The following is a 56001-nucleotide window of genomic DNA, read 5'->3' as shown; positions in this document are numbered from 1 at the left end:
TGAACCGGGAACCGGGGCGGGGGTCCGATCGTCTTCCCGATCTGGAACACTGAACGCACGGGTCCGGAGCGCACAGGGAGGGCGGGGACGTGACGGTGATCGCGATGCTGCTCGGGGTGCTCCGGGTGCTGAGCGGGGAGTGGCTCGCCGAGGGTGGCGGGTCGCTGACCTCGGTGGCGGCCGCGGCCGCCGTGGTGCTGGTGGCCGGGGCGGTCGCGGGGGCGCTGGTCGTCGCGCGGCTGCTGGGGGCGCGGGCGCCCGCGAACGTACGGGACGGGATGCTGCGCAGGCGCGCGTTCCGGACGGCGTTCCTTCCGCAGCGCGATCCGGATGCCCGGGGCCGGCGACGCCCGAGGGCCCCGGGGGCGGCCCCGGCGGCCGCGTAGTCCCGGTAGTAGTCCCGGCAGCAAGTCCTTCCCGGCACACCGCACAGCGCGGCCGTCCTCCGCCGACCACTCGTACCCCGAGGCCCCGGAGGGCTCACCCCGTCATGTCCGTTTTCGCTGTTCTCGACCCGGCCGTCGGCCTGGCCCACGACGTCGTCGCCGCGCTCGCGCTCGTCGTCCCGACCGCGCTCGCGATCGTCCTGTTCACCGTCTGCGTCCGGCTGGCGCTGCACCCGCTGGCGCGGGCGGCGGCCCGCGGCGAGAAGTCGCGCGCCCGGCTGGCGCCGCGGGTCGCCGAGCTGAACCGCCAGCACAAGGGCCGCCCGGAGAAGCTCCAGGCGGCGCTCGCCGAGCTGTACCGGGAGGAGAAGGCCTCGCCGTTCGCGGGGTGCCTGCCGATGCTGGTGCAGATCCCGTTCTTCTCGGTGATGTACCGGCTGTTCACCACGCCGAACGACCTGCTCGGCCACACCCTGCTCGGCGCCCCGCTCGGTCTGCACGTGGGCCAGGTGCAGGGAGCGGGGCAGTGGGCGGTGTTCGCCGTGCTGTACGCGGGCCTGGCGGCGGTGGCGTACGCCGGTTTCCGGCGGGCCCGGCGCGCGCAGGCCGCGCAGGCGGCCAAGGCGGTGCCGGGCACCCCGCCGCAGCCGGGGCTGGCGTTCCTGCCGTACCTGTCCTTCGGCACGGTGCTGTTCGCGGCCCTCGTGCCGCTGGCGGCCGGGGTCTACCTGCTGACCACCACCACCTGGACCGCCGTCGAGCGCGCCTGGCTGTACCGGGACGGCGCGCCGGAGCCGGCGGGCGTCGCCCTGGTGTGACGCCCGGGTCGGCCGGACCGTCCGGCCTCCTCTAGCCTGTGTGATCGTTTGGACCGGTCGGGCCGGACGATCACACAGGTGAGATCACGCGGGTGAGATCACACGGGCGAAGGGAAGGTTCGGATCATGGCGGTCGCTGCTCCGGCGTTGGCCGAGTTGCGGGAGGTCTGCCAGCCGCAGGCGAAGCTGGCGAGCCGCAACGGGGAGCACTGGGCGGGACGGCTCTACATGCGCGCCGTCTCGCTGCGGGTCACCCGGCAGCTGGTGCGGACCTCGGTGTCGCCCAACACCCTGACCTGGGTGATGGTGGTCTGCGGGGTGGGCGCCGGGGCGGCGCTGCTGATCCCCGGGCTGCCGGGCGCGGTGCTGGCGGTGGTGCTGATGCAGGGCTTCCTGCTGTTCGACTGCGTCGACGGCGAGGTGGCCCGCTGGAAGCGGCAGTTCAGCATCGCCGGGGTGTACGTCGACCGGCTCGGCGCGTACCTGGCGGACGCCGCGCTGATGATCGGCGCGGGTGTCCGGGCGGCCCGGGGCGGGTCGGAGCTGTGGGTGTCGGTGGGCCTGGCGGCCGCGCTGGGCGTGGTGCTGCTGAAGGCGTCGACCGACCTGGTGGACGTGGCGCGGGCGCGCAGCGGGATGGCCCCGGCGAACGAGGAGTCGACGCAGCCCCGTTCGCAGGGCATCGCGACGGCGCGCCGGCTGGCCTCGGTGTTCAAGATCCACCGGGTGACCAACGGGATCGAGGCCTCGCTGGTGCTGCTGGCGGCGGCGGTCGTGGACACGGTGGTCGGCAACACCGACCCGACGCAGGCGACGGTCGCCGCGATCACCGTGATCACCTGGGGGATGGTGGTCGCGCACCTGGCGTCGATCCTGTCCTCCTCCCGGCTGCGCTGAGCCGGACCCAGGACGGCTTCGGAACGGCGCGCCGACCTGCGAGGTGGCGCGCCGTCAAGCGTCCACGCGGTGATTCGGGGGCGCGCAACCCCCCTCTCCCGTCGCACGGCGAACCGTCCTCGGGGGCCACGGCGATGCCCCCGGAGGACGACGCGGGCCGGTCGGACCGGGTGCGAACGTGGGTTCGGGGCACCGGAGTTCGGGCCCCGGGGAGGGATCACCATGAACGTCACCCGCACCGCCCGCGCCGGCCGCCGCACCGTGCGGCTCGCCGCCGTCACACTGGCCGGGGCCACCGTCGTCGCGCTCGCTCCGACGGCGGCGACGGCCGCCGGAGGGACGGACGCCGGAGGGACGGCCGCACCGCCCGCCGTGTCGGCCGACGCCGCCGCCCGGGTCGACCTGGGCCCCGAGCTGCAGGCCGTCGTCGAGCGCGGCTCCTCGACCGCCGCGCTCGGCGAGGCGCGCGAGAACGGCCGCCGGGTCTGGCGGGACGCCGCCGGGGTCGCCGACCTCGACTCGCAGCGGCCGGCCCGCGCCGACGGCCGGTTCCGGATCGGCAGCGTCACCAAGACCTTCGTCTCCACGGTCACGCTCCAGCTCGCCGACGAGGGGAAGCTCCGGCTGGACGACCCGGTCGAGCGCTACCTGCCGGGTGTCGTCCCGAACGGCGGCGCGATCACCCTGCGGCAACTGCTCAACCACACCAGCGGCTTGTACGACTACCTGTCGGACCCTCGTTTCCTCTTCGAGGACGAGGCGAGCCTGCGCAGCTACCTCGCCGACCGCCGCTGGAAGACCTGGACCCCGGCCCAGCTGATCGAGGTCGGCGTGCAGGCGGCGCCGTACTTCCCGCCCGGGCAGGGCTGGCACTACTCGAACACCAACTACGTCCTCATCGGCGAGGTGATCCGCAAGGTCACCGGGTACGACTGGCGCAGCGAGGTGGACCGGCGGATCGTCAAGCCGCTGCACCTGACCGACACCACGTTCGCGGGCGCCCGGACGGGCGTCCCCGGACCGCACGCGCACGGCTACGCCAAGCTGCCGGAGGGCCCGGCCGACATCACGCTGATCAATCCGAGCTTCGGCGACGCGGCCGGTGACGGCATCTCCACCACCGCCGACCTCAACCGCTTCCACGCCGCCCTGTTCGGCGGCAAGCTGCTGTCGCCGGCCCGGTTCGCGGAGATGACCACGGCCGTGCCTGCGCCACTGATCTTCGCGCACTACGGGCTGGGCCTGATCCGGTACGACCTGTCCTGCGGCGAGGTCTGGGGCCACACCGGCGGGATACCGGGGTACAACACGCTGTGGCTCGGGGCGAAGGACGGCACCCGGCAGTTCTCGCTCTCCTACAACCTCACCCAGGGGTCCGAGACCGACGACACCTTGACCACGCTGAACGCCTTCATCGAGAAGGCGTCGTGCGGCCCGGCCGGTGCCGCCACTGACACGCGCACGGCGAAGTCGCCGTTCACGCTGCTGCCTTGAGCGACCGGCCGGACCGTGGCACACGGGCGTCAAGCCCGCTGATGCCGATTAGCCATCGCGGCCACCCCCGCCATTCGACCGGGTCCCGGGATACCGCCGGTGGACCGCCGGGGGCCTCCGGGGCCATCCGCAGGACGACGCGGGGCGGGTGGGGCGGATGCGAGCCTGAGTGAGACGAGAGGCCCGAGGTCCGGGCCGGGGAGGGTGGATCGATATGGCGTTCATTCAGGCTCAAGCACCGCGCAGACGTGGCCGGTTGGGGAAGCGACTGGCGGCCGTCGCGCTGGCCGGGGCGAGCGTCGTCGCGCTCGCCCCGGCGGCGACGGCCGCAGCGGCGGACGCGCCCGCCGGGGTCGACGCCCGCAGGGGAGGCGTCGACGCCCGGGCGGAGCTGCGGGCGTTCATCGCGGACGGCTCCTCGACGGCCGCGTTCGCCGAGGTCCGGCAGGACGGCCGCCGGATCTGGCAGGGCGCCGCCGGCACGTCCGACCTGGCCACCGGGCAGCCGGTCAGGCCGGACGGCCGGTTCCGGATCGGCAGCGTCACCAAGTCGTTCGTCTCGACGGTCGTGCTCCAGCTGGTCGCCGAGGGCCGGCTGCGGCTGGACGACCCGGTGGAGCGCCACCTGCCGGGCCTCGTCCCGAACGGCGGCGCGATCAGCGTGCGCCAACTGCTCAACCACACCAGCGGATTGTTCGACTACCTGGAGGACCCGCAGTTCTTCTACCGGGACGAGGCGAGCCTGCGCGACTGGGTCCACGGGTCGAGCCGGTGGCAGGACTACCGGCCGGAGCAACTGGTCGCGATCGGCTTCTCGCACGCGCCGTACTTCGCGCCGGGACAGGGCTGGAAGTACTCGAACACCAACTACGTCCTGGCCGGGATGCTGATCCGGAAGCTGACCGGGCACAGCTGGCAGAGCGAGGTCGAGCGGCGGATCGTCAAGCCGCTGCACCTCGACGACACGACCTTCCCCCGATCCGAGACCGGTGTGCGCGGCCCGCACGCCCACGCGTACGCCAAGCTGGCGGAGGGCCCGGCGGACATCACCCGGCTGAACACGACCGTCGCCGACGCGGCGGGCAACGGGATCTCCACGCCCGCCGACCTCAACCGCTTCCACGCTGCCCTGTTCGGCGGCAAGCTGCTGCGGCCGGCCGAGCAGGCCGAGCTGACGCGGACGGTGCCGACCGGCTCGGGGCACTCGTTCTACGGACTCGGCGTCGCCAAGGCCGACTTCGGCTGCGGCCCGCTGTGGGGCCACGACGGCGGGCTGCCGGGCTGGGGCACGCTGCTGTTCGGCACGGCGGACGGGAAGCGGCAGGTCGCGCTGTCGTACAACCCGTACGAGGGCACGGACCAGTCGGGTCTCGACGAGGCGGCCGTCAACGTAGCGATCAAGACGCTGTGCGGCGCGCAGGCTCCGGCCGGCGCGGCAGCGAACGCGGCGGCGGGGCTGTCGGCCCTGCGGGGCGCGGGCGCGGCGGGCGCCGCGCGCTGACCGAGGACCCGGTTCGGGCGCCGACCACGGGGTGGCGCCCGAACCAGGTTGATGCTTCGTCAGTTCCCTTGTGGACATCGGGTGGTAACAGCGTTTCCCATCGGTTACGTTGTTACCCATGAATACGATCTACCAGGACGCGTTACAGCGCGGCCAGGAATCGGCCCGCGCCGCCGTCCTCGACTGCGCGATCGGCCTCCTCATCGCCGACGGCCCCGCCGCACTGACCATGCGGCGGGTCGCCACCGAGATCGGCGCGTCGACCAAGGTCCTCTACACCATGTTCGGCGCCAAGGAAGGGCTCGCCGACGCCCTGTACCGGGAGGGGTTCGCCCGGCTGCGCCGCGCCCAGGAGCGCACCCCGCGCAACGCCGACCCGCTGACCCACCTCGATGAGCTGGGCGCCGCCTACCGGCAGCACGCCCTGGCCGAACCCGCCTACTACCGCGTCATGTTCGAGCACGCCATCCCCGGCTACCGTCCGAACGCCGAATCCCTCGCCTCCGCCCAGAGCGCCTTCGACGCGTCCGTGGCCGCCGTCCAGGCGTGCATCGACGCCGGGGTCTTCCGACCCGGGGATCCGTACGAGATCTCCAAGCTGTTCTGGGCCGCCGCGCACGGCGCGGTCAGCCTCGAACTCGCCGGCCACTTCCCGCCGGAGAGCGCGGCCCGCCGCTACACGGCGCTGATGACGGCGGTCGGCTACGCCTTCCTGGCCGACGACCACCGACCCGACGAGTCCGACGAGTCCGACGAGTCCGACGGAGGACGGAACGCATGACCGGCCCGACGCGCACCAACCGCTACCTGTCGGGCAACTTCGCCCCCGTCACCGAGGAGGTCACCGCCTACGACCTCCCCGTCACCGGCCGGATACCCGCCCACCTCAACGGCCGGTACCTGCGCACCGGCCCCAACCCGCTCGGCGTCGAGGACCCGGCCGCCCATCTCTGGACCCTCGGCGAGGGCATGGTGCACGGCGTCCGCATCCGTGACGGCCGCGCCGAGTGGTACCGCAACCGCTGGGTCCGGTCCGCCTCGGTCGCCGACCGGCTCGGCGAACCGCGCCGTGGCGGGCCGGTCGACGAACGCATGGACTTCGCCCCGAACGTCCAGGTCGCCGGGCTGAACGGCCGCACCTTCGCCCTGATCGAGGGCGGGCTGAAGCCGTACGAACTGACGTACGAGCTAGACACGGTGGGCGCCTGCGACCTCGGCGGCACACCCGAGGGCTACACCGCCAACGCGCACTCGGTGTTCGATCCGCGCACCCGCGAACTGCACTCGCTCGCCTTCCTCTACGGCGTCGAGGCCGTCCAGCACATCGTGATGGACGACACCGGGACCGTCAGGCGTGCGACGACCATCCCCACGCCGGGCAGCCCGTACATGCACGACTTCGCGCTGACGGAGCAATATGTCGTGCTCTTCGACGGGCCCGTGGTCTTCAGCGCGGCCCACCTCGGCACCGGCGTGCCGTTCGTCTGGGACGACAACCACCAGGCGCGGGTGGGCGTGATGCCCCGGGAGGGCGGCGAGGTCCGCTGGTTCGAGATCGCGCCGAGCCTCGTCGGGCACACCCTCAACGCGTACGAGGACGGCACGGACGTCGTCGTCGACATCGTGCGCCACCCCGAGGGCTTCACCATCCGGGACGTCGGACGGAGCCGGCCGACCCTCGACCGCTGGACCGTCGACCTCGCGGGCGGCGGCCGGGTACGGGAGGAACGGCTCGACGACCGCGTGCAGGAGTTCCCGCGACTCAACCCCCGTTACGCCGGGCGGCCGTACCGGTACGGGTACGCCGCCTCCGTCGAGCTGTACGCGCCACCGACCGGCGTGGACGACCCGCGCCCGGACGAGGGCTTCAGCAACGCGCTGCTCAAGCACGACCTGCTGCGCGGCACCACCGAGGCCCATGAGTTCGGGCGGTTCGGGGCGGTCGGAGAGGGCGTGTTCGTGGCGGGCGAGAACCCGGCGGCGGAGGACGACGGTTATGTGATGGCCTACGTCCACAATCCCGAGCGCGGCGCCGCCGACCTGGTGATCCTCGCCGCCCAGGACTTCGGCGGCGAGCCGGTCGCCCGCATCCACCTGCCGGTACGCGTACCGCTCGGCCTGCACGGCAACTGGGTGCCGGACGGTGAGTCAGGGGCGCACGAGATCGAATGAGTTACTGGAGCCCGTGGACCGGAGGATGTGCTTCCCGCTGTCGGTGATGTGGTTCACGAACGTGAGGGTGCATCGCAGGGGCCGCTCGATGCTGACCGTCACCAGGTGGTCGGATTCCGGGTCCTGGCGGTAGCGCCAGGCTCCCTCCGTCACCTTCACAACGCTCGCCGCGGAAGGGGATCCGGGATCCTCGCAAGCGGACGCCGGTATCGCGGAAGACCGGCCGAGCCGTCCGCCCTCCACCAGCTCCAGTTGGGCATCGACCGGCCCCTCCACCACCCATCGGCCCGCCGGGCTCGGCGGCGGGTCGGTGGAGAGGAGGGAGGGGAGCACGAGGAAGGCGCCGAGCACCAGGAGGAACGCCAACACGACGGCGGGGACGGCATACTGCGTTGATTTCGACACGCCGGGGAGGGTAGCAGCGCGGGTCTCCGACTCCGGAGTGCGCTCCGGGGAGGAGCTTCGACCCGCCGATCGGCAGGTGGACGAGGGGAGTTCGGCACCGGGACGATGATCGGGCCACGGTCGTCGTCATCCCTGCCCACCCCCTGCGGCGGCGATGGCGGGGCAACGACGGTGGCGGATGCGTCCGACCTGGCCGACCGGGCAGCCGGTCAGGTCGGGCGCGCGCCGCGCCGCGCCGCCCCGGGCGGGGGCTACTCGGGTATGCGGTGGTCGCGGTCGTGGCGGTGGGGGTCGTGGAGGGAATCCGAGCGGAGTCGACAGACGGCGCCGACGATCGCTGCGGTGATGATGAGGGCGAGTAGACCGAGCATGGTCAGGCGGCGTGGTCGAGCTCGAACCAGACCAGCTTGCCGAGCTTCTGGGGCTCGGCGCCCCACCGGTGGGTGAGGCCCTGGACGAGCTGGAGGCCCCGGCCGGATTCGGCGAGCCCGGCGGGGGTGCGGGGGTCGGGGAGGTCGGAGGAGTTGTCGGCGACCGAGACCCTGAGCGTGCGGTCGAGGAACAGGACGAGGACGACGGGCGAGTCCGTGCGGCCGTGACGCCAGGCGTTGACGATCAGTTCGACGAGGGCGAGTTCGGCATCGGCGATGACGTCGGGCCGGAATCCCGCGAGGTTCATGGCGGAGCGGAGCGCCTCGCGGGAGACGGTGAGGGAGGGGGTGTTGCGGTTACACATGGGGACTCCCAGCGGTGTAGGTGGGGGCGCACCGGATGGAGGCATGAGGGTGCCAACTGCCCGTGTGAGGGACGTTGATGACAATCCGTCCGGTGAGCGGTGCATCACAGACTGTAGGGCAGTCGACGGCAAATTTGCCAGCTGCCTGAAGAAGATGTGCCTATATCCAGTTGGACTGGCGCAGTAGCAGCAGTGGATGCTTGGCTCATGCCACCTACCCCAACAGCACGCCGCAAGCGGGTCGGCATCGAGCTTCGAAAGATGCGCGAAGCCGCCGGCCGCACAGCCGGACAGGCTGCCGCCGTTCTCGGCGTGGATCGAAGCAAGGTCACACTGATCGAGCAGGGCACCTATCCGATCAGCGCCGAGCGGGTGATCGCTCTCGCCGACGAGTACGAGGAGGGCGACGCCGCGTACGTCGACGAGGTCGCAGCGATGGCCTCTGACAAGTCGAAGGGCTGGTGGGAGGAGCACAGAGGGCTGGTCCCTGCGGGGATACTTGAGATCTCCGAGGTAGAACACCACGCACACGGCCTCGCGACCTACCAGATCTGCCACGTACCAGGGCTGATGCAGACCGAGGACACGGCAAGGGAGATATTCCGTGAGGTCTATCCGCCGTTGAGACCACTGAACGTCGAAGCGCGGGTGGAGAATCGCGTTCGCCGCTCCGAGATCCTGTCCCGCAGCAATCCGATCGCCTATGAGGCGATCGTGCACGAGGCTGCGCTGCGGATGGAGTTCGGCGGATCCCGCGTGGCAAGAGCACAGCTCAAGCACATACTGGCTCTGGCCGAGCAGCCCAACATCACCTTGCGAGTTCTGGAGTTTCGATCAGGCGGCTTCAAGGGCGCAGGCCAGGCCGTCATGTACGCGCATGGCCCTGTAACTCGCCTCGACACCGTCCAACTGGACTCCGTAGGAGCACCCGCATTTTTGACCGAGGTGAACCAACTTGAGAACTATCGGAACATCATCGGTGCGATGCGGGAGCGCGCTCTCGGCCCGACCGAGTCGTGTGATTTCATCTCCGACATCCTGAAGGACCTGTGAGGAGACCAGTGGAAGAACTCCCTTGGCAGCGGCCCAGCCTCTGCGGTGACGGCAACAACTGCCCGGAGGTGGCCATAGCCGACGACGCCGTCTACCTCCGCAGCAGTCTTCAGCCGTCCGCCATAGCCCGGCTGACCCTCTCGGAGTGGCGCGACCTCCTCTCCGGGGTCCGCAACGGGGAGTTCGACGTCTGACCCCCTCCTTCTCTTCCTCCCAACTTCCTCAAACTTCCCTGGAACCGCCTCCGTCCTGCGGACACCAGATCTGCGTGGAGTTCTCCTTGTCCAGTAAGCAGACGCAGGCCGGCGAGCGCCAGCTGTTCGCCGAGCTCTACGATCAGCACGCTCGCACGGTCTTCGCGCACGCGTACAGATCCACCGGGGACCGCGACCTCGCGGACGACATCGTCTCCCTCACCTTCCTCGAAGCCTGGCGGCTCCGACGGAAGCTCCGCGACGAAGTCCTCCACCCCCGCGCCTGGCTGCTGGCCATCGCCACCAACGTGCTCCGCAACACCGCCCGCACCGCCCGCCGGCACCGCGACGCCATGTCCCGGCTCCCCCGCCGCGACCCGATCCCCGACTTCGCCGACGAGGTCGTCAGCCGGATCACCGACGCCAACACGGCCGCCGCCGCCGTCCGGGCACTCGACCAGCTCGGCGGCCCGGACCGCGAGGTCTTCACCCTCGTCGTCTGGGCCGGCCTCGGTTACGCCGAGACCGCCCGGGCACTCGGCATACCCGTCGGAACCGTCCGCTCCCGGCTCTCACGGGTCCGGGACAAGCTCCGCCGGATCGTCGACGCCGAGGATCCCCCCGCACCACGCCGGAGGGCCGGCCTCGCCATCAGCCATCAGTCCGTGGGCCACCACCAGGAAAGGCGGCCATGAGCAACACGCGCACCAACCACTCCGAGTGGAACGAACACAGCGAGCGCCGTGAACTCGCCCGGCTGCTCCCCCCGCCGCCCCACCCGGAACCCTCCCCCTCGCACCTGGCCGCCCGCCGTGACGTCCTGCTCGCCGAGTTCGGCCGCCCCCGCCCCTTCTCCGCCCTCACCGCCCGCTGGCGCAGCCTGGTCGTCGTGACCGCCGTCGCCACCGCCGCCGCCATCACCGCCGCCGCCCTCGCCCCCGACACCACCACCTCGCGGTCCCCCTCGCCGCCCGCCACCGCCGCGTCCGTCGAACTCCTCGACCGGATCGCCAGGGTCGCCTACGCCCAGCCCCAACCCCTCGCCCAGGACGACCAGTTCACGTACCTCCGGACGGTCTCCCACAGCCGCAGCCTCACCGAGGCCCCCGACGGCAGCATGGCGCGCGCCGACCTCACCACCCACACCGAGCGCTGGACCTCGGTGGACGGAACTCGGACCGGTCTCGAACGCCGCAACGGCGCCGAGACCCAGCTCCCCTACACCACCGGCTCGATGGGCTCCCGCACCTACCGCCTGCTGTCCGCCATGCCGACCGACCCCGACGCCCTGCTGAAGCAGATCTACGCCGACGCCGGACTGAACCACGGCTCCGGCTCGGCGTCGAGCACCGGGGCGGACCACGAGGCCTTCATCACCATCGGTGACCTCCTGCGCGACGTGGTCGCCCCGCCCCAGGTGAGCTCCGCGCTCTACCGCGCCGCCGCCCGCATCCCCGGAGTGGTGACCGTCGACGACTCGGTCGACGCCACCGGCCGGCACGGGGTGGCCGTGGCCCGGGTGAACGACGGCCGGCGCTTCGAGTGGATCTTCGACCCCGCGACCCTGGGGCTGCTCGGCACCCGCACCGTCCTGATCCGGGACGGAGTGTGGGGCAACGCCGGTGACGAGGTGGACTCCACCGCCGTGCTCGCCCAGTGCATCGTCGGCGCCCTCGGCGAGGCAGCTCCCGCGGTGGCTGCGGAATCAAGCCATTGAGCCATTTCGGCCAGCCATTGTCCGGTCCTCGTCGGAACTATTGTGCGAACGGCCGATCGGGCGTTGGGTCGTGGCAGCACAGTCCTGCCACGACTCATCAGGGGAGAAGTTGACCGTGCGTTCCTCCCGCATGCTCGCCGTCGTCACCGCGGCCGCCGGCGCGCTCGCGCTGGCGGCACCGGCGGCCACGGCGGCACCCGTGCCGTCCGCGCCGGCGGTCACGTCCGCCGACGCCCAGCAGTCCGCCGGTCCGGCGAAGGCAACACCGTCCAAGCCGGTGATCGCCACCTACAAGGGCCGGAAGATCGACCTGGCCAAGGGGTGGGACGGTGCGCGCGTCTGCACCGAGGTGACGAGCGGTGCCGTCTACTGCCACGACAGCGTCGCCGAGGCCGACCGGGCCATCGCCACCATCGACCCGGTGCTCGCCCAGGCCGCCGAGGCCGCACCGGCCCCGGCCGCCGGCGTCGTCCTGTCGCCGGCCTCGCCATCGGAGTGCGGCTCCGGCTACGCCTGCCTCTGGGAGCACTCCACCTACACCGGCGTCCTGCTGCGCTGGTCGCAGCCGGGCACCAAGTACCTCTCCGACTGGTCGTTCCGCGACCAGGCCAGCGCCGCCTGCGCGTTCCGCTCCGGCGGCATGACGATCTACGACGAGCGCACCCTGCAGCCGGACCCCTCGTTCTACGTGGGCAACGGCTCCTGCTACGACCTCGGACCCCTTTCCTACCCGTACGGCGGCACCTGGAACGACAAGGTGGACTACGTCGTCCTGTAGCCCCTCCCCCGGCGACGCCCGAAGGCCGGCCCCCTCTCCCCGGGGTACCGGCCTTCGTCGCGTTCGCCCTCCCCGCGTCACACCGCCAACTCGGCGACGTCCTCCTTCGGCGCCTCGGGGGCCTCCGCGGCGCCCGTCTTCTTGTTCCGCAGTACCACCGCCGCCAGCAGCGCCGCCGCGAGGACGCCCGCCGCGCTCACCGTCAGGGTGGTGGACATCGCCGAGGTGAACGCCTCCCGGGCCGCGTGGGCGAGGCCCGGGTCGTTCCTGGCCCCGGCCTCGGCCAGTGCGCCGACGATCGACTGCGAGGCCTGCTCGGAGGTGCCCGCCGGCATCTTGTCCGCGTAGCCGCTCGCCAGCAGCGAGCCGAGGATCGCGATGCCGAGCGCGGTGCCCGCCTGCTGGATGGTGTCGTTCAGCGCCGAACCGACGCCCGCCTTCTCCGGCGGGATCTCCCCCATCAGCGCGCCGACCGCCGCCGGCATCGCGAGGCCGGCGCCCAGGCCGAGCAGGGCCAGCGCCACCGCCGGGACGGTGAAGCCGGTGTCCGCGTCGACCGTGCTGAGCAGGACGAACGAGCCGGCCATCATCGCCATGCCGACCAGGACCAGCGGCCGGAAGCCGACCTTCGCGGTCAGGCCGGCGCCCGCGCCGTTGCCGATCAGCGCGGCGACCGCCATCGGCACGAAGGCCAGGCCCGCCTTGACCGGCGAGTAGTCCAGCACGAACTGCAGGTACTGGGTGAGCACCAGCAGCAGGCCGCCGTTGCCGATCTGGACCAGGGTCAGCGAGAGCGAGCCGCCGCTGAAGTTGCGCTTGCGGAAGAGGGCCAGCGGGACCATCGGCTCCGCCACCACGTTCTGCCAGACCACGAAGCCGCCGAGCGCCACCACCGCGACCACCAGGGAGACCAGCGAGGTGCCGCCGAACGCGCCGTGCTTCGGGATCTCGATGATCCACCAGATCAGCGCGGTCATGCCGACCGCCGAGAGGACCGCGCCCAGCGGGTCGGGCTTCTGCCACGGGCCCCGGGACTCGGGCATCAGGACCAGGGCGGCGGTGATCGCCAGCACCACCACCGGCACGTTGATGAAGAAGATCGAGTGCCAGGAGAAGTGGTCGATCAGCACACCGCCGAGCACCGGGCTGCCGACCAGGCCGAGCATCGAGACCGACCCCCAGGCCGCCATCGCCTTGCCGCGCTCGTCCTCCTCGAAGACGGTGATGAGGATCGACAGGGTCGAGGGCATGATCAGCGCCCCGCCGACGCCCATCGCCACCCGGCTCGCGATGACCTCACCGGGGTTGGTGCAGAGCGTCGCCGCCAGCGAGGCCGCCCCAAAGAGCAGCAGACCGATGATCATGACCTTCCGCCGGCCGAACCGGTCGCCGAGGCTCCCGGAGGTCAGCAGCAGCCCGGCGAAGACCAGGATGTAGGAGTCGAGGATCCACTGGGTGTCCTGCGCGGTGGCCTTCAGGTCCTCGGTCATCGACGGCACCGCCACGGTCAGCGCCATGCTGTCGACCACCAGGACGAGCGTGCTGAGGCACAGCACGATCAGGATCCACCAGCGCCGCGGGTTACGGCCTTCCATGATTGCTTCCCCTCCGAAGTACGACTCTGCGATTCGACGCTGCTGCGTACGATGTTCCGTCGATGCGCACACTGTACGCAGCGCGGAACAGTGTGCGCAACAGCGATTCCTGTACGCTTCCCGCGAACGGTGTACGCGTTGATTTCCCTGCACCGATCCCCCGAAGGAGGACCGGCCGATGGCCGCCAAGAACCCGATCCCTTCCGTGTGGGCCCGCCCGCAGCGCGCGCCCGAACAGCCCGCGCTCAGCCGGGACGCGATCGTCCGCGAGGCGATCGCCGTGCTCGACGCCGACGGGGTCGAGGCGCTCTCGATGCGCAAGCTCGGCGCCCGCCTCAACGCCGGCGCGACCTCCCTCTACCGGCACGTCGCCACCAAGGACGAGCTGATCGAACTCGCACTGGACGAGGTCTTCGGCGAGATCCCCGTCCCGGACCCGGGCGCCGCCGACTGGCGGGCCGACGTCACCGCGACCTGCCAGGCCTTCCGGACCACCACGCTGCGCCACCGCTGGCTGGGGTCCGTCATCGGCCAGGCCGGACTCGTCTACCTGGGGCCCAACCTGGTCGCCGTCTCCGAGCGGATGGCCGCACTGTTCTCCGCCGTCGGCTTCCCGGAGCCGTCCCGGGCCATCGAGACCGTGCTCTCCTACGTCCTCGGGATGAGCACCACGGAGGCCGCCTTCCTGACCACGGTGATGCGCAGCGGCCGGACCGAGGCCGAGTTCATCGCCGGGCTGATGCCCGCCGCCCAGGAGGCGGTGGCCGGGCACGAGTTCCTCGCCGAGGCCTTCGCCGACGCCGCGGCCGACGCCGTCGCCGCCACCGACCCGGCCACCCTGCGGAACGCGAAGTTCGACTACGGCCTGAACGTCATCCTCGACGGACTGGCGCTCCGCCTGCCCGGCCGGCAGCCCAACTCCTAGCGGCCCCAGCCCGCGAAGCCCCGGCCGACACCGCCGTGACACCACAGATGGCACCACCGGCACCACCAGCGGCACCAGCTGCGCCCGCAGTGACCGCGAGCTCATGGCGAAGGTTGTCGACGTACGGCGTGAGATCCATGGCCAGAGCATGGCACACCAGTGGTGCCATGTCGAGACTTTTTGGCACCATCAAGTGGTGCCATTCAGTGCACACGTGGCGCCCGCAGCACGCCGAAGGCCCCGCCGGCACTTGCCGACGGGGCCCGAAGGAGCGGAAAACCGCAGGTCAGCCCTGACGCCACCGCGTCAGATGGGCGTCGATCTCGCCCGCCAGCCGGGCCTTGCCCGACACATCGAGGAAGGACGCCTCCACCGCGTTCTTCGCCAGCGCGGCCACCCCGGCCTCGTCCAGGCCGAGCAGCCGGGCCGCCACCGCGTACTCGGTGTTGAGGTCGGTGCCGAACATCGGCGGGTCGTCGCTGTTGACGGTCACCACGAGCCCGGCGTCGACCATCCGCTTGATCGGGTGGTCCTCGATCCGCTCCACCGCGCGGGTGGCGATGTTGGAGGTCGGGCAGACCTCCAGCGGGATCCGGTGCTCGCCCAGGTGGTCGAGCAGCGCCGGGTCGGCGACCGCCTGGGTGCCGTGGCCGATGCGCTCGGCGCCGAGCACGCGCAGCGCGTCCCAGACCGTCTCCGGCCCGGTGGTCTCGCCCGCGTGCGGAACGCTGCGCAGGCCGGCCGCGCGCGCCCGGTCGAAGTACGGCTTGAACTGCGGGCGCGGGACGCCGATCTCCGGGCCGCCGAGGCCGAAGCTGACCAGGCCCTCGGGGGCGAGGTCGACGGCGAGCCGGGCGGTCTCCTCGGCGGCGGCCAGGCCGGCCTCGCCGGGGATGTCGAAGCACCAGCGGAGCACCACCCCGAGGTCCTTCTCGGCGCGCACCCGGGCGTCCTCGATGGCCTCCATGAAGGCGACGTCGGGGATGCCCCGGCTGACCGAGGAGTAGGGGGTGACGGTCAGCTCCGCGTAGCGGATGTTCTGCCGGGCCATGTCCTCGGCGACGCCGTAGGTCAGGGCGCGGACGTCCTCGGCGTCGCGGATCAGGTCCACCACGCTCAGGTAGACCTCGATGAAGTGCGCGAAGTCGGTGAAGGTGAAGTACTCGGCGAGGGCCTGCGGGTCGGCGGGCACCTTGGCCCGGCCCCGGTGGCGGGCGGCCAGCTCGGCGACCACGCGCGGCGAGGCCGATCCGACGTGGTGGACGTGCAGTTCCGCCTTGGGCATCGCGGCGATGAACGCCTCGATGGAGCGGTCCGCGGGGGCCGCGGGGGCTGCCAGGGCGTCTGCGCTGGGGGTTCCGATCCGACTTCCGTCCGGCTGGACCACGGTGGGTGCCCTTCTTCTCTGAGACTGAGGCTCTACGCGCGTTTTCTGGTGGTGCAGGAAAGGATAAGCAGCCCGGGCTCAGCCGCCGAGCGCGACCGCCACGGTGTGGATCAGCAGCCCGGCCAGCGCGCCGACGACCGTGCCGTTGATCCGGATGAACTGGAGGTCCCGCCCGACGTTGGCCTCGATCTTGCGCGAGGCGTCCTCGGCGTCCCAGCCCGCCACGGTCTCGGAGATCAGCGAGGTGATCTCGGCCCGGTAGGTGTCGACCAGGTACTGGGCGGCGTCCTGGAGCCAGCCGTCCACCTTGGCCTGGAGCTTCGGATCGGTGGCCAGGCGCGTGCCGAAGCTGCGCACGCCCTCGCGGATGCGCCGGCGCAGCTCGCTCTCCTCGTCCTCCGCGGCGTTCAGCACCAGCGAGCGGACGGCGGCCCAGGTGGAGGCGATGAGGTCCTGCACCTCGGGCCGGGCGAGCAGTTCGCCCTTGGCCCGCTCGACCCGGGCGATGGTCTCCGGGTCGGTCTGCAGCTCGGTGGCGAAGTCGGCGAGGAACTTGTCGATCGCGCCGCGCGCCGGGTGCTGCTGGTCGTCCCGGATGTCGGTGACGAAGCGCATCAGCTCCTTGTAGACCCGCTCGCCGACCTGGTGGTCGATGAACTTCGGGGTCCAGCCCGGGGTCTTCTGGGTGACCCGCTCGACCACCTCGGCGTGGTTGTCGGTGAGCCAGTCGTGCGCCCGGACCGCGATGAGGTCGACCACCCCGTGGTGGCCGCCGTCCGCGACCACCTTGCCGAGCATCCGGCCGGCCGGCTCGGCGACCGAGGTGGCGGCGGCGCGGCGGGTGACCGCCTCGGCGACGACCGCCTGCACGTCGTCGTCGCGCAGCACGGCGAGCACCCCGCGCAGCGCCGCCGAGGCCTCCTTGGTGACCCGCTCGGCGCTGCCGGGCGCGGCCAGCCACTCGCCGAGCCGCCGGGCGATGCCGAGCGCGGCGAGCCGGCCGCGCACCACGTGTCCGGAGAGGAAGTTCTCGCCGACGAAGTCGCCGAGCGAGCGGCCGAAGGCGTCCTTCTTGGTCGGGATGATCGCGGTGTGCGGAATGGGGAGGCCGAAGGGGCGGCGGAACAGCGCCGTCACCGCGAACCAGTCGGCCAGCGCGCCGACCATGCCGGCCTCGGCGGCGGCGGCCAGATAGCCCGCCCAGGCGCCGGCGCCGGCCGCCTTCGCCCAGGTGGCCAGGGCGAAGACCAGGGTCGCGAGGGCCAGCAGGCCCGTCGCGATGGTCTTCATCCGGCGCACGCCGCGTCTCTTCTCCTCGTCGGCCGCGGTGAACCGCATTCCGGGGCCGGTCCCGCTGAAGGCTTCGTCGCTCACCCCGTCAGTCTGCCCGCTGCCCGGCGCGAACGGACGGCGCGCCCGGGTGCCGTGTGCCCCTCCGGTGCCGCGCCCGCCGGCGTGCGGCCCTCCCGACCCCGAGAAGGCCAGCGCGGAGGTCAGCGCAGACGCGGCGTCACGCGCCCCCGAGCACGATCCGGCGCACCCCGGCCACGCCCGCCCAGCGGGCCGGATCGGTGCACCGCCGGCCGTCCAGCAGCACCCGGACGCCCGGCAGGTCGGCCGGGGCCAGCTCCCGGTACTCCGGGTGGTCCGCCTGGAGTACCGCCGCCACCACCGGCTCGCCGCCGTACGGGGGCAGGCCCAGCGCCGTCAGCTCCGCCGCCGGGTACAGCGGATCGGCCACGTACGGCCGGGCCCCGGCCGCGCGCACCGCCTCGACCAGCGGGAACACCCCCGAGTACGCGGTCTCCTTGACCCCGCCCCGGTAGGCGGCCCCGAGCACCAGCACGCCCTGCCCGGCGAGCCCGCCGTCCAGGGCGCCGGCCAGCACCCCGACCGCGTACGCCGGCATCTCCAGGTTGGCCGCCCGCGCCGCGCCGACCACCGTCGCCGAGGGGTCGTTCCACAGGTAGAGCCGCGGGTAGACCGGGATGCAGTGGCCGCCGACCGCGATGCCCGGCCGATGCAGATGGCTGAACGGCTGCGAGTTGCAGGCGTCCGCGACCGCCGCGAAGTCCACCCCGATCCGGTCCGCGTACCGGGCGAACTGGTTGGCCAGCGCGATGTTGACGTCCCGGTAGGTGGTCTCGGCGAGCTTGGCGAACTCGGCGGCCTCGGCGGACTCCAGCTCCCAGACGCCGTTCGGCCGGCCGAGGGCGTCCAGGTCCGGACGCGGGTCGAAGTCCAGCACCGCCCGGTAGAACGCGGCGCCGCGCCGGGTGGCGGCCGGGTCGGTCCCGCCGACCAGCTTGGGGTAGCGGCGCAGGTCGGCGAAGACCCGGCCGGTGCGGACCCGCTCCGGGCTGAAGACCAGCGCGAAGTCCCGGCCGGGGGTGAGCCCCGAGCCGGCCGCCAGCCGCGGCGCCCAGCGGCCCCGGGTGACGCCGACCGGCAGGGTGGTCTCGTAGCTGACCAGCGTGCCCCGGCGCAGTCCGGCCGCGACGGCGTCGGTGGCGGCGTCGAGCAGGGCGAAGTCGGGGGCGCCGTCGGCGGCGGTGACCAGCGGAACGACCAGGACGACGGCCTCGGCGCCGGCGACGGCCGCCGCGGTGTCGGTGGTGGCGCGCAGCCGTCCCTCGGCGACCACCCGCTCGAGCGCCTCGTCCAGGCCGGCCTCCCGGGGGAACGGCGGCCGGCCCTGGTTGACGGCCTCGACGACCGGCGGGGCGAGGTCGGCGCCGGTCACCCGGTGGCCCTTGGCGGCGAACTGGACGGCGAGCGGCAGGCCGAGCTTGCCGAGGCCCACCACGCAGACGTCGAGCGGCCGGCCGGCGGGCGGCCGGATGTCGAGCGGGGTCACCGGCCGCCCCCGTTCGCGGCGGAACCGGACCGGGCCACCGCGTTCGCCAGCCGGCGCCAGGCCGGGTGGCGGCGCAGCCGCCGGCGCACCCGGACGGGCACCGCGCCGCGCCACAGCTGCTGCACCAGCGTGGGCGGCGGCGCGGCCGGTTCCCCCGGGGGGCCGGCCGCCTCGTCGGACGGCTCGGGTGCCACGAGTGCCTCCTCCCCCAGCAGGAACAGCGCGTCCGCCGCTCCCGGCGCGCCGCCCCGGAAGGCCGGGTAGCCCGCGTACCGGCGCCGCACCCCGTCCGCCCCGTCCTCGGTCACCACCGGCGGCGCGCCGTGCTCCGCCTCGTACGCGATCAGCTCGCACAGCGCGCCGTACTCCCCGCGGGCGGCCAGCTCCAGTCGGATCCGGTCCGCCGGGGCGAGCCGGTGGTACACCTCGTGGGCGGCGAACCGCCGGACGAGTTCACCGACGCCCGCGCAGACCTCCTCGCGCAGTCCCGCGTCCAGCGCCAGGAAGTCCTCCCCGAGCAGCTGAGGCACCTCCCAGCCGAAGTGCCGCGCCCTGATCGCGTCCAGCTGCCCTCCGGGCGCGGCGAGTTCGGCGGCCACCCACTGCACCGCCGCGACGCCCCGGATCCGGTCCAGCGCCCCGGCCCGCTGGGTGACGTTGCCGCGGTCCTCGCGCAGCACCAGGAAGTAGTGGTCGTCGTCGGCGAGCACCGAGATCCGGCGGGCCCGCAGGCAGGCGGCGAGGGTGAAGGGCTGGTCGGAGTAGACCTTGAGCTCCTCCTTGCGGGCCAGGTTGTGCCGCCGGACGAGGTCCAGCCGGAACAGCTTGGTGTCGGCGAGCGCCCAGGCGAGGGCCGAGTCCTCGAAGCCGACCGAGGCGCGGGTGGCGTCGAAGATGCCCTGCGGGACCAGCCGCCCGTTCACCCCGACCTGCTTGGGGATCAGCACGTCCGACTCCCAGGCGTCGGCGGCGGTCACCATCCGTTCCAGTGCCTCGTCGCCGAGCCAGTCGTCGGCGCCGAGGAAGAACACGTACCGGCCGCGGGCCAGCGCCAGGCCGCGGTTGGTCGGGGCGGCCGGGCCGCCGGAGTTGGCCTGGTGGACCACCGTGAACAGCCCGGGGTGCCGGTCCGCGTAGGCGTCGAGCAGCTCGCCGCCGCCGTCCGTGGAGCCGTCGTCGACCGCGACCACCTCCATGCGCGCGGGCCCGATGCTCTGCCGGACCAGCGAGTCCAGGCAGGCGGTCAGGTACGGCAGGGTGTTGTAGACCGCGATCACCACGGTCACGTCGGGTGGGGTCATCGGGCGCTGCCCTCCGGTGCGCGGGTCGCCAGGACGGTGCCCGGCGCCGGGCCGCCCGTGGAACGGGACGGGCGGCCCGGCGCCGGGCGATGAAACGGTCAACTAGGCGGCGTGGCACGGGGTCACGTCCGCCACCCGCACGAGCGAGCGACACCGGACACCCGCTCCCCGGTCGAACGCTCAGCCGATGGCGGCCTCCGCGTACATCCGGGCGATCACGTCCTCGATGGCGGGCTCGCGCACCGAGAGGTCGACCAGCGGGTAGCGGGCGGCGACGGCCGCCACCAGCGGGGCGGCGCTCTGCTGGGCGGGGAAGGCCAGCCACTGGCGCGGGCCCTCGACCCGGACCACCCGGGCGCCGGGCACCTCGATCGGCGGGGCGGCCTCGGCCAGGTCGACGACCAGGGTCCGTTCGCTGTCGCCGACCGCGTGCAGGCCGTCGAGACCGCCGTCGTAGACGACCCGGCCGTGGTCGATCACCATGACCCGGTCGCAGAGCTGCTCGATGTCCGTGAGGTCGTGCGTGGTGAGCAGCACGGTGGTGCCGCGCTCGCGGTTGACCTCGCGCAGGAAGTCGCGCACCTTGCCCTTGCTGACCACGTCCAGGCCGATGGTCGGCTCGTCCAGGTAGAGCACAGCGGGGTCGTGCAGCAGGGCGGCGGCGAGGTCGCCGCGCATCCGCTGGCCGAGCGAGAGCTGGCGCACGGGCGTGTCGAGCAGCGCGCCGAGGTCGAGCAGTTCGACGCAGCGTTCCAGGTTGACGCGATATCGGTGCTCGGGGATCCGGTAGAGCCGGCGGGCGAGTTCGTAGGAGTCGCGCAGCGGGAGGTCCCACCAGAGGGTGGTGCGCTGGCCGAAGACGACGCCGATCCGGCGGGCCAGCGCGACCCGTTCACGGGCCGGGTCGACGCCGGCGACGCGCAGCCGGCCGGCGGTGGGGACGAGGATGCCGGTCAGCATCTTGATGGTGGTGGACTTGCCGGCGCCGTTGGGGCCGATGTAGCCGACGCACTCGCCGGCCCGGACGGTGAAGGTCAGTCCGTCGACGGCGCGCACCTCGCGCTTCTCCCGCTTCAGCCGGCCGGCCTTGGCGCGGACGGTGAAGGTGCGGCGGACGTCGTCGAGTTCGATCAGTGTCATGGTGGTTCCCAGGTCGAGGAGGTGGAGGAGGTCAGCCGCCGGCGCCGCGGTAGGCGCGCAGTCCGATCCGCCAGACGAGGCCGGCCGCGGCCAGCGAGAGGACGGCGGCCAGGGGCGAGGCGAACTGGAAGGCGGTGGGCAGGCCCAGCGGGTCGGGCTTGTCCAGGATCCGCAGCGCGGGAAGCCAGTTGACGAAGGCCAGCGGCACGCCGAAGACCGTGCCTGCGACCAGTTCCTTGGCGAAGACGGTCGGCGGGTAGTGCAGCAGGGTGGCGCCGCCGTAGGTGAAGGAGTTCTGCAGTTCCCTGGCCTCGCCCCACCAGAACTGGAGGCTGGCGAAGCCGATGAAGACCGCGCTGAAGATCAGGGTGCCGCAGACCACCAGCACGGGGACCAGCAGCACCCGGTCCCAGGTCCAGTGGGTGTCCAGCGCGGCCAGTGCCCAGGCCAGCACGGCCGCCGCCTGGAGGGGCCGGCCGAGCCGGCGCAGCGAGAACCGTTCGGCGCAGAGCTGGGCGAGCGCGGGTGCGGGCCGGACCAGCATGACGTCGAGCGTGCCGGTGCGGATCCGCTCGCCGAGGGCGTCGATGGAGCCGACGAAGAGGTTGGCCAGGCCGAGGGCGAGGGCCGAGGTGGCGTAGAGGAAGCCGAGTTCGGACAGGTTCCAGCCGCCGAGGCTGTCGGTGTGGCGGAACATCAGGATGATCACCAGGAAGTCGAGGAAGGTGACCACGAGGTTGGCACCGAGCATCATCACGAACGAGGCCCGGTAGGACATGATCGCCCTGGTCCACATGCCGGCGACGAGCCACCAGGAGCGCAGCGCCCAGGCCGTGCGGGCGGTCAGCGGCTCACGGGCGGTGCCGGGCAGCGGCTCACGGGTCATGACGGCCTGGTCAGCCACCCTGGACCACCACCTTGCGGGTCGCCAGCAGCTGGACCAGCCGGCCGGCCGCGAGCAGCACCACGGCCCAGGCGAGCTGGAAGCCCAGCGCGCCGAGCAGTTGGGTGCCGGTGACGCGCTCCAGGAAGACGTCGGTGGGCACCTTGATCAGGGCCGCCCAGGGCAGCAGCGGGGCGACGGTGCCGAGCAAGCCGGGGAAGAGCGCGAGCGGCAGCAGCATCCCGGAGAAGAACAGCGACACCACCATCAGCACCGACTGCACGCCCTCCGAGTCGTGCAGCCAGAAGCCGGTGAGTGAGACGAGGAAGCGCAGCCCGAAGCTGACCACCACCGCGAGCAGCGTGGCGAGCAGGAACGCCGCCCAGGTCAGCGGGTGTTCGGGCATCCGGGTGTGGAAGACCAGCGCGCCGGCGAGCGTCGGCGGCACGCCCCGGGCGAGCAGTTCGAAGCCGGCCCGGCCGAGGTCGGTGGCCAGCCACCAGCCCTGGAAGTCCACCGGGCGGTAGAGGTCGATGGCGATGTCGCCGCTGCGGAAGCGCTCCTGGACGTCGTCCTGGAAACCGCCGCCCATGACGGCGACGGTGGCCAGCAGGGCCTGGCTGACCCAGATGTAGGTGACGGCGGCGGCCTCGTCGTAGCCGCCGAGGCCTGGGCGGGCGTGCCAGAGGGCGAGGTAGGTGTAGGCGAGGATGAAGCCGAAGACGGTGTTGGTGAAGGCGCCGGCCAGGGTGGCGGCCCGGTAGGTGGAGAAGCGGCGGAAGGCGCCGCGGACGACGGCGGCGTACAGGAGCAGGGCGGCCCGCGCGCCGCCTGGAGCTCCGTCGCGATCGGGGGGACGGAGCTCGGCCTGCGTAGGCCCAAGCCTCTGCATATTGTCTCCTTATCGACAAATGGCGGTACAGGGAGACCCCTGTCCGCGCAGCAGCGCATGCCGGAGCGGCTCCGACCGCCTTCCCGGGGGGCCGGGACGGTGGGCGGAGCTCGAAGCGGGCCTCGGCCCGAAGTGGCTGCGCTATCTGGTTTGCACCTTTCACCGTACTGCGGCGAGATCCCTCGCGCACCCGGTTTTCCCACCACCCGGACGGAGTCGCCCCGACCCCTGATCCTCGGTCAAATAGCACATAATCTCCGCATGACCCTGAGCACCGGCCGCCGGGCCAGACGGGCCGCCCGCCGCGAGGCACGCCGCGCCCTGCCGTTCCGGCGGCGGCTGCTGCCCACCTGGCGGATCGTCCTCGGCGCCGTCCTCGCCGTGCTGCTGCTCGCCGTCGGCGCCTTCGCCGTGCTCTACGTCATCGTGCCGCTGCCCGACCCCAACGCCCAGGCGGTCGCCCAGAGCAACGTCTACCTCTACGCCGACGGCGTCACCGAGATCGCCCGCACCGGCGCCGTCAACCGCACCGACGTCACCATCGACGAGGTCCCCGTCAGCACCCGGCAGGCCGTCGTCTCCGCCGAGGACCGCACCTTCTACCAGAACCGCGGCATCGACCTGAAGGGCATGGTCCGGGCCGGCTGGAACAGCCTGACCGGCCAGGGCCTGCAGGGCGGCTCCACCATCACCCAGCAGTACGTCAAGAACTACTACCTCACACAGAGCCGGACCATCGAACGCAAGGGCCGCGAACTCCTCATCGCCCTCAAGGTCGACCAGCAGCGCGGCAAGGACGAGATCCTGGCCGGCTACCTCAACACCAGCTACTTCGGCCGCGGCGCCTACGGCATCCAGAGCGCCGCCCGCGCCTACTACGGCGTCGACGTCTCCGAACTGACCCTCCCGCAGAGCGCCTACCTCGCCGCCCTGCTCCAGGCCCCCAGCGCTTACGACGTGAAGACCGCCACCCCCGCCAACCGCGAGAAAGCCGTCGCCCGCTGGCACTACACCCTCGACGGCATGGTCCAGCTCGGCTTCCTCAGCGCCACCGAACGCGCCTCCCTCGCCTTCCCCGACCCGATCGACCCGCAGCCCGCCAGCGGCCTGGCCGGCCAGGCCGGCTACCTGGTCGGCGTCGCCGACGACTACCTGGTCGGCAGCGGCATCCTCGACGGCGCCACCCTCAAGGCCGGCGGCTGGCGCATCACCACCACCTTCGACCAGAAGAAACAGGACGCCTTCGCGCACGCCGTCCAGGACGAGCTCACCGAGGAACTCGACCCCACCGCCCGGCCCGGCACCGACAATGACGTCCGGGTCGCCGGCGCCTCCGTCGAACCCGCCACCGGCCGCGTCGTCGCCGTCTACGGCGGCCCCGACTACGCCGAGCAGCCCTACAACGACGCCCTGCGCCAGGACAACCAGATCGGCTCCACCTTCAAGCCCGTCGACCTCGCCGCCGGCCTCACCTCCAACCACAGCAGCGGCGACGGCCGCCCGATCACCACCGAGACCCGCTACGACGGCACCAGCGCACGCCCCGTCACCGACGGCCCCACCCCGTACGCGCCGCCCAACGAGGACGACATCGACTACGGCCCGATCAGCCTGCGCCAGGCCATGGTCAAGTCCGTCAACTCGGTGTACGCACAGGTCGGCGTGGACGCCGGGCTCGACCACGTCCGGGAGACCGGTATCCGGCTCGGCATCCCCGCCGACGTCCCCGGCATGGACCCGGCCAACACCTCGATGACGCTCGGCACCGCCACCCCCAGCGCCCTCGACCTGGCCGGCGTCTACGCCGCCCTCGCCAACCACGGCGAGGCCCACCGGCCCTGGTCGGTCGCCGGACTGGAACGGATCACCCCCGGCACCGGCCCCGTCGAGCCGCCGGAGCTGCCCGCGCACCACACCACCGCCGCCCTCGACCGGGGCACCGCCGACGCCGTCACCGACGTCCTGCGCGACGTCATCAGCCCACGCGGCACCGGCTCCGCCGCCCTCGGCCTCGGCCGGCCCGCCGCCGGCAAGACCGGCACCACCGACGCCAACCTCTCCGCCTGGTTCGCCGGCTACACCCCCGAACTCGCCACCACCGTCGGCCTCTTCCGGGAGAACCCGAGGACCCACGCCAAGGAACCGCTGGCCGGCACCGCCGGCTACGCCCGGATCAACGGCGGCGCCTTCCCCACCCGGATCTGGACCGCCTACATGAGCGACGTCCTGGAGGGCACCCCCGTCCAGGACTTCGAGCTCGAACCCAGCGAAGGCAACGGCCGCCCCGGCACCGGCGGCCCGACCGACACCCCGAGCGGCACCCCCGCCACCACCACCCGCGCCTCCGCCACCCCGACCGCCCCCTCCTCGGCCCCGGACCCGGCCGGCGGCCACGGCGGCACCGTCCAGGCCCCGGCGGCACCGGCCGCACCGGCGGCCCCCGCGGCCCCGGCCGTACCCAGGCGGCCCACCATGCCCACCACCGCACCGGCACCCGACCGGACCAGCGCCGCCCCCGAGCCGTCCACCCCCGTGGCCCCCACCGCCGCGGCCTCCGCGCCCCAGGAGTCCGCACCACCGCAGCCCACCCCCGGCACCCGGCCGACCACCGACCGGCCCACCGCCGAACCGCCGTCCACCGCCCCCGGCAAGACCTCGGACCCGACCCGCACCCCGGCACCGCCGATCCCGCCCGTCCCGCCGACCGGCAGCGGCAAACCCCCCGCCACACCCCAGCCGGCCACCTCGCCCCCGGCCTGACAGCCCGGGGCTCGGCCCAACGGGCCCAACGGGCTCAACGGACTCAGCGGGGCCGGCGACTCAGGCCGCCAGCTCGCGCTCCAGCGGCGTACGGAACCGCGGCGTCACCCGGACCGCTCCCAGCCACCCCGCCAACCGCTCCGCCTCCACCGCGACCGCCGCCCGCACCTCGGCCCCCGCGTCCTCGAACAGCCGCCACACCACCTCGCCGTCCGCCCGCTGCGCCCAGCCGCCGACCACCCGGCCGCACCACCACACCGTCGGCCCCGCGTTCCCCGCCCGGTCGAACAGCGCCGGCACGTCCTCGGGCCGCAGGTACCAGTCCCGGCCCCGCCAGCCCATCACCGCCGGATCCAGCGCCGGCAGCAACGCCGCCCACGGCTCCGGCTCCGCCACCGGATCCTCGTCCCCCGGCAGCACCAGGCCCGCCGCACCGCCCGCCGTCGCCACCTCCACCGCGCCCACGTCCGCCAGCGCCTTGCGCACGTCCCCCAGCGTCCAGCCGGTCCACCACTTCACGTCCTCGACGCTGCCCGGCCCGTACCGCGCCAGCCAGCGCCGCACCACCTCCGCCTTCGCCTCCCGCGCCGGCACCTCCGGCCACGGCGCCACCGGCGCCCACGGATAGCTGCTACTCAGCCACGACCCGCGCGGCCGGCACCGCCGGACGTGCCCGTCCGAGGCCAGCAGCCGCAGCAGCCGGCTCCCCACACTCTGCTTCGCCTCGTACGGCTTGCCCGCCGACATCAGCATCGTCTCGCGCAGCGCCGGCACGTCCGCGCCCAGCTCCGCCGTGGTCGCCTCACCACGCACCGCCAGCGCCGCCAGCACCGCCCGCTGGGTCTCGGCCAGCCGCGCCTCGTCCCACCCCTCGGCGAAGTCCGCGAGGTGCTTCAGCAGCGTCGCCCGCTCCTTGGCGGCGATCTGCCGCGCCGCCGCCGCGCTCACGTACGGCGCGAACTCCTCGGTCACCGCGAAGATCGTCCGCCGCATCGACAGCAGCTTCACCAGCGAGACCTCGTCGTACAGGGCCCGCTCCACCTCGGCCGCCGACGGCTCGCGCAACCGCGCGCACGCCGACAGGTACACCGTCGCGGCATCGGTGGCGTGCAGCCCGACGACCGCGTCGGCCACCTCCTCCACCCGCGCCGCCCGCCCGGCGGGCGCCAGCAGCAGCCGCCGCCCCAACCGCGCCCGCCGCTGCCCGTCGTCGACCTGGACCACCCCGTTGCTCGCCATGGGCGGATCCTAGCCAGGGGCTGCTCAGACGTTCGGCGACAGGACGAAGAGCGGGAACACCCGCCGCTGCGGCACCTCGCCGATCTCGTCCAGCGCCGCGCGGATCTCCCGCAGATGGCCGACGGTCAGCTGCAACGGGACCTCGTGCGGCTGGTAGGTGTACCGGATCGGGTAGTCCACCCCCGGCTTCACGCTCATCTCGATGTGGCAGCCGAGCACATGGCTGACCGTCCGGGCCTCGCAGAAGTCGATCAGCCTGCGGATCGACCGGCCGAACGCCGCCCAGTCCTGGATGTAGAGCCGCCCCGGGTACACCGTGTCACCGGTGAGCAGGAACCCCGTCCACGGGTCGTGGAAGGTCACCGCCGCCTCGTGGTGCCCCGGCGTCGCCAGGCACTCCAGCACCCGGCCCCCGAGGTCCACCCGGGCCACGGCGTCGGCGTCCCGGTCGAACCCGAAGAACGCCCAGGCCGTGCTCAGGTCCGCGGGCACCAGCCGGGTGTCCGGCCGGTCCGCGAACTGCCCGTCCCCCGCGACGTGGTCCCCGTGCCCGTGGGTGTGCAGCACCAGCAGCTCGTACCCGTCCCTCGGATTGCGCTCCAGCCAGTCCGCGACGAGCCCGTCGACGGTCTCCCGCAGCGGGAAGTACTCCGCCGAGGCGGTGGCCCCGGTGTCGATCAGCACCGCCCGCTCGTTGCCGAACAGCAGGAACAGGAACGGCGCCTCGTAGTTCACCGCCATGTTCTGCCGCAGCACGAAGGTGTGCTCGTCGTACTCGTGCACCTGGATGTCCGGATCGGTGTTGTGCTTCGCCGACTCCGACCCGTGGATCCACCGCACGTCCAGTCCCCGCACCCGCGGAGCCGTCCCACCGAAATCGATCGGCGAAGTCCCCATGCCGTCCCCCGTCCCGCTGTCCGGACCATCATCCCCTCCGGCGAAACTACCACCACGCCGGGACGGACCTGCGGAAAGGCCGGTGGGCCGCCGCGCCCACGGCACGGCGGCCCACCGGGGAGAACCGCTCGGCGACTACAGGTACAGCCCGGTCGAGCCCTCGGTGTCGCCGAAGCGCATCGCGGCGACGGCGTGCAGGTCGCGCTCGCGCAGCAGGACGTAGGTGGCGCCGCGGACCTCGACCTCCAGCTTGTCCTCGGGGTCGTAGAGCACCCGGTCACCGGGCTCCACGGAGCGCACGCTCTGGCCGACGGCGACCGCCTCGGCCCAGGCGCAGCGCTTGGAGATCTCCGCGGTCGCCGGGATCAGGATGCCGCCGGTGGAGCGGCGCTCGCCCTCGCCGGCCTCGGTCTTCACCAGCACGCGGTCGTGCAGCATCTTGATCGGCAGCTTCTCGCCGAGCCGGTCGTGACGCGGCGCGTCGCCCGCGCCGGGCAGGGACTGCTGGGTCGGTTCGTCGTTCGTACTCACGACCCCGAAGGTACCGCTCCCGGGCGCGGCGTGTGACGCCAGCCCGGTGCCGCGGGCGGGCCGGCGGACCGGCGCGGGCCGGGCAGCGGCTGCCCGGCCCGGGAGATGCGGCCGTGGCTCAGCGCTTGCGGCGCCTGCGCGCCGAGGCGACCAGCAGCACCAGGCCGACGCCGACCAGCGCGGCCGGGACGATCCGCTCCTTGCGCGGCTGCCCCTTCTCGTCCACGAACTGCGCGCGGGCCTGCTCGACCAGGCCGCTCGCGGCCACGTACGCCCGGCCGGCCTTCTCCTCGACGGCGGCCACGGCCTTCGCCTTGACCTGGGCGGAGACGGTGGTCGGGTGCACGCGCACGGCGAGCTCGTCCAGCGTCGCCGCCAGCTGGGTGCGGGTCCGGGAGATGTCCGCCTCGATCTGGGCGGTCGTCCGCGCCGACTTGTCCGTACTGCTCGCCTCGCCCACTCGGGCCACCCCATTCACTGATGTTCGTCCTGTGCGACTGACCCAGTGTGTCAGCTGCCACGCGGGGCCGCGCGGCCCCACCCACCATCGGAGGTAAGTTTGCCGTGGTACGACCGCCCGTCCAGCACCAGGAGAAACCCCGTGAGTGAGCGTCTCCAGCCCGGTGACACCGCGCCCGCCTTCACCCTGCCCGACGCCGACGGCAACGAGGTGTCCCTCGCCGGCCACCTCGGCCGCAAGGTGATCGTCTACTTCTACCCGGCCGCGCTCACCCCCGGCTGCACCAAGCAGGCCTGCGACTTCACCGACAACCTGGAGGTCTTCTCCGGCGCCGGGTACGACGTCATCGGCATCTCGCCGGACAAGCCGGAGAAGCTCGGCCGGTTCCGCGAGGCCGAGGACCTCAAGGTCACCCTGCTCTCCGACCCGGAGAAGAAGGTGCTGGAGGCCTACGGCGCGTTCGGCGAGAAGAAGCTGTACGGCAAGACCGTCACCGGCGTGATCCGCTCCACCGTGATCGTGGACGAGCAGGGCAAGGTCGAGCACGCGCTGTACAACGTCAAGGCGACCGGCCACGTGGCCAAGCTGCTGCGCGACCTCAAGGTCGAGGCGGCCTGACGCACCGCCCGGACACGCGGCGGCGTCTGACACTTCGTCACCGCTGTGTCCCGGTGCTGTCCGCGCTCTGCCCGGAACCTGTCGGACGGACCCCGGCGCCCCTAGCGTTCTGTTCCACCGGGCGCCAGCGGCCCGGGCCCGTCCTTGTCAGGGGAGCAGAGCCGTGCAGAGTGCCAGATCCGTGTCCACCGCCCGCGTCGCCCTCGCCAGCGCGATCGTCGCGGCGCTCGCGCTGACGGCCTGCGGGCCGGAGAACGACGACACCGCCGCACCGCCGCCGGCCACCGCGACGGCGCCACCGACCGCTCAGCCGACCGCCCAACCGACCGCAACCGCAACCGCAACCGCAACCACTCAGCCGACCACGACCCCGACCACGACCGCCAAGCCCTCCTCCCCGGCCCCGGCCGGCAAGCGGCTGGTGGTCGAGACGATGACGGCCGGCGGGCTGGCCAAGACCATCGGCCAGGACGCGGTCTCCGACGTCGCCGTGGACCCGGGCGAGATGCGCGACGACATGCACATGGTGCTCGCCAACTTCGACCGCCCCGGGCAGACTTCCGGCCGCCGGATCCTGCTGATCGCCGTCGACAACATCCCCGAGGACCCGGCCAAGCGCCGCGAGCACCTCTGGCGCGGCATGATCGACTACGCCCTGCAGCGCGGTTCGACCGGCACCCCGACCACCGCCGCCCCGTTCGCCGCCGGACCGCTGGGTGGCTCGCTGGAGTGCCTGAAGCTGCCGGAGGCGCCCACCACCGACGTCGTCTGCGGCTGGTCCGATGCCTCCACCGCCGGCGTCGCGCTGTTCCCGAGGACCACCCCGGCCGAGGCGGCCGCCCTGTTCGCCAAGATGCGCGGCGACATCGAGAAGTAGGCCCGCGACGGAACCGGAAAAGCAGCGGTGGCGGCGCACCCCCCGACCGGGTGCACCGCCACCGCCGTCTCTCACCTCAGGCGACCGCTGTCATCAGCAGGCGCCGAGGTCGCTCCAGACACCCCAAGAGCCGCTGGCGCTCGGGTCGTCGCCCTTGGTCCACCACTTGTTCTGGTAGTAGTGGCCCTTCCAGGAGACCTTGGTCGGGGTGGCGTAGGTGGTGCCCGCGTCCCAGCTCGGCGCACCCGCGCAACCGGCCGGCGTGGTCGGCGGCGTCGTGGGCGGAGTGGTCGGCGGGGTGGTGGGCGGAGTGGTCGGCGGGGTGGTGGGCGGAGTGGTCGGCGGCGTCGTGGGAGGCGTCGTCGGCGGGGTGGTCGGCGGCGTGGTGGGCGGGGTCGTGCCGCCGTCCACCGCACCGCGGGTCAGGTCGCCCTTGAGGCCGTACAGCGTGCCGCCCACGTTGACCGTCCAGTTGGACGGGGTGGACACCGGCAGGTAGTAGACGAAGTCCATGTCGATCGACGCGCCCGGCGCGAGCGACTGCCAGCCCGGCAGCTTCACCGAGACCCGGTTGTAGGTGCCCTTGAGGCCGCCCACGTTGCCGGTGCCGGTGTGGTCCTGCCGGATCACGGTCAGGCCGAAGCCGGACTGGTCCTTGGCGTTGCCCGGAGCCGAGTTGCTGTAGTCGAACTGGAACTCGGTGCCGCCCGGCAGGGTCGTCGTCGAGTTGTTGACGATGTGGATCTTCGGGTTGATCGGGTAGTTCGAGTCACCCAGCGCGAAGTTGGTGAACGACACGTCGATCGGCAGGGTCTGCTGCGGCAGCGCGATCGTCGAGCGGGTCGCGCCGTACGCCGAGGAGGCCTTGAACTTGTCGTACATCAGCGAGGTCAGCGTGTTGCCGGGCACGTACTGGCCCTTGCCGCCGTTGGCGGTGGCGTCCCACTTGTAGTCGCCCGCGAGCTCCCAGATCATCGCGCCGCCGGCGCCCTGGTTGACGATGTAGTCGGCCTTGGCACCGATCGACTGCTCGTCCTCGGTGGACAGGTAGACCTTCTTGCTGTCGTTCCACAGCCACGGCGCCACCAGGGTGGAGCTGTAGTTGCGGACGTAGCTGCCCTGCAGGGCGGTGTCGGTCACGCCGTACTTGGAGAGGTAGTCGGGCACGATGCCCTTCTCCAGGTTCTTGGCGTGCCACATCGGGTTCGACCCGGCCGGGGACTCCTTGCCCGCGTCGTCCTTGTCGTTCCAGATGTTGTCGATGCCGACCGCGCCGTCACCGCACGAGGTCAGGCCGGAGCCGACCGGGCAGGTGGTCGCGGCGGCGGTGCCCCAGAGGCCGTTGGTCCCGCCCTGGACGTTCTTGAAACCGCGGGTGTAGTACGGCAGGCCGACGTTGATCCGGCCGGCCGGCATCGCACCGCGGAAGTAGTGGTACGACCAGTCGGCGTTCAGGTAGCCGATGCCGCCGTACTGACCGGTGCCGTAGACGTTGGCCGCCGCCAGCTCGCCGTCCTTGCCGTCGTCGAACAGCGCGGCGTTCGGGCCGACGTACTTGTTCCAGGACCCGTGCAGGTCGTACGACATGATGTCGACGTAGTCCAGGTACTGCGCGATCTGGAACGTCTCCATGCCGCGCAGCAGGTAGCCGGACGACGGGGCCGCGACCGAGAGCAGGTAGTGCTTGCCGTCGGCGGCGCCGGCCCGGTCCAGCTTCTCGCGCAGCGTCTTCATCAGCGCCGCGTAGCCCTTGGCCAGCGAGGCGCGCTTGCCGTTGGCGAGCTGCCAGTCCAGCGGGTTGCCGGCGTCCTTCATCGAGGTCGGGTACTCGTAGTCGACGTCGACGCCGTTGAAGCCGTACTTCTTGATGAAGTCGACGGCCGAGTTGGCGAAGGTGTCGATGCCCGCCTGGTTGACGCTGCCGTCCGGGTTGACGGTCATCGAGTAGAAGCCGCCGGAGTTGACGCGCTTGCCGTCGTCCCCGAAGTACCCGCCGGTCTCGGTCCAACCGCCCACCGAGATCATCGTCTTGACGTTCGGGTACTGCTTCTTGTACTTCGTCAGCAGGTTGAAGTGGCCCTTGTAGGGCAGCGACGGGTCGAGCTCGGCGCCGGGCACCCCGGGGAAGGACATCCCGGTGGCCGCGTTCTTCTCGCTGTCCGTGCCGACCGACAGCTTGTTGTCGGAACCGACGTGGGCGAACGCGTAGTTGAGGTGGGTGACCTTGTCCCACGGGATGTCGCTGACCAGGTACGGCTTGGTGCCGTCCTGGCCGGTGCGCCAGCTCGTGAAGTAGCCGATGATGCGGCGCTGGTGGTCCGCGCCCATCTTCTCGCGGCCGTTGGTGTCGTAGACGCTGCAGTACGGGACGTCGACGCCGGGCGTGGTGTAGAGACCGTCGGGCCGACACGCGGCGTTGTCGACGGCGGCGGACGCCTGGGAGGGCGCCGCGCCCAGCGTGGCCACCAGCAGGCCGGCCATCGCGGCACCCGCCAGCGCGGCCAGGCCGGCGCGGGCCGCCGGGCTCGTGGAACGACGGGCAGCGGTGGGACGCCGCTCCGCCGTGGATCGGATCAACACTCGGTCCTCCGGGCAGAGTGTCGGCGCGTGCCTGTGGGGGAGCACGCACGTGGGGGAAAGCAGATTGGCGCCGAAGCTATGTGGTCTGAACCACATAGGTCAATAGGTCTGGACCAATTGGTAATCATTTCCCCAACATCCCCGGTCGAACGGCCGCTTGCCGGCACGCCCTGACACCCCACCAACCCCACCAACCCCACCCACCCCGGCCGACCACCCCCGTGACCGAAACCCCCACCACTCGTTCACCCTCACGGGGGACGGGCCCGCACACGCCCGAAGGGGGGACGCCATGGCCGTCGAATACACCCGTGAACTGCTCGCGGACGTCGCGTCGACCGCCGCATCGCTCGACGAGATGCTCGTCGCGCTCGGCAAGGAGCCGGACACCGACCGCCGCAAGTACCTGCGCCGCAAGCTGACCGAGTTCGGCGTCGACACCTCGCACTTCCGCCCGACCGGGAGCGTCTACACCCGCGAGCTCCTCCAGGAGGCCGTCGACGCCTCGCACAGCGTCGCCGGCGTGGTGAGGCACCTGCGTCTGCGGCAGGCCGGCGGCACCCAGGCCCACATCGGGCGCCGGATCAAGGCACTCGGCATCGACACCTCGCACTTCACCGGCCAGGCCCACAACCGCGGCAAGCGCTCGGCCCGTCGGCTCTCCCCCGAGGACGTCCTGGTCCAGCGCCCACCGGATGCCAAGCGGCTGCCCGGCTCCCGCATCCGTCTGGCGCTGGCCGAACTCGGCCGGCCGGAACTGTGCGAGGGTTGCGGCACCGGACCCGAGTGGCTGGGACGCCCGCTCACCCTGGAGGTGGACCACGTCAACGGAGACTGGTCCGACAACCGGCCGGACAACCTCCGGCTGCTCTGCCCGAACTGTCATGCCGTCACGGACACCTACTGCGGACGGAAAAGGAACCGCCGGACGGAGTCCGCCGACCATGTCCACCGAGGCCGCCCGACGAGCCGGAATGACGGTGTCCCCGCACCCCGCAAGCGCCTAGACTGAAGGCCTTGCGGCCTTGGCGAAAGGGCAGCCGCGCGGGTTTTAGGTGCCCGTGGGAGAAATCCCGTGAGGGTTCGAATCCCTCAGGCCGCACCAGCCTTAAAATCGAAGGCCCGCCCCGGAGTGATCTCCGGGGCGGGCCTTCGTGTCGGCCGAGGGTCAGCCGATCAGGTCCTTCACCACCGGGGCGAGGGCGCGGAAGGCCTGGCCGCGGTGGCTGATGGCGTTCTTCTCGGCGGGGGTGAGTTCGGCGCAGGTGCGGGTCTCGCCGAGGGGCTGGAGGATCGGGTCGTAGCCGAAACCGCCGTCGCCCGCCGGGGCGGTGCGCAGGGTGCCGAGGAGGCGGCCCTCGACGACGCGCTCGGTGCCGTCGGGGAGGGCGAGGGCGGCGGCGCAGAAGAAGTGGGCGCCGCGGTGCTCGGCGGCGATGTCGGAGAGCTGGGCGAGCAGGAGGTCGAGGTTGGCGCGGTCGTCGCCGTGCTTGCCGGACCAGCGCGCGGAGAAGATGCCCGGGGCGCCGTTCAGGACGTCCACGCACAGGCCGGAGTCGTCGGCGACGGCCGGCAGGCCGGTGGCGCGGGCCAGGGCGTGCGCCTTGAGCAGGGCGTTCTCGGCGAAGGTGACGCCGGTCTCGGGGACGTCGGGGATCTCCGGGTAGGCGTCGGCCCCGACCAGTTCGACGTCCAGGCCGGCGTCGCCGAGGATGTCGCGCAGTTCGGCGACCTTGTGCTGGTTACGGGTGGCGAGGATGAGTCGAGTGGTCATGGATCCACCCTAAACCGAGCAAACCGCGCGCTCCGGCGCCGTCCCGGGTGAAGCGGCGTCAGCCGGTGCAGACCTTGGTGAGGTTCGAGGCGGCGTCACCGAGCGGCTTGAAGTCCGGCACCTGCTTGTTGTTGACCGCCCGCTGGACCTTGTCGACCTGGGTGCCGAGGTCGGTGATGGCCTGGGCGACGTCGGTGTCCTTGGAGTTCTTGCCCAGCTGGTCGAGGTCGTTCTTGAGCTTCTGCAGCGCCTCGCCGGCGGCGGCCGCGTCGTTGCTCGCGTTGCTGTAGGCGCTGCTGACCTCGTTGATGTCGCCGGTGATCTTCACGGCGGTGTTCCCGCAGTCGATCGCCTTCTCGGCGGCGGAGCAACTGACCGCGCTGAGCGGGAGGATGGCGATCAGGCCGGCCACGGCGAGCATGGTGGGGCGGGCGATGCTCTGGGGCATCCGGTCCTCCTCGGTGCGCGGGTATCCGGAAGGGAAGGACGCGCGCTGAGGGGTGCGCGGTTCCCGCAACGGGTGCTGCCGGTACCGTACGGGCTCCGGGCCCGGCCTGTACAGCGGCCTGGCCCGGAGCCCGGGGATTTCCGGAAACCGAAGCGGAACCGGTACATCAGGGGGTAAAAGGCGTGCCCCCGGTGTCAGCCCTCCAGCTCGCCGAGGACCTTGCGCTGGACCTCGTCGAGCTCGGCGCAGCCGAGGGTGCCGAGGTCGAGCAGCTGGTCGAGCAGCGCGCGGTCGAAGGGCGCGCCCTCGGCGGTGCCCTGGACCTCGACGAAGCGGCCGTCGGAGGTGCAGACGATGTTCATGTCGGTCTCGGCGCGGACGTCCTCCTCGTACTGGAGGTCGAGCATCGGGACGCCGTCGATGATGCCGACGCTGACGGCGCTGACGCCGCCGGTGATCGGCTTGCCCTTGGCGCGCAGCAGCTTGCGCTCGCGGGCCCAGCCGACGGCGTCGACGAGCGCGACGTAGGCGCCGGTGATGGCGGCGGTGCGGGTGCCGCCGTCGGCCTGGAGGACGTCGCAGTCGAGGACGATGGTGTTCTCGGCGAGCGCGCGGTGGTCGACCACGGCGCGCAGCGAGCGGCCGATGAGCCGGCTGATCTCGTGGGTGCGACCGCCGAGGCGGCCCTTGACGGATTCGCGGTCGCCGCGGGTGTTGGTGGCCCGCGGGAGCATGGAGTACTCGGCGGTGACCCAGCCCTCGCCGCTGCCCTTGCGCCAGCGCGGGACGCCCTCGGTGACGCTGGCGGTGCACAGCACCTTGGTGTCGCCGTAGGAGATGAGGACGGAGCCTTCGGCGTGCTTGCTCCAGCCCCGTTCGATGGTGACGGGGCGGAGCTGGTCGGGGGTGCGGCCGTCGATGCGTGACATAGGCACCGAGCGTAGTCGGTTTCGGCGGGTGCTCCGGGTACGCCCCGAGGCGTCCCGAGGCGTCCGGGTCTGCCCGGACGGGCCGCTCCCGGTGCCCGGACGTACCGCGGCCCGCCGCCCCGGTGGGGTCGGCGGGCCACGGGAGCGAGCCTGGTGGGCTCAGCTCACATCATGTCCTCGATGTCGGCGGCGATCGGGTCGGCGTCGGTGCCGATGACGACCTGGATCGCGGTGCCCATCTTCACGACGCCGTGGGCGCCGGCGGCCTTCAGCGCGGCCTCGTTGACCAGGGAGGCGTCCTTGACCTCGGTGCGCAGGCGGGTGATGCAGCCCTCGACCTCTTCGATGTTGTCGATGCCGCCCAGACCGGCGACGATCTTCTCAGCCTTGCTGGCCATTGCTTTCTCCCTCTGTCTCGGCCCGTCGGCTGCTCTGCCGGGTGCCGTCCTGCGCGGTGACCTCGGTCGCGGTGACGCGGGGTCAGTGGTCGGTCGTGCCGTGGCGTGCTGCCGGAGCAGCGCGACCAGCATGACCCGAGCCGAACCGATATGCCACGTTAGTCCACTTTTGGCCCATTTCGGCGCGCATCCCCCGGACCGGCGTCCGAGGATGACGAGCAGTGGGGCCGTCTCCCGGCGCGCGGCCTGCGTCCCAAAAGTGGTCTACACCAATATATGTGTACTCCGACGAACGCAGGAAGGGCCCCGGGTGTTCCCGGCCCCGCCCCGGGGCCCCGGCGGGGCCCATCGGCCGGCCACCGCACCCGGAGGGCGAATGATGAGTTCGGCAGGCGCCACGGCATCCCAGACCACGTGGTGGCACACCTTCTACGGCGGCCTCCAGAAGATGGGCCGCTCGCTCCAGCTGCCGGTGGCGGTGCTCCCCGCCGCCGGCATCCTCAACCGGCTCGGCCAGCCCGACGTCTTCGGCAAGGACGGGCTGGGCTGGGACAACGTGGCCAAGGTGTTCGCGGCGGCCGGCGGCGCACTGCTGGACTCCTCGTTCGGCCTGCCGATCCTGTTCTGCATCGGCGTCGCGATCGGCATGGCGAAGAAGGCCGACGGCTCGACGGCGCTGGCCGCGGTGGTCGGCTTCCTCGTCTACTTCCGAGTGCTGCACGCCTTCCCGGAGCACTGCAAGCCGCCGACCGTGCTGGTGAGCGACCAGTGCGTGGACTACACCTCGGCGAAGGCGGCGGCGGCGACGTACCAGAACCCCGGCGTGCTGGGCGGCATCCTGCTCGGCCTGATGACGGCCTGGCTCTGGGTGCGGTTCCACCGCACCAAGCTGGTGGACTGGCTGGGCTTCTTCAACGGCCGGCGGCTGGTCCCGATGATCACCGCGCTGGTCGGCATGCTGCTGGCCGTCGTGGCGGTCTGGGCGTGGCCGCCGATCGGCCGCGGCCTGAACTCGTTCAGCCAGACCCTGGCCGACCTGGGCGCGGGCGGTGCGGGCATCTTCGGCGTGGCCAACCGAGCGCTGCTGCTGATCGGCATGCACCAGCTGCTGAACACCTTCGTCTGGTTCCAGTTCGGCGAGTACACCAAGCCCGACGGCATGGTCGTGCACGGCGACATCCCGCGCTTCCTGGCGGGCGACCCGACCGCGGGGCAGTTCCAGTCGGGCTTCTTCCCGATCATGATGTTCGCGCTGCCGGCCGCCGCGCTGGCGATCGCCCACTCGGCGAAGCCGCACCGGCGCAAGGAGATCTACGGCCTGATGCTCTCGGTCGGCCTGACCTCCTTCGTGACCGGCGTCACCGAGCCGATCGAGTACTCCTTCGCCTACATCGCCCCGGCGCTGTACGCCGTGCACGCGCTGCTGACCGGCGCGTCGATGGCCGTCACCTGGGGGCTGGGGGTGCACGACGGCTTCAGCTTCTCGGCCGGCCTGATCGACTACGTGATCAACTGGGGCCTGGCCACCAAGCCGTGGCTGATCATTCCCATCGGCCTCGCCTTCGCCGCCGTGTACTACGCCCTCTTCCGCTTCATCATCGTGAAATTCAACCTGAAAACCCCGGGGCGCGAGGACGAGAGCGAGGTCGAGGACGTGACCAAGCCATAAACCGAGCGTCACCGCGTCGAATCCGAAAAGGCCCCCGGACCGCCCGTCCGGGGGCCTTCGCCATATCCGGGCCGGGCCGATGGTCCCGGTGCGAACGCCCATCGGCCCGGCCCGGACGGGCAGTCGGTGACGAGCCGGTGACCTGCCGTGGAGCATCCGGCCGCCCCGGCTTTTTGTTGCGCAAATAGCCAAAATGCCAATCACGGCGGGTAATCAAGATCGTTGATCCGCAAGTAGGTTTCGATTTCATAGCGCTTCTCAGCTGCGGCGCTTTCAAGGGTTCCGCCCCTCCTCCACCCGTGCTACAAAACTGGTCTACACCACGTGTGGTGTAGACCAGTTCGCGGTTCGGCCCCCTGTGCACCCTCTCCCGACCGACCCGCCCTTGCCGTTAGGAACCCACCCCCATGAGTCAGTCTGCGCAGGCACCGGCGCCCGCCACGGCTCCGGCCACACCCAGCCCCACCAAGAAGTTCGGCCAGAACCTGCTCCAGGGTCTGCAGAAGATCGGCCGCAGCCTCCAGCTGCCCATCGCCGTTCTCCCCGCCGCCGGTCTGCTGATGCGTCTGGGCCAGGACGACGTCTTCGGCAAGGACGGCCTCGGCTGGAACAAGGTGGCCGCGGTCTTCGCCACCGCGGGCAACGGCGTCTTCGACAACCTGCCGCTGCTCTTCGCGGTCGGCATCGCCATCGGCTTCGCCAAGAAGGCCGACGGCTCGACCGCCCTCGCCGCGCTGGTCGGCTTCCTGGTCTACAAGAACGTGCTGACCGCGTTCCCGATCACCGAGGGCCACATCGCCGACGGCAAGTGGGTCCCCGCGACCTACCAGAACCCCGGCGTCCTCGGCGGTATCGTGATCGGCCTGCTCAGCGCCGTGCTGTGGCAGAAGTACCACCGCACCAAGCTGGTCGACTGGCTCGGCTTCTTCAACGGCCGCCGCCTCGTCCCGATCATCATGGCCTTCGTCGGCACCGCCGTCGGTGTCCTGTTCGCCCTGACCTGGGGCCCCATCGGTGACGCGATCAAGAGCCTGAACGACACCCTGATCGGGGCCGGCGCGTTCGGTGCCGGTGCGTTCGGCCTGGTCAACCGCGGCCTGCTGCCGGTCGGCATGCACCAGTTCGTGAACTCCTACGCCTGGTTCCAGACCGGTGACTTCACCAAGGCCGACGGCACCGTCGTGCACGGCGACCTGACCCGCTTCTTCGCCGGTGACCCGACCGCCGGACAGTTCATGTCGGGCTTCTTCCCGATCATGATGTTCGCCCTGCCGGCCGCCGCCTTCGCCATCGCCCACACCGCCAAGCCGCACCGCCGCAAGGCCGTCACCGGCATGATGCTGTCGCTGGCGCTGACCTCCTTCGTGACCGGTGTCACCGAGCCGATCGAGTTCTCCTTCGTCTTCATCGCCCCGCTGCTGTACGTGATCCACGCCCTCCTCACCGCCGTCTCGATGGCCGTGACCTGGGCGCTCGGCGTGCACGACGGCTTCACCTTCTCCGGCGGCCTGATCGACTACCTGCTCGCCTGGAGCAAGGCCACCGACCCGTGGATGATCATCCCGCTGGGCCTGGCGTTCGCCGCGCTGTACTACTTCCTGTTCCGCTTCGCGATCGTGAAGTTCGACCTCAAGACCCCCGGTCGCGAGGACGACGACGAGATCGAGGACGTCACCAAGGCCTGACACCCGCACCACCCCGCACCACCCCGCACGCCGCTCACGGCCCCGCCCCGCCACCCGCTCCCCGGGTGGCGGGGCGGGGCCGTTCGTGTGCCCGGGCGAGGCGGTCCGCGGGCCCGCGACCGTCTCAGCGGGTGTCCACCGCGGCGGCCGCCCGCTGAGACGGTGGTTGACGGATCCGCGGACCCGCTGGTCAACTGAAGCGGTGAACGCCCCCCGTCTGCTGGTGACCCGCAGCCACATCGACTTCGGTCGCGTGTGGTCCGCGGCGTGTCGCGGCTGACCCGAGCGTTCCCCCCGCCGCCGCCCGGCTGACGTCCCCGCCGCGCCCCGGCCCGCGCACCACCCCGTCACCCGCGCCCGCCCGCGCCCCGGGCGGGCCGGCCCGTGCCCGCGCACACCCGCCCGCCCCGTCCCCGGGACCGCGTCCCCAGGACCGCGGGCCGCTCCGCGACCACCGCACGCCCCGCTTCCGTCCCAGGAAAGTCAAGGCCGCCCATGCCCCGCCAGCTGCACCTTTCCGCCGCCCTCGACAGCCCCGGCCACGTCGACGCCGCGCACTTCACCGCCCTCGCCCGGCTCGCCGAACGGGCCGCCCTCGACTTCGTCACCCTCGACGACTCCTACGCCCCCGAACCGCGGCGGCTCGACGCGCTCGCCACCTTCGCCCGGCTCGCCCCGGTCACCCAGGGCCTCGGCCTGGTCCCGACCGTCACCACCACCCACACCGAGCCGTTCCACACCTCCCTGTCGGTCAACACCCTGGACTGGGTCAGCGAGGGCCGGGCCGGCTGGCTGGTCGGCGTCTCCGACACCGAGGCCGAGGCCAGGGCCTTCGGCCGCAAGGGCACCGCCCCGGCCGACGAGCTCTGGGCCGAGGCCGCCGACGCCGCCGAGGTCGTCACCCGGCTCTGGGACAGCTGGGAGGACGACGCCGAGATCCGCGACACCGCCACCGGCCGGTTCGTCGACCGCGCCAAGCTCCACCACATCGACTTCGAGGGCCCGCACTTCTCGGTCCGCGGCCCCTCCACCACCCCCCGCCCGCCGCAGGGCCGCCCGGTCGTCGCGGTCACCGTCACCGCCGCCGACCTCGCCCCGGACGCCGGCCCCGGCGGCCGTGCCCGGGTCACCACCGCGGCCCGCTACGCCGACGTCGTCCTGCTGGACGCCCCCGACCGGGCCACCCGGCTCACCGCCGCCACCGAACTGCGGCTGCGCGGCGGCGAGGCGCTGCGGATCCTGGCCCGGATCCCGGCCGCGCTCCCCGACGACGCCGCGACCGCCGCCCTGATCGCCGAGGTCACCGAGGGCGGCGGCGGGGTCGACGGCTTCCACCTGGTTCCCGCCGACCCGGCCCGCGACCTCGCCGCGATCGCCGACCGCGTCGTACCGGCGCTGCGCGAGCGCGGCCTGTTCCGCGCCGGCTACACCGGCCGCACCCTGCGCGAGCACCTCGGCCTGGCCCGCCCCGCCAGCCGCTACGCGCTCGCCGCGACCATCCCCACGCCCGCCTCCCCCGCAGCCCCCGTGACCGCCGAGGTGACCCGATGACGGACCGCCCGCTCAAGCAGATCCACCTCGCCGCGCACTTCCCCGGCGTCAACAACACCACCGTGTGGAGCGACCCGGCCTCCGGCAGCCAGATCGCCTTCGACTCCTTCCGCCGCCTCGCCGCGACCGCCGAACGCGGCCGGTTCGACTTCTTCTTCCTCGCCGAGGGCCTGCGGCTGCGCGAGGTCAAGGGCCGGATCCACGACCTGGACGTGGTCGGCCGCCCCGAGTCGATCACCGTGCTCGGCGCGCTCGCCGCCGTCACCACCCACCTCGGGCTGGCCGCCACCGTCAACGCCACCTTCAACGAGCCCTACGAGCTGGCCCGCCGGTTCGCCTCCCTGGACCACCTGTCCGGTGGCCGCGCCGCCTGGAACGTGGTCACCTCCTCCGACGCCTTCACCGGTGAGAACTTCCGCCGCGGCGGCTACCTCGACCGCGCCGACCGCTACACCCGGGCCGCCGAGTCCGTCGCGCTGGCCCGGGCGTTCTGGGACGCGGCGGGCGAGGGGACGGTCCGCCACCAGGGACCGCAGTTCGACGTCGAGGGCACTCTCTCGGTGCCCCGGCCGCCGCAGGGCCACCCCGTGGTGATCCAGGCCGGCGACTCCGACGAGGGCCGCGAGTTCGCCGCCGCCACCGCCGACGTGATCTTCAGCCGGCACTCCACCCTGGCCGCCGGCCAGGCCTTCCACGCGGACGTCAAGCGGCGGCTCGCCGGGTACGGGCGCAAGCCGGACGAGCTGAAGATCATGCCCGGGGTCACCTATGTGCTGGGCGACACCGAGGAGGAGGCCGTCGAACGGGCCGCCGCCATCCGCCGCGCCCAGGTGAGCCCGGCCACCGCGATCGCCTACCTGGAGCAGGTCTGGGGCGTCGACCTCTCCGACCACGACGTGGACGGCCCGCTCCCGGCCGGCGACCCGGTCCGGGGCTCCGATCTCGTCCAGGGCCGCACCTCGCTCGGCGACCCCCTGGAGACAGCCGCCAAGTGGCGCGCGGTGGCCGCCGAGAAGAAGCTCAGCAGCCGTGAGCTGGTGATCGAGGTGACCGGCCGGCAGAGCTTCATCGGCACCCCGCGGAGCGTCGCCGACCAGCTCGACCGGCACGTGCAGAGCGACGCCGCGGACGGCTTCATCCTCGTCCCGCACCTCACCCCCGGCGGGCTGGACGATTTCGTCGACAAGGTGGTGCCGCTGCTCCAGGAGCGCGGGGTGTTCCGCACCGAGTACACCGGCACGACGCTGCGCGACCACCTCGGCCTGCCGGTCCCCGGACGGCGCTGACCCCGCCCGGCGGGAACCGTCAGACCCGGCCCAGCCGGGCGGCGTGCACGCCGGCCTGGAAGCGGCTCTCCGCGCCCAGGCCGGCGGTCAGTTCGGCGACCAGCCGGCGCACCGTCCGCTCCGACAGCTCCAGCTTGCGGGCGATCGCCGCATCGGTCCGCCCGGCCGCCAGCAGCCGCAGCACCTCGATCTGACGATCCGTCATCACCTCACCCTCGGGCAGGAGTTCGGCGGGCGCCCAGGCCGCCGACCAGAAGTACTCGAACAGCTCGGCGACCAGCGCCACCAGCGCCGGCTCACGCACCACCACGGCCTCCTCCGCGACCGGGGCGTCCCCGCCGGGGCCGGCTCCCGGGGCCGGCAGGATCGCCAGCCGGGCGTCCACCACGATCAGCCAGAGCGGCAGCGAATGGGCCACCCGGATCCGCGCCCCGGCGGCGGTCAGCTCCCGGACGTGCCCGAGCACCGCCGGACGGCGCAGCGCGGCCACCGGGTGGATGGTGCGCAGCGCGGCGCCGTGCGCGAGGGCGAGGCGTTCGCGGGCGAGCTTGCCCGCCAGCGCCGGGCCGGAGAGGTCCTGGCCGGGGCGCAGCGAGAGCGCCTCGGTGCGGGCGCCGCGGGCGGCGTCCTCCAGCAGGGCGGCGATCCGCTCGGCGCCGCGGACGACTTCCAGCGCGGTGCCGGCGCGGTGCCGCTCCTGGACGGGCAGGTAGCCGGTGTGCAGCCGGTCCACCGTGTCGCGGGCCCGGTGCAGGGCCCCGACCAGTTCGGCGACCTGCCGGTCGGCGTCGAGCAGCAGCTGCCGGACGGCGGTGTCCACGGACACGGCGGCCTCGCCGCCGGCGCGGTCGGGGGCGCGGCCGGCCGCGGCGGGCTGGAGCAGGCCGAGGGCGAGGAGTTCGGCGGTGGCGGCGGCGATCCGGCGTTCGTCCCAGTCGGGGAGCAACGCGGCGGGCGGACGGCCGGGTTCGGCGAGCAGCAGGGCGTAGAGCCGGGTGGCGTCCCGGTCGGCGGGGCTCTCCATCGGCGCAGCCTAGTGACGGCCCGCGTCCGTCCGTCCGGGGTTTCCACCCTGCGAGACGGGCTGCTTCCGCTCCCGGTCATGGCCGGTTCCGGCAGCGCTCCGGGCGCTGACCGGCGGCGGTCCGGTGGTCAGGATGGCGCCCATGACCGCTCTTCCCGAGGCTTCGACGATCTGGCTGGACGGCGCGCTGGTGCCCTGGCACGCGGCGACCACGCACGTCCTCTCCCACGGCCTGCACTACGGCACCGGGGTGCTGGAGGGCACCCGGGCGTTCGCCACGGCGGACGGCCCGGCGGTGTTCCGGCTGCCCGAGCACCTGCGCCGGCTGGAGCGCAGCGCGCGCATGCTGCGGATGGAGCTGCCGTACGGCGTGGACGACCTGGCCGGGGCCACCCTCGCCCTGGTCCGGGCCAACGGCCACCGCTCCTGTTACCTGCGGCACTTCGCCTTCCTGGGTTACGGCACGATGGGCCTGGACATGCGGTCCGCGCCGACCAGCACGGCGATCGCGAGCTGGCCGTGGCACTCCCAGCTCCCGGACGCGGAGGGCGGGATCCGGCTGAAGACGAGCAGCTGGCGGCGGACCGACCCGAACGCGGTGCCGCCCGCCGCGAAGGCGACCGGCCCCTACCTGAACTCGGTGCTGGCCCGCCGGGAGGCGACCGACGCGGGTTACGACGAGGCGCTGCTGCTCGGCCCGGACGGCGCGGTGAGCGAGTGCACGGGCGAGAACGTGTTCGCCGTCCGCGACGGGGTGCTGCGCACTCCGCCGACCAGCGCGGGCGCGCTGGAGGGGATCACCCGGGACACCCTGCTCACGCTGGCCCGCGACCTGGGCGTGCCGGTGCGGGTGGAGCCGCTGCTGCGTTCGGACCTGTACGCGGCGGACGAGGTGTTCCTGTGCGGGACGGCGGCCGGGGTGGTGGCGGTGCGTTCGCTGGACGACCGGGAGCTGCCGGCCGTCCCGGGAGCGCTGACCACGCGGCTGCGGGCGGCCTACGAGGCGGCGGTGACCGGCGCGGACGGGCGCTACCGGCACTGGCTGACGTACGTGGGGTGAGCCGAGGTACGCGAGGTGGGCCGACGTCCGCGCGTCGCGTGGGTCAGAGCTCGTAGACGGCGCCGGGCCGGGCGATGTCCACCGGTCCGGGGAAGGCCGCCGCCGCGTCCCGCCGGTTCAGCTCGGCGTCCGTCCACGGCGGGATGTGGGTGAGGACGAGTCGGCGGGCGTCGGCCGCGGTGGCGTGCTCGCCGGCCTCGCGGCCGTTGAGGTGGACGGCCCGGTAGGTGTCGCGGCCGTCGAGGTAGGCGGCCTCGCACAGGAAGAGGTCGGTGTCCCGGGCGAGCTCGACGAGTTCGGGGCTCTCGCCGGTGTCGCCGGAGTAGACGAGGCTGCGGCCGGCGTGTTCGAGCCGGAAGGCGAAGGCGTCGACGGGGTGGTTGACCTGGGCGACGCCGATCCGGAACGGGCCGAGGTCGAAGCGGCCGGGGGTGAGGGTGCGGAACTCGAACACCTCCTTCATCCCGGGGTTCTCCGGCATGTCGTAGGCGCGGGCCATCCGGGCGGCGGTGCCGGCCGGGCCGTAGACGGGCATCGGATCCGGACAGCCCTCGGCCCGGTAGTTGCGGGCGACCCAGTAGGCGCACAGGTCGATGCAGTGGTCGGCGTGCAGGTGGCTGAGCAGCACGGCGTCGACGTCGTAGATCGAGACGTACTTCTGCAGGGCGCCGAGCGCCCCGTTGCCGAGGTCGAGCACGACGCGGTAGCCGTCGGCCTCCACCAGGTAGCTGGAGCACGGCGAGTCGGCGGACGGGAAGCTCCCCGAGCACCCCACCACGGTCAGTTTCATCCGAGCCCCTCCGCCCCGACACGTCCTGGCTGCCGCTGGTCATGACAGCGGGCCGGGAATGCCGGCCGGAGGCGCTGCCCTGCGCGTGTTGTCGAGAGTAAGGGCGGAGCGGCACTTTGCCCCCGTCTCCGTGCCGTGCTGTGGCTGGAATCACCAGAACGCCCGGGGAGCCGGGGGCGGGGGCGCCGCGGTGGGGCGTCAGCGGTGGCCGGGGCGCCGGCGGGCCCAGCCGCGGATGGTGTCGGGGTACCACCGGGGGTGCCCGCCGGCGTCGACCAGGTCCGGTTCGGGCAGCAGGCCGTGCCGCCGGTAGGTGCGCACGGTCTCGGGCTGGACGTTGATGTGGCGGGCGATCTCGGTGTACGACCACAGGTCGGTGCTGCGGCTCACGGGTCACCTCCGCTGGTGCGTGGGGGGACGTTCGTGAACAGCCTTTCCGGGCGCCGGGCCGACCCGGGCCCCGGAGCGGGGACCGTGGTCGAACCGTGACGAACCGGAAGCAGGACGCGGACAAAACCCCGGTGGTCGCGGCCGGGGCCGCGGACCGGTCAGGCCCAGAGCTGGCCCTGCAGCGCCTCGACGGCGGCCTCGGTGGACTCGGCGGTGTAGATGCCGGTGGACAGGTACTTCCAGCCACCGTCGGCGACCACGAAGACGATGTCGGCGCGCTCGCCGGCCTGGGCGGCCTTGCGGCCCACCCCGATCGCCGCGTGCAGGATCGCGCCGGTGGAGACGCCGGCGAAGATGCCCTCCTGCTGGAGGAGTTCGCGGGTGCGCCGGACGGCGTCGGCGGAGCCGACCGAGAAGCGGGTGGTGAGCACCTCGGCGTCGTACAGCTCGGGGACGAAGCCCTCGTCGAGGTTGCGCAGGCCGTAGACGAGGTCGTCGTAGCGCGGCTCGGCGGCGACGATCCGCACCCCGGGCACCTTCTCGCGCAGGTAGCGGCCGACGCCCATGAGGGTGCCGGTGGTGCCCAGGCCGGCCACGAAGTGGGTGACGGTGGGCAGGTCGGCGAGGATCTCGGGGCCGGTGCCGGTGTAGTGGGCGCCGGCGTTGTCGGGGTTGCCGTACTGGTAGAGCATGACCCAGTCGGGGTGCTCGGCGGCGATCTCCTTGGCGATCCGCACGGCGGTGTTGGAGCCGCCGGCGGCGGGCGAGGAGATGATCTCGGCGCCCCACATGCGCAGCAGTTCGCGCCGCTCCTCGCTGGTGTTCTCGGGCATCACGCAGACCATCCGGTAGCCCTTGAGCTTGGCCGCCATGGCCAGCGAGATGCCGGTGTTGCCGCTGGTGGGTTCGAGGATGGTGCAGCCGGGGGTGAGCCGGCCGTCGGCCTCGGCGCGCTCGATCATGTGCAGCGCCGGGCGGTCCTTGATGGAGCCGGTGGGGTTGCGGTCCTCCAGCTTGGCCCAGAGGGTGACCAGGCCCTCGCTGTTGCCGGGCACCGCGGCGGACAGCCGGGGCAGGCGGACCAGCGGGGTGTTGCCGACGGCTTCGAGCGGGCTGTCGTAACGCAAGGGGTCCTCCGGCGGGCGGCGGTGGGGTTCGGTACGGACGGCCCGCCCCGTCCCGGGCGGTGCGCGGGACGGGGCGGGCGGGCGGTCAGCGGGCGCCGCCGGCCACGGCGGGCAGGATGGTGACGCTGTCGCCGTCGGCGACGGCGGTGGAGATGCCCTCCAGGAAGCGGACGTCCTCGTCGTTCAGGTAGACGTTGACGAAGCGGCGCAGCTCGCCGCCGTCCAGCAGGCGGGCGGCGATGCCCGGGTGGCGGGCGTCGAGGTCGGTGAAGAGTTCCCCGAGGTTGCTGCCGGTGCCCTCGACGGCCTTGGCGCCGTCGGTGTAGGTGCGGAGGATGGTCGGGATGCGGACCTCGATGGCCATGGGTGCGCTCCTGTGCGAGTCGTGAGGTGGGTGGGCCGCAGCGGGCGCGGCAGGGCGTTGCGGCCCGGGGCGGTGGTCTCCACGGGCGGGCCGGACGGGCGGCTCAGCGCGAGCGCGCCGGCGTACCGGGACAGATCGCGCCGGCGTGCCGGCACAGGTCGATGTGCAGGCGCGCCACGAGGCGGGTGCCCGGGGCCTGAGTGCTCACATCGACGGAACGCATGGGCTCATCGTATAGATTCCCGGGCCCGCTCCTCCATGCCCGTCTCGGGATGCGGATGAGTTCGTCCCTCATGTCGGGACGGGCCCGAAAACGGCAACGGCCCGCCGACCGCTCGCGGGCGGTCGGCGGGCCTCGCCCAGGTGGGTGCGGGTCAGGCCGGATAGGCCTCGACGACCTGGACGTCTTCCTCCGTGATCACGCCGTCCACGATGCGGAACGAGCGGAACTGGTACGGGTCCCCGGCACCGTTTCCCTCGGCGGTCGAGACCAGGACGTAGTGGGCGTTCGGCTCGGAGGCGTAGCTCACGTCGGTGCGGGAGGGGTAGGCCTCGGTGGCGGTGTGCGAGTGGTAGACGATCACCGGTTCCTCGTCCCGGTCGTCCATCTCGCGGTAGAGCTTGAGCAGATCGCCCGAGTCGAACTCGTAGAAGGTGGGCGAGCGGGCGGCGTTGAGCATCGGGATGAACCGCTCGGGGCGGCCGCTGCCTTCCGGCCCGGCGACCACGCCGCAGGCCTCGTCCGGATGGTCGGCGCGGGCGTGGGCGACGATCGCGTCGCGCAGTTCTCGGGTGATGGTCAGCATGGCGCCAGGATAGCCACGCCCCGGCGGTGGACCGCCGGGGCGTCCGAGGCTCGGTCAGCGGGCCCCGGTGCCACCGTCGCCCGGCACGTGCAGGTGGTCGTGGGCGACCGCGTGCACCGCGGTGGGAGTGCGGCGCCGCAGCCCCCGGTAGCCGGCGACCAGCAGCACGGCCCAGACCGGGAAGACGTACAGCGAGATCCGGTTGGACTCGTCCAGGGCGATCAGCACGACCACCATGACCAGGAAGGCGAGCGCGGCCCAGCTGCTCCAGGCGCCGCCGGGGGCCTTGAAGGAGGGCGGCGGCAGGTGGCCGCCCTTCCAGGCCCGGCGGTAGCGGATCTGGCAGATCAGGATCATCGCCCAGGTCCACAGGCCGCAGACGGTGGCGACCGAGGTGATGTACTCGAACGCCTTGGCCGGGACGAGGTAGTTGAGCACCACGCCGAGGCCCATCAGCAGCGCGGAGGCGGTGATCGCGGCGGCCGGGCTGCGGTGGCCGTTGAGCCGGGTGAGCCGCCCGGGGGCCTGGCCGCGCAGGGCGAGGTCGCGCAGCATCCGGCCGGTGGAGTACATGCCGGAGTTGCAGGAGGAGAGCGCGGCGGTGAGCACCACGAAGTTGATGATGCCGGCCGCGGCGGGGATGCCGATCTTGCTGAAGGTGGCGACGAACGGGCTGACGCCGGGCTGGAACTCGGTCCACGGCACCAGCGACAGGATGACGACCAGGGCGCCGATGTAGAACAGCGCGATCCGCCAGGGCAGGGTGTTGATGGCCCGCGGCAGGGTCTTCTTCGGGTTCTCGCTCTCCCCCGCGGTGACGCCGACGAGTTCGACGCCCAGGTAGGCGAACATGACGATCTGCAGGGTCATCACGGTGGCGCCGACGCCCTTGGGGAAGAAGCCGCCGTCCTGCCAGAGGTGGGTGATCGACGCGGTGTCGCCGGCGTCGCTGAACCCGAGGGTGAGCACCCCGATGCCGATCAGGATCATGCCGATGATCGCGGTGACCTTGACCATGGAGAACCAGAACTCGATCTCGCCGAAGATCTTCACCGAGATCAGGTTGGCCCCGTAGAGCAGCACCAGGAAGCAGAGCGCGCAGAGCCACTGCGGGATCCCGGGGGCCCAGAACTTCACGTAGACGGCCGCGGCGGTGGTTTCCGCCATGCCCGTGACAACCCAGAAGAGCCAGTACGTCCAGCCCGTCACGTAGCCGGCGAAGGGGCCGAGGAACTCCCGCGCGTACTCGGCGAAGCTGCCGGCCACCGGGCGGTAGGTGAGCAGTTCGCCGAGCGCCCGCATGATCGCGAAGATCACCACGCCGGCGACCGCGTAGGACAGGATCAGGCTGGGGCCGGACTTCGAGATCGCGGTGCCCGCGCCGAGGAACAGGCCGGTGCCGATGGCGCCGCCGATCGCGATCATCTGGATCTGGCGGCTGCCCAGACCCCGGTGGTAGCCCTCTTCGTCCGGTCGGGCGTCGACGACCTCGTCGTAGAGCTGTTCGGCCATGCTGCACCGTCCTGGATGGGATGTCGCGGGTGGCACTCGCGGGAGTGGGGCAGCAGTCGTACCACGCACGATCCGGATACCGGTGTCCATCTGAGCGATATTTGAGCATGACTCGATAGGTTTTCGCCCGTTTTGGACGGAAAAGCCCCGGCCGCCCGTCCAGCATGCGGACGAGTGGCCGGGGCCCGGCCGAACGGGTGGGACGCGCCCCCCGGGGGCACCTCCGGGGCGTCAGTCGGCGACCGCCTCCAGCAGCGACTCCTGCAGGGCGCCGAGCCACAGGTAGGCCATCACCAGCGGCTTGCGGTCGTCGGCGTCCGGCAGGTCGTACAGGCCCTGCTCGTCGTCCTCGGTGACCTCCAGCCGCACGCCCAGGGCCAGCCGCAGGTCGTTGAGCGCGCCCAGCCAGCGCAGGCACGCCGGGGCATCCAGGCTGACCAGGCCGCCCTCGCCGCCCAGGCCGTCCAGCGCCCGGACGACGTGCAGCGCGTCGTCCCGCTTGCGGGCCCGCAGGTCCAGCTCGGTGTAGCGGCGGAACTCCCCGGAGGCCTCGGCGGACCGCGGGTCGGCCGGCCCGCCCGGATCCCCGTAGGCGTCCGGGAAGAGCCGGGCCAGCGCCGGATCGTCGGGCGCCTCGGTCGGCCCCTCGGCGAACAGCGCCGCCAGCGGGTCGCCGTCCCCGTCGCCGCCCGGTCCGGGGCCGATCAGCTCCAGCATCTGCACTTCCAGCGAGCGCAGGATGGAGGCCTCCAGCTCGTCCAGCGCGAGCACCGCGCCCCCGGCGCCGGCACTCTCGAACAACCCAGCCATCGGTATCGGTCAGCCCGTCCTCGTCGGTTCCAGTGGTCCGCGGCCGCACGGCCGCCGGTACGGCCGGTCGTGCAGTCGGGTCGTGCGGTCAGTCGTGCTGCAGGGTCGCCCAGAGGCCGTAGCCGTGCATCGCCTGCACGTCGCGCTCCATCTCCTCGCGCGAGCCGCTGGAGACCACCGCCCGGCCCTTGGTGTGCACCTCCATCATCAGCTTCCGGGCCTTGTCCTTCGGATAGCCGAAGTAGGCCTGGAAGACGTACTGGACGTAACTCATCAGGTTGACCGGATCGTTGTGGACGATGGTGACCCACGGGGTGTCCGGCTCCGTCACCGGTACGCCCTCGACCTCCGGGCGCTCGATCTCCACGGGCGCGACACTCACCGCCGGATCCTCCTGCCGCTCAGTTCGGTTCCCGGGTGGCTCCCACCCGGCCGTCACGTGGCTTCCACGTGCCCCTCCTGCCCCATGCTGCCATCCGGGGGACCGACGGGCGATTCCGCCCCCGGGGGCGCGACGCGCTGGAAGGATCTCCGCGCCGAGAAATCGTCACATTGACGCTAAGGGGTAGTAGCATCATCCGCATGGACGCCACTCCCGTGCCCGCGGCCGGCTCGACCGCGCTGCTCACCGATCGCTACGAGCTCACCATGCTGCAGGCCGCCCTGCGCAGCGGGGCCGCGCACCGCCGCTCCGTCTTCGAGGTGTTCACCCGCCGACTGCCCGCCGGCCGGCGCTACGGCGTGCTGGCCGGCACCGGCCGGGTCCTGGACGCGGTGGAGAACTTCCGCTTCACCTCCGCCCAGCTGGACTGGCTCGCCGCCCAGCGGGTGGTCGACGAGGACACCCTGCGCTTCCTCGCCGACTACCGGTTCACCGGCGACATCCACGGCTACCCCGAGGGCGAGGTCTACTTCCCCGGCTCGCCGCTGCTGACCGTCGAGGGCAGCTTCGCCGAGGCGGTGATCCTGGAGACGGTGATCCTCTCGATCCTCAACTACGACTCGGCGATCGCCGCCGCGGCCTCCCGGATGACGTCCGCGGCCGGCGGGCGCCCGGTGATCGAGATGGGCGCCCGGCGCGCGCACGAGCGGGCCGCCGTCGCCGCCGCCCGCGCCGCGTACGTGGCCGGCTTCGCCGCCACCTCCGACCTGGAGGCCGGCTTCACCTACGGCATCCCGACCACCGGGACCGCCGCGCACGCCTTCACCCTCGTCCACGACAGCGAGCGGGACGCCTTCCGGGCGCAGATCGACTCGATGGGCCGGGGCACCACCCTGCTGGTCGACACCTTCGACCTGCGCGAGGCCGTGCACACCGCCGTCGAGGTGGCCGGCCCCGAGCTGGGCGCCGTCCGGATCGACTCCGGCGACCTCACGCTGCTCGCCCACCGGGTCCGCCGCCAGCTCGACGAGCTCGGCGCCACCGGCACCCGGATCATCGTCACCTCCGACCTCGACGAGTACGCGATCGCCGCGCTGGCCGCCGCCCCGGTGGACGGCTACGGCGTGGGCACCAGCCTGGTCACCGGCAGCGGGCAGCCGACCTGCGCGATGGTCTACAAGCTGGTCGCCCGCGCCGCCGGGCCGGACGGCCCCCTGGTCCCGGTCGCCAAGCGCGCGGCCGGCGGCAAGACCAGCATCGGCGGGCGCAAGTGGGCGGCCCGGCGGCCGGACGCGGACGGCATCGCGGAGGCCGAGGTGGTCGGCACCGGCCCCGTCCCGGACGCCCTGGCGCCGCACCTGGTGCAGGTGCCGCTGATCAAGGCCGGCGAGGTGGTCGGCCGGGAGACGCTGGAGGCCGCGCGCGAGCGGCACGTCCGGGCCCGGGCGGCCCTGCCGCTGTCGGCCACCCAGCTCTCCAAGGGCGACCCCGTGCTGGCGACCGAACTGCACGTGTGACGCCCGGCCCGCGGGCGGCTGCCGGGCGGCCCGGGGGGCTCCGGCCGGCGGCCCGGGGACGCTTCGTGGACGCTCCGTGGACGGCGGAAGGTCCGGACCGGGCCCGGGCCTTCCGCCCCCGGATGCCACTGCCTACAGTCGAACGTAGAGTTCCCCCGTACGGACCGTGAGGCCCCCTCACGTCCCCGCCACCAGTCCTCCGCAGGACCCCACCAGACCGAGGAATGCCAGCCATGCACCGGGCACTGATCGTCGTCGACGTGCAGAACGACTTCTGCGAGGGCGGCAGCCTGGCCGTCGCCGGCGGGGCCGAGGTGGCCGCCGCGATCACCGACCTCATCGCCGAGTCCTCGCCCGGCTACCGGCACATCCTCGCCACCCGCGACAACCACATCGACCCGGGCGACCACTTCTCCGACGACCCCGACTACGTGCACAGCTGGCCGGCGCACTGCGTGGCGGGCACCGAGGGGGTCGGCTTCCACCCCAACTTCGCCCCGTCCGTCACCTCCGGCGCGATCGAGGCGGTCTTCGACAAGGGCGCCTACGCGGCGGCGTACAGCGGCTTCGAGGGCGTGGACGAGAACAGCCGCGGGCCGGCCGAGTGGCTGCGCGAGCGGCAGGTCACCGAGGTGGACGTGGTCGGCCTGGCCACCGACCACTGCGTCCGGGCCACCGCGCTGGACGCGGTGCGGGCCGGGTTCACCACCCGGGTGCTGCTCGACCTGACCGCCGGGGTGGCCGCGCCCACCACCGCCGCCGCGCTGGACGAGCTGCGGGCGGCCGGGGTGGAGCTGGTCGGCGCGCCGGTCGTCGGGGGCTGAGCCCCGCTCCGGCGGCGGCCGGCCGGGCGGTCAGTGCTCGGTGACCGTCAGCTCCACCACGTCGGTGCCGCCCTGCCGGAACGCCTCGCGCAGCTCGGCGCCGACCGCGCCCGGATCGTCGGCCAGCCGCGCGGCGCAGACGTACACCACCCGCACCCCCAGGTACTCCATCCGGTGCCGGCCGCCGCGCACCCAGGCCGCCTCGGCCTCGCCGAGGCAGCGCGCCTCCGAATCGACCTCGACCGCGACGCCCGCCTCCGGCCAGTAGAGGTCCGGGACGGCGACGTACGTGCCGCCGCGCATCCGCAGCTCCGGGCCGGTCAGCGGGGCGGGCAGCAGCCACTCGTCGGCCAGCTCGCCGACGAGCACCAGCACCCGGTCCCGCTCGGCGGCCAGCAGACCGTCCAGCACCGCCCGCACCAGGGGGTCGGCGACCAGCCCGCACTCGGCCAGCTCGGCGGCCAGCTCGTGCACCGGACAGCGCAGCTCGGGCCGGCGCACGGCCTCGTGGAGCACCTCCCGGACCGGCACCGGCCGGCCCGCTCCCCCGCCGGCCCGCTCGCCGGACATCCACTCGCCCAGCGCGTCGGCGACCGCCCTGGCCACCGGGGCGCAGGCCAGCCCGTGCACCGAGCGCGCCACCAACTCCCGCCCGGTGCGCCGGATCCGCACCTCACCGGCGTCCTTCAGCCGCCGCTGGCGGGGCACCAGCACGTCCACCCCGGTGAGGGCGGGCAGCCGGGGCACGGCGGCGAAACCGTACAGCGCGAGCGCGGCGGCGCCGGTGATCGCCGCCCCCTCGCGGCGCCCCTCCTCCCGGCCGTTCTGCGCCGCGTACAGCAGCGCCGCCCACATCCGCTGCTCCGGCGAGGGGTCACCGGACTGCAGCAGGTAGACCCGGGGCAGCAGCCGCCGCCAGGGGCCGCCGCGGCGGCAGTGCTCGCTGATGATCCGGGCCGGCACACCCCGGGCGCGCAGCTGGCCGGCGGTGAGGACGTTCTGCTGACGGCGCGCCAGTTCCTCCAGGGACGGCGGCGGCATGGGAATCCGGTAGTTCATGCCGACACCATCCCCAACGCCAGGGAGCGAGTTCCGGCCGCCTGACGCACTGTTACTCAACCGTCGCGAAACCGGGATCAGGCTGCACTAAAGTCCTCATACCCTCACCCATTCGGAGGAATGGGTGATCATCTGGTTGTCATACTCGATCATCATCGATCAGCCACCAGGCCGTCTGACCCTGCGTGATCAAGCACATACGGCGAAGTCACCTCCGGGCGTCACTCCAGCCCGCCGGATTGCCTACCCTTAGTACATGTCACGTGACGAGACCGCCGGCCTCCGCGCGGCCCAGCTCCGGCTCGGACGCCTGCCCGGATACGTCCGCCGGCCGGACCCGGCCCGCCGCAGCGGCGCACAGGGCCATACCTACAAGAAGGGTTGGGAGGTCCGCTTCACCGCGCGCAGCGAAGCGGAGATAGCGGAGATCCGCGACCTCGTGGTCGCCGCCGGATTCGCCCCCGCCCGCCCCTTCTTCAAGGGCCACCAACTGATCCAGCCCGTCTACGGGATGGCAGCCGTCCAGGCCTACCTGGCGGCTAGACAGGCGGCCGAGGAACACGCGGCGCGCACCGCCGACGGGCGGGCCCGGCGGGGCGCCGGAGCCGCCCGGCCGCGGGCCGCCGCCAAGACCGCGCGCGAGGCCGTCCACGAAGCCGCCCAGGAAGCCGTCGACGAGGTGGCGCACGACGCGGCCCACGAGGAACAGGAGGCCCAACAGGCCCAGCAGACCCACGAGATCGAGCAGACCCAGCAGGTCCGGCCGGACGCCGGACGCGCGGACGTGGAGCACGCGACCGCGGAGCACGGGGCCGCGGACGCCCGGGGCCGGGAGCACGAGCGGGAGCGGGAGCGACTGACCGCCGCCACGGAAGCGGCCGGGACCGCAGGGGCCGCGGCTGCGGCGGCCGCGCGGCTCGCCCGCCGCCGGGCGGTCGAGGCGTTCCCCGCCCAGCTCGCCCGGGGCGCCGCACCGGACGACCGCGTCGGCTCGGCCGAGGGCCGCCGCAGCAACACCTGACCGTTCGTCAACTTCTAACTCGTACACGGCGATCCACCGTCGAAGGGCCGGGCACGCGGGATGCGTGCGACGGGGCCGGCCCATCACCCCGCCCCCGCCCGGGGCCACCGGGGCCAGGCCCGTGCGCGGCATCGCCGCAGCCCGGAGCGGTCCGACACGACCCGGCCGGCGCGTGAACGGTGGTGCGCCCGGTGGTGCGGGTGCGGCTTCGCGCCGCAGACGTGGACGAGAGCCCCCGGACCGCCTACGGTGGCACATCACACCCTCTGCGATGTCGCACCGACCGGCCGCCGCCACCGGCCGCTCCACCCCGCTGACCGGCCACGACGCTCCGCACCCACGCCTCTGACACCACTGCGCACCACTCCCCGCCCGTCCGCCACCGCCGCACCGCCGAGCCGCCCCAGGGGCCCGGCGAACCCGCCGTACCGCTGGAGTTCGCGGCGTTCTGCGAGCTGCACCGGCCGCGGTACCTCAGCTAT

The 56001-nt window shown here is 72.8% G+C and carries 56 protein-coding genes and 1 tRNA gene (1 of these 57 only partly in view); 27 read left to right on the top strand and 30 right to left on the bottom strand.

Annotated features, from left to right (window positions below):
* From ACFVUH_RS28880 to ACFVUH_RS28845, 8 genes are all read left to right on the top strand, one after another.
* Positions 1–3 carry the final stretch of a hypothetical protein gene (locus ACFVUH_RS28880; protein WP_387916221.1) on the top strand. 546 nt of this gene lie to the left of the window's left edge, so the window shows 3 of its 549 coding nt (coding positions 547–549); its start codon lies beyond the left edge, outside the window; the stop codon is at positions 1–3.
* Between the two features lie 86 nt (positions 4–89).
* A complete protein-coding gene (locus ACFVUH_RS28875) occupies positions 90–386 on the top strand; it encodes a DUF6412 domain-containing protein (protein ID WP_355370553.1) in 297 nt (98 codons plus the stop codon).
* A gap of 104 nt (positions 387–490) precedes the next feature.
* On the top strand, positions 491–1204 hold the full coding sequence (locus tag ACFVUH_RS28870) for a YidC/Oxa1 family membrane protein insertase (protein ID WP_387916219.1): 714 nt from the start codon (positions 491–493) through the stop codon (positions 1202–1204).
* Positions 1205–1330: 126 nt separating this feature from the next.
* On the top strand, positions 1331–2101 hold the full coding sequence (locus ACFVUH_RS28865) for a CDP-alcohol phosphatidyltransferase family protein (RefSeq protein ID WP_387916217.1): 771 nt from the start codon (positions 1331–1333) through the stop codon (positions 2099–2101).
* Between the two features lie 222 nt (positions 2102–2323).
* A complete protein-coding gene (locus tag ACFVUH_RS28860; protein ID WP_387916216.1) occupies positions 2324–3595 on the top strand; it encodes a serine hydrolase domain-containing protein in 1272 nt (423 codons plus the stop codon).
* A gap of 256 nt (positions 3596–3851) precedes the next feature.
* Positions 3852–5096: a serine hydrolase domain-containing protein gene (locus ACFVUH_RS28855; RefSeq protein WP_387916214.1), complete on the top strand. Its 1245-nt coding sequence runs from the start codon at positions 3852–3854 to the stop codon at positions 5094–5096.
* A gap of 118 nt (positions 5097–5214) precedes the next feature.
* A complete protein-coding gene (locus ACFVUH_RS28850) occupies positions 5215–5877 on the top strand; it encodes a WHG domain-containing protein (RefSeq protein ID WP_355370566.1) in 663 nt (220 codons plus the stop codon).
* A complete protein-coding gene (locus ACFVUH_RS28845) occupies positions 5874–7268 on the top strand; it encodes a carotenoid oxygenase family protein (protein WP_387916213.1) in 1395 nt (464 codons plus the stop codon). The genes ACFVUH_RS28850 and ACFVUH_RS28845 overlap by 4 nt, the downstream gene beginning before the upstream one ends.
* On the opposite strand, the gene ACFVUH_RS28840 is transcribed toward ACFVUH_RS28845, so the two are convergent.
* Positions 7245–7673, bottom strand: coding sequence for a hypothetical protein (locus ACFVUH_RS28840; RefSeq protein ID WP_387916212.1), 429 nt, complete (start codon positions 7671–7673; stop codon positions 7245–7247). The genes ACFVUH_RS28845 and ACFVUH_RS28840 overlap by 24 nt on opposite strands.
* Positions 7674–8046: 373 nt before the next feature.
* Positions 8047–8409: an ATP-binding protein gene (locus ACFVUH_RS28835; protein ID WP_387916210.1), complete on the bottom strand. Its 363-nt coding sequence runs from the start codon at positions 8407–8409 to the stop codon at positions 8047–8049.
* Between the two features lie 207 nt (positions 8410–8616).
* On the opposite strand from ACFVUH_RS28835, the gene ACFVUH_RS28830 reads away from it, so the two are divergent.
* From ACFVUH_RS28830 to ACFVUH_RS28810, 5 genes are all read left to right on the top strand, one after another.
* Complete coding sequence (locus ACFVUH_RS28830) at positions 8617–9462, top strand: helix-turn-helix domain-containing protein (protein ID WP_387916208.1); 846 nt, start codon at positions 8617–8619, stop codon at positions 9460–9462.
* An 8-nt stretch (positions 9463–9470) separates the two neighbouring features.
* On the top strand, positions 9471–9656 hold the full coding sequence (locus ACFVUH_RS28825) for a DUF397 domain-containing protein (RefSeq protein WP_387916206.1): 186 nt from the start codon (positions 9471–9473) through the stop codon (positions 9654–9656).
* An 86-nt stretch (positions 9657–9742) separates the two neighbouring features.
* On the top strand, positions 9743–10351 hold the full coding sequence (locus ACFVUH_RS28820) for an RNA polymerase sigma factor (RefSeq protein WP_355370583.1): 609 nt from the start codon (positions 9743–9745) through the stop codon (positions 10349–10351).
* Positions 10348–11373, top strand: a complete 1026-nt coding sequence (locus tag ACFVUH_RS28815; RefSeq protein WP_387916205.1) for a CU044_5270 family protein — start codon at positions 10348–10350, stop codon at positions 11371–11373. Before ACFVUH_RS28820 ends, ACFVUH_RS28815 begins: the two co-directional genes overlap by 4 nt.
* Before the next feature lie 115 nt (positions 11374–11488).
* Complete coding sequence (locus tag ACFVUH_RS28810) at positions 11489–12151, top strand: peptidase inhibitor family I36 protein (protein ID WP_387916203.1); 663 nt, start codon at positions 11489–11491, stop codon at positions 12149–12151.
* A gap of 77 nt (positions 12152–12228) precedes the next feature.
* Here ACFVUH_RS28810 and ACFVUH_RS28805 read toward each other — a convergent pair whose 3' ends face one another.
* Positions 12229–13746 carry an MFS transporter gene (locus ACFVUH_RS28805; RefSeq protein ID WP_387916201.1) on the bottom strand — a complete coding sequence of 506 codons (1518 nt, stop codon included), beginning with the start codon at positions 13744–13746 and terminating at the stop codon, positions 12229–12231.
* A gap of 178 nt (positions 13747–13924) precedes the next feature.
* Here ACFVUH_RS28805 and ACFVUH_RS28800 point away from each other — a divergent pair, with 178 nt between their 5' ends.
* Positions 13925–14671 carry a TetR/AcrR family transcriptional regulator gene (locus tag ACFVUH_RS28800; RefSeq protein WP_355370595.1) on the top strand — a complete coding sequence of 249 codons (747 nt, stop codon included), beginning with the start codon at positions 13925–13927 and terminating at the stop codon, positions 14669–14671.
* A 286-nt stretch (positions 14672–14957) separates the two neighbouring features.
* On the opposite strand, the gene ACFVUH_RS28795 is transcribed toward ACFVUH_RS28800, so the two are convergent.
* The 7 genes from ACFVUH_RS28795 to ACFVUH_RS28765 all read right to left on the bottom strand — a co-directional run bounded on the left by ACFVUH_RS28795 (position 14958) and on the right by ACFVUH_RS28765 (position 23053).
* Positions 14958–16010 carry an adenosine deaminase gene (locus tag ACFVUH_RS28795; RefSeq protein WP_355370742.1) on the bottom strand — a complete coding sequence of 351 codons (1053 nt, stop codon included), beginning with the start codon at positions 16008–16010 and terminating at the stop codon, positions 14958–14960.
* A gap of 126 nt (positions 16011–16136) precedes the next feature.
* Complete coding sequence (locus ACFVUH_RS28790; protein ID WP_387916199.1) at positions 16137–17432, bottom strand: DUF445 domain-containing protein; 1296 nt, start codon at positions 17430–17432, stop codon at positions 16137–16139.
* Positions 17433–17568: 136 nt separating this feature from the next.
* On the bottom strand, positions 17569–18915 hold the full coding sequence (locus ACFVUH_RS28785) for a nucleotide sugar dehydrogenase (RefSeq protein ID WP_387916198.1): 1347 nt from the start codon (positions 18913–18915) through the stop codon (positions 17569–17571).
* On the bottom strand, positions 18912–20216 hold the full coding sequence (locus tag ACFVUH_RS28780) for a glycosyltransferase family 2 protein (protein WP_387916196.1): 1305 nt from the start codon (positions 20214–20216) through the stop codon (positions 18912–18914). The genes ACFVUH_RS28785 and ACFVUH_RS28780 overlap by 4 nt, the downstream gene beginning before the upstream one ends.
* 180 nt (positions 20217–20396) lie before the next feature.
* Positions 20397–21356, bottom strand: a complete 960-nt coding sequence (locus tag ACFVUH_RS28775; RefSeq protein ID WP_355370602.1) for an ATP-binding cassette domain-containing protein — start codon at positions 21354–21356, stop codon at positions 20397–20399.
* A gap of 31 nt (positions 21357–21387) precedes the next feature.
* Positions 21388–22260: an ABC transporter permease gene (locus tag ACFVUH_RS28770; RefSeq protein ID WP_387916194.1), complete on the bottom strand. Its 873-nt coding sequence runs from the start codon at positions 22258–22260 to the stop codon at positions 21388–21390.
* Positions 22253–23053, bottom strand: coding sequence for an ABC transporter permease (locus tag ACFVUH_RS28765; protein WP_387916273.1), 801 nt, complete (start codon positions 23051–23053; stop codon positions 22253–22255). The genes ACFVUH_RS28770 and ACFVUH_RS28765 overlap by 8 nt, the downstream gene beginning before the upstream one ends.
* A 339-nt stretch (positions 23054–23392) precedes the next feature.
* Here ACFVUH_RS28765 and ACFVUH_RS28760 point away from each other — a divergent pair, with 339 nt between their 5' ends.
* On the top strand, positions 23393–25891 hold the full coding sequence (locus ACFVUH_RS28760) for a transglycosylase domain-containing protein (protein ID WP_387916193.1): 2499 nt from the start codon (positions 23393–23395) through the stop codon (positions 25889–25891).
* Between the two features lie 60 nt (positions 25892–25951).
* Here ACFVUH_RS28760 and ACFVUH_RS28755 read toward each other — a convergent pair whose 3' ends face one another.
* The 4 genes from ACFVUH_RS28755 to ACFVUH_RS28740 form a co-directional block, all read right to left on the bottom strand.
* Positions 25952–27130: a winged helix DNA-binding domain-containing protein gene (locus ACFVUH_RS28755; RefSeq protein WP_387916191.1), complete on the bottom strand. Its 1179-nt coding sequence runs from the start codon at positions 27128–27130 to the stop codon at positions 25952–25954.
* Between the two features lie 24 nt (positions 27131–27154).
* A complete protein-coding gene (locus ACFVUH_RS28750; RefSeq protein WP_387916189.1) occupies positions 27155–27970 on the bottom strand; it encodes an MBL fold metallo-hydrolase in 816 nt (271 codons plus the stop codon).
* Between the two features lie 192 nt (positions 27971–28162).
* A complete protein-coding gene (locus ACFVUH_RS28745) occupies positions 28163–28465 on the bottom strand; it encodes a co-chaperone GroES (RefSeq protein ID WP_078881937.1) in 303 nt (100 codons plus the stop codon).
* Positions 28466–28676: 211 nt separating this feature from the next.
* Entirely contained in the window at positions 28677–29018 is a 342-nt protein-coding gene (locus tag ACFVUH_RS28740) for a DUF3618 domain-containing protein (RefSeq protein ID WP_355370612.1), read from the bottom strand.
* Positions 29019–29159: 141 nt separating this feature from the next.
* Here ACFVUH_RS28740 and bcp point away from each other — a divergent pair, with 141 nt between their 5' ends.
* Both bcp and ACFVUH_RS28730 read left to right on the top strand, forming a co-directional pair.
* Complete coding sequence (gene bcp / locus ACFVUH_RS28735) at positions 29160–29636, top strand: thioredoxin-dependent thiol peroxidase (RefSeq protein ID WP_355370614.1); 477 nt, start codon at positions 29160–29162, stop codon at positions 29634–29636.
* Between the two features lie 163 nt (positions 29637–29799).
* Positions 29800–30513: a hypothetical protein gene (locus ACFVUH_RS28730; protein ID WP_387916187.1), complete on the top strand. Its 714-nt coding sequence runs from the start codon at positions 29800–29802 to the stop codon at positions 30511–30513.
* A gap of 93 nt (positions 30514–30606) precedes the next feature.
* On the opposite strand, the gene ACFVUH_RS28725 is transcribed toward ACFVUH_RS28730, so the two are convergent.
* Entirely contained in the window at positions 30607–32994 is a 2388-nt protein-coding gene (locus ACFVUH_RS28725) for a chitinase C-terminal domain-containing protein (RefSeq protein WP_387916271.1), read from the bottom strand.
* Between the two features lie 391 nt (positions 32995–33385).
* On the opposite strand from ACFVUH_RS28725, the gene ACFVUH_RS28720 reads away from it, so the two are divergent.
* Positions 33386–34105 (top strand): HNH endonuclease signature motif containing protein, encoded by a 720-nt coding sequence (locus ACFVUH_RS28720; RefSeq protein WP_387916185.1) that lies wholly within the window; start codon positions 33386–33388, stop codon positions 34103–34105.
* A gap of 7 nt (positions 34106–34112) precedes the next feature.
* Positions 34113–34198 (top strand) — tRNA-Leu (locus tag ACFVUH_RS28715).
* A 63-nt stretch (positions 34199–34261) separates the two neighbouring features.
* Here ACFVUH_RS28715 and rdgB read toward each other — a convergent pair.
* The 4 genes from rdgB to ACFVUH_RS28695 all read right to left on the bottom strand — a co-directional run bounded on the left by rdgB (position 34262) and on the right by ACFVUH_RS28695 (position 36642).
* Positions 34262–34867: an RdgB/HAM1 family non-canonical purine NTP pyrophosphatase gene (rdgB, locus tag ACFVUH_RS28710; RefSeq protein ID WP_387916183.1), complete on the bottom strand. Its 606-nt coding sequence runs from the start codon at positions 34865–34867 to the stop codon at positions 34262–34264.
* Between the two features lie 58 nt (positions 34868–34925).
* A complete protein-coding gene (locus tag ACFVUH_RS28705) occupies positions 34926–35315 on the bottom strand; it encodes a hypothetical protein (RefSeq protein ID WP_355370625.1) in 390 nt (129 codons plus the stop codon).
* A gap of 194 nt (positions 35316–35509) precedes the next feature.
* Positions 35510–36244: a ribonuclease PH gene (rph, locus tag ACFVUH_RS28700; protein WP_355370628.1), complete on the bottom strand. Its 735-nt coding sequence runs from the start codon at positions 36242–36244 to the stop codon at positions 35510–35512.
* A gap of 164 nt (positions 36245–36408) precedes the next feature.
* Positions 36409–36642 (bottom strand): glucose PTS transporter subunit EIIB, encoded by a 234-nt coding sequence (locus ACFVUH_RS28695; RefSeq protein ID WP_063349220.1) that lies wholly within the window; start codon positions 36640–36642, stop codon positions 36409–36411.
* 379 nt (positions 36643–37021) lie between these two features.
* Between ACFVUH_RS28695 and ACFVUH_RS28690 the strand changes: the two genes are divergently transcribed.
* From ACFVUH_RS28690 to ACFVUH_RS28675, 4 genes are all read left to right on the top strand, one after another.
* Positions 37022–38311, top strand: a complete 1290-nt coding sequence (locus ACFVUH_RS28690) for a PTS transporter subunit EIIC (protein ID WP_387916269.1) — start codon at positions 37022–37024, stop codon at positions 38309–38311.
* Positions 38312–38718: 407 nt separating this feature from the next.
* A complete protein-coding gene (locus ACFVUH_RS28685) occupies positions 38719–39996 on the top strand; it encodes a PTS transporter subunit EIIC (protein WP_355370635.1) in 1278 nt (425 codons plus the stop codon).
* Between the two features lie 495 nt (positions 39997–40491).
* The gene (locus tag ACFVUH_RS28680) at positions 40492–41547 is read left to right on the top strand and encodes an LLM class flavin-dependent oxidoreductase (RefSeq protein ID WP_387916180.1); all 1056 of its coding nucleotides are present in this window, start codon (positions 40492–40494) and stop codon (positions 41545–41547) included.
* On the top strand, positions 41544–42833 hold the full coding sequence (locus ACFVUH_RS28675; RefSeq protein ID WP_387916179.1) for an NtaA/DmoA family FMN-dependent monooxygenase: 1290 nt from the start codon (positions 41544–41546) through the stop codon (positions 42831–42833). The genes ACFVUH_RS28680 and ACFVUH_RS28675 overlap by 4 nt, the downstream gene beginning before the upstream one ends.
* A gap of 19 nt (positions 42834–42852) precedes the next feature.
* Here the strand turns inward: ACFVUH_RS28675 and ACFVUH_RS28670 are convergent, their stop codons facing one another.
* On the bottom strand, positions 42853–43857 hold the full coding sequence (locus tag ACFVUH_RS28670) for a LuxR C-terminal-related transcriptional regulator (RefSeq protein WP_387916177.1): 1005 nt from the start codon (positions 43855–43857) through the stop codon (positions 42853–42855).
* A gap of 142 nt (positions 43858–43999) precedes the next feature.
* Here ACFVUH_RS28670 and ACFVUH_RS28665 point away from each other — a divergent pair, with 142 nt between their 5' ends.
* Positions 44000–44917: a branched-chain amino acid transaminase gene (locus ACFVUH_RS28665; protein ID WP_387916175.1), complete on the top strand. Its 918-nt coding sequence runs from the start codon at positions 44000–44002 to the stop codon at positions 44915–44917.
* 43 nt (positions 44918–44960) lie between these two features.
* Here the strand turns inward: ACFVUH_RS28665 and ACFVUH_RS28660 are convergent, their stop codons facing one another.
* From ACFVUH_RS28660 to clpS, 9 genes are all read right to left on the bottom strand, one after another.
* Positions 44961–45707 (bottom strand): MBL fold metallo-hydrolase, encoded by a 747-nt coding sequence (locus ACFVUH_RS28660; RefSeq protein ID WP_355370649.1) that lies wholly within the window; start codon positions 45705–45707, stop codon positions 44961–44963.
* 198 nt (positions 45708–45905) lie between these two features.
* A complete protein-coding gene (locus ACFVUH_RS28655) occupies positions 45906–46097 on the bottom strand; it encodes a MerR family transcriptional regulator (RefSeq protein ID WP_355370652.1) in 192 nt (63 codons plus the stop codon).
* Between the two features lie 158 nt (positions 46098–46255).
* Positions 46256–47224, bottom strand: a complete 969-nt coding sequence (locus ACFVUH_RS28650) for a cysteine synthase (RefSeq protein WP_355370654.1) — start codon at positions 47222–47224, stop codon at positions 46256–46258.
* A gap of 85 nt (positions 47225–47309) precedes the next feature.
* Positions 47310–47588: a MoaD/ThiS family protein gene (locus ACFVUH_RS28645; protein WP_355370657.1), complete on the bottom strand. Its 279-nt coding sequence runs from the start codon at positions 47586–47588 to the stop codon at positions 47310–47312.
* A 103-nt stretch (positions 47589–47691) separates the two neighbouring features.
* On the bottom strand, positions 47692–47811 hold the full coding sequence (locus ACFVUH_RS28640; RefSeq protein WP_310593142.1) for a putative leader peptide: 120 nt from the start codon (positions 47809–47811) through the stop codon (positions 47692–47694).
* Positions 47812–47962: 151 nt separating this feature from the next.
* Positions 47963–48394, bottom strand: a complete 432-nt coding sequence (locus ACFVUH_RS28635) for a M67 family metallopeptidase (protein WP_355370660.1) — start codon at positions 48392–48394, stop codon at positions 47963–47965.
* A 54-nt stretch (positions 48395–48448) separates the two neighbouring features.
* Positions 48449–49906, bottom strand: coding sequence for an amino acid permease (locus tag ACFVUH_RS28630; protein WP_387916173.1), 1458 nt, complete (start codon positions 49904–49906; stop codon positions 48449–48451).
* A gap of 231 nt (positions 49907–50137) precedes the next feature.
* Positions 50138–50716 (bottom strand): DUF2017 domain-containing protein, encoded by a 579-nt coding sequence (locus ACFVUH_RS28625; RefSeq protein ID WP_387916171.1) that lies wholly within the window; start codon positions 50714–50716, stop codon positions 50138–50140.
* Between the two features lie 88 nt (positions 50717–50804).
* A complete protein-coding gene (gene clpS, locus ACFVUH_RS28620) occupies positions 50805–51098 on the bottom strand; it encodes an ATP-dependent Clp protease adapter ClpS (protein ID WP_030308112.1) in 294 nt (97 codons plus the stop codon).
* Positions 51099–51298: 200 nt separating this feature from the next.
* On the opposite strand from clpS, the gene ACFVUH_RS28615 reads away from it, so the two are divergent.
* Both ACFVUH_RS28615 and ACFVUH_RS28610 read left to right on the top strand, forming a co-directional pair.
* Positions 51299–52615, top strand: a complete 1317-nt coding sequence (locus ACFVUH_RS28615; RefSeq protein ID WP_355370667.1) for a nicotinate phosphoribosyltransferase — start codon at positions 51299–51301, stop codon at positions 52613–52615.
* Between the two features lie 233 nt (positions 52616–52848).
* Positions 52849–53439 (top strand): isochorismatase family protein, encoded by a 591-nt coding sequence (locus ACFVUH_RS28610; protein ID WP_355370669.1) that lies wholly within the window; start codon positions 52849–52851, stop codon positions 53437–53439.
* A 30-nt stretch (positions 53440–53469) separates the two neighbouring features.
* On the opposite strand, the gene ACFVUH_RS28605 is transcribed toward ACFVUH_RS28610, so the two are convergent.
* Positions 53470–54498, bottom strand: a complete 1029-nt coding sequence (locus ACFVUH_RS28605) for a hypothetical protein (RefSeq protein ID WP_355370672.1) — start codon at positions 54496–54498, stop codon at positions 53470–53472.
* Positions 54499–54754: 256 nt separating this feature from the next.
* Here ACFVUH_RS28605 and ACFVUH_RS28600 point away from each other — a divergent pair, with 256 nt between their 5' ends.
* A complete protein-coding gene (locus ACFVUH_RS28600; RefSeq protein ID WP_387916170.1) occupies positions 54755–55519 on the top strand; it encodes a hypothetical protein in 765 nt (254 codons plus the stop codon).
* The last annotated feature ends 482 nt before the right edge of the window (positions 55520–56001 follow it).

This window comes from Kitasatospora sp. NPDC058032 (assembly GCF_042885845.1).
In the GTDB taxonomy this organism is placed as follows: domain Bacteria; phylum Actinomycetota; class Actinomycetes; order Streptomycetales; family Streptomycetaceae; genus Kitasatospora.
This window is presented reverse-complemented; position numbering and strand designations above follow the sequence as displayed.

Bases quoted from the DNA above. Each gene is read 5' to 3' on its own strand.
- ACFVUH_RS28685 (WP_355370635.1), top strand. From the start codon at position 38,719: ATGAGTCAGTCTGCGCAGGCACCGGCGCCCGCCACGGCTCCGGCCACA.
- ACFVUH_RS28680 (WP_387916180.1), top strand. From the start codon at position 40,492: ATGCCCCGCCAGCTGCACCTTTCCGCCGCCCTCGACAGCCCCGGCCAC.
- rph (WP_355370628.1), bottom strand. From the start codon at position 36,244: ATGTCACGCATCGACGGCCGCACCCCCGACCAGCTCCGCCCCGTCACC.
- ACFVUH_RS28760 (WP_387916193.1), top strand. From the start codon at position 23,393: ATGACCCTGAGCACCGGCCGCCGGGCCAGACGGGCCGCCCGCCGCGAG.
- ACFVUH_RS28800 (WP_355370595.1), top strand. From the start codon at position 13,925: ATGGCCGCCAAGAACCCGATCCCTTCCGTGTGGGCCCGCCCGCAGCGC.
- ACFVUH_RS28780 (WP_387916196.1), bottom strand. From the start codon at position 20,216: ATGACCCCACCCGACGTGACCGTGGTGATCGCGGTCTACAACACCCTG.
- ACFVUH_RS28815 (WP_387916205.1), top strand. From the start codon at position 10,348: ATGAGCAACACGCGCACCAACCACTCCGAGTGGAACGAACACAGCGAG.
- rdgB (WP_387916183.1), bottom strand. From the start codon at position 34,867: ATGACCACTCGACTCATCCTCGCCACCCGTAACCAGCACAAGGTCGCC.
- ACFVUH_RS28690 (WP_387916269.1), top strand. From the start codon at position 37,022: ATGAGTTCGGCAGGCGCCACGGCATCCCAGACCACGTGGTGGCACACC.
- ACFVUH_RS28745 (WP_078881937.1), bottom strand. From the start codon at position 28,465: ATGCTGCACGACCGCGTGCTGGTGAAGACCGAGGCCGGCGAGGGCGAG.
- ACFVUH_RS28725 (WP_387916271.1), bottom strand. From the start codon at position 32,994: ATGGCCGGCCTGCTGGTGGCCACGCTGGGCGCGGCGCCCTCCCAGGCG.
- ACFVUH_RS28670 (WP_387916177.1), bottom strand. From the start codon at position 43,857: ATGGAGAGCCCCGCCGACCGGGACGCCACCCGGCTCTACGCCCTGCTG.
- ACFVUH_RS28860 (WP_387916216.1), top strand. From the start codon at position 2,324: ATGAACGTCACCCGCACCGCCCGCGCCGGCCGCCGCACCGTGCGGCTC.
- ACFVUH_RS28865 (WP_387916217.1), top strand. From the start codon at position 1,331: ATGGCGGTCGCTGCTCCGGCGTTGGCCGAGTTGCGGGAGGTCTGCCAG.
- ACFVUH_RS28720 (WP_387916185.1), top strand. From the start codon at position 33,386: ATGGCCGTCGAATACACCCGTGAACTGCTCGCGGACGTCGCGTCGACC.
- ACFVUH_RS28665 (WP_387916175.1), top strand. From the start codon at position 44,000: ATGACCGCTCTTCCCGAGGCTTCGACGATCTGGCTGGACGGCGCGCTG.
- ACFVUH_RS28805 (WP_387916201.1), bottom strand. From the start codon at position 13,746: ATGGAAGGCCGTAACCCGCGGCGCTGGTGGATCCTGATCGTGCTGTGC.
- ACFVUH_RS28775 (WP_355370602.1), bottom strand. From the start codon at position 21,356: ATGACACTGATCGAACTCGACGACGTCCGCCGCACCTTCACCGTCCGC.
- ACFVUH_RS28635 (WP_355370660.1), bottom strand. From the start codon at position 48,394: ATGCTGACCATCACCCGAGAACTGCGCGACGCGATCGTCGCCCACGCC.
- ACFVUH_RS28645 (WP_355370657.1), bottom strand. From the start codon at position 47,588: ATGGCCATCGAGGTCCGCATCCCGACCATCCTCCGCACCTACACCGAC.
- ACFVUH_RS28695 (WP_063349220.1), bottom strand. From the start codon at position 36,642: ATGGCCAGCAAGGCTGAGAAGATCGTCGCCGGTCTGGGCGGCATCGAC.
- ACFVUH_RS28615 (WP_355370667.1), top strand. From the start codon at position 51,299: ATGGACGCCACTCCCGTGCCCGCGGCCGGCTCGACCGCGCTGCTCACC.
- ACFVUH_RS28870 (WP_387916219.1), top strand. From the start codon at position 491: ATGTCCGTTTTCGCTGTTCTCGACCCGGCCGTCGGCCTGGCCCACGAC.
- ACFVUH_RS28660 (WP_355370649.1), bottom strand. From the start codon at position 45,707: ATGAAACTGACCGTGGTGGGGTGCTCGGGGAGCTTCCCGTCCGCCGAC.
- ACFVUH_RS28705 (WP_355370625.1), bottom strand. From the start codon at position 35,315: ATGCCCCAGAGCATCGCCCGCCCCACCATGCTCGCCGTGGCCGGCCTG.
- ACFVUH_RS28640 (WP_310593142.1), bottom strand. From the start codon at position 47,811: ATGCGTTCCGTCGATGTGAGCACTCAGGCCCCGGGCACCCGCCTCGTG.
- ACFVUH_RS28630 (WP_387916173.1), bottom strand. From the start codon at position 49,906: ATGGCCGAACAGCTCTACGACGAGGTCGTCGACGCCCGACCGGACGAA.
- ACFVUH_RS28610 (WP_355370669.1), top strand. From the start codon at position 52,849: ATGCACCGGGCACTGATCGTCGTCGACGTGCAGAACGACTTCTGCGAG.
- ACFVUH_RS28845 (WP_387916213.1), top strand. From the start codon at position 5,874: ATGACCGGCCCGACGCGCACCAACCGCTACCTGTCGGGCAACTTCGCC.
- ACFVUH_RS28675 (WP_387916179.1), top strand. From the start codon at position 41,544: ATGACGGACCGCCCGCTCAAGCAGATCCACCTCGCCGCGCACTTCCCC.
- ACFVUH_RS28600 (WP_387916170.1), top strand. From the start codon at position 54,755: ATGTCACGTGACGAGACCGCCGGCCTCCGCGCGGCCCAGCTCCGGCTC.
- ACFVUH_RS28830 (WP_387916208.1), top strand. From the start codon at position 8,617: ATGCCACCTACCCCAACAGCACGCCGCAAGCGGGTCGGCATCGAGCTT.
- ACFVUH_RS28625 (WP_387916171.1), bottom strand. From the start codon at position 50,716: ATGGCTGGGTTGTTCGAGAGTGCCGGCGCCGGGGGCGCGGTGCTCGCG.
- ACFVUH_RS28605 (WP_355370672.1), bottom strand. From the start codon at position 54,498: ATGAACTACCGGATTCCCATGCCGCCGCCGTCCCTGGAGGAACTGGCG.
- ACFVUH_RS28850 (WP_355370566.1), top strand. From the start codon at position 5,215: ATGAATACGATCTACCAGGACGCGTTACAGCGCGGCCAGGAATCGGCC.
- ACFVUH_RS28755 (WP_387916191.1), bottom strand. From the start codon at position 27,130: ATGGCGAGCAACGGGGTGGTCCAGGTCGACGACGGGCAGCGGCGGGCG.
- ACFVUH_RS28835 (WP_387916210.1), bottom strand. From the start codon at position 8,409: ATGTGTAACCGCAACACCCCCTCCCTCACCGTCTCCCGCGAGGCGCTC.